General features: G+C 46.2%; 54 protein-coding genes and 4 tRNA genes (1 of these 58 cut by a window edge). 12 read left to right on the forward strand and 46 right to left on the reverse strand.

Translation table 11 applies throughout. The features are described from left to right. Positions 1-58 precede the first annotated feature (58 nt). Positions 59-1,231 carry a cysteine desulfurase family protein gene (locus MH117_RS23170; RefSeq protein ID WP_239332965.1) on the reverse strand — a complete coding sequence of 391 codons (1,173 nt, stop codon included), beginning with the start codon at positions 1,229-1,231 and terminating at the stop codon, positions 59-61. A 44-nt stretch (positions 1,232-1,275) separates the two neighbouring features. Next, positions 1,276-1,695, reverse strand: coding sequence for a cysteine metabolism transcriptional regulator CymR (gene cymR / locus MH117_RS23175; RefSeq protein ID WP_028544799.1), 420 nt, complete (start codon positions 1,693-1,695; stop codon positions 1,276-1,278). 208 nt (positions 1,696-1,903) lie between these two features. Here cymR and mnmA point away from each other — a divergent pair, with 208 nt between their 5' ends. Next, the gene (mnmA, locus tag MH117_RS23180; RefSeq protein ID WP_239332967.1) at positions 1,904-3,019 is read left to right on the forward strand and encodes a tRNA 2-thiouridine(34) synthase MnmA; all 1,116 of its coding nucleotides are present in this window, start codon (positions 1,904-1,906) and stop codon (positions 3,017-3,019) included. An 88-nt stretch (positions 3,020-3,107) separates the two neighbouring features. Here mnmA and MH117_RS23185 read toward each other — a convergent pair whose 3' ends face one another. The 13 genes from MH117_RS23185 to MH117_RS23245 all read right to left on the reverse strand — a co-directional run bounded on the left by MH117_RS23185 (position 3,108) and on the right by MH117_RS23245 (position 17,779). Continuing rightward, positions 3,108-4,439: a hemolysin family protein gene (locus MH117_RS23185; protein ID WP_239332969.1), complete on the reverse strand. Its 1,332-nt coding sequence runs from the start codon at positions 4,437-4,439 to the stop codon at positions 3,108-3,110. Between the two features lie 235 nt (positions 4,440-4,674). Further along, positions 4,675-4,989 (reverse strand): ArsR/SmtB family transcription factor, encoded by a 315-nt coding sequence (locus tag MH117_RS23190; RefSeq protein ID WP_239332971.1) that lies wholly within the window; start codon positions 4,987-4,989, stop codon positions 4,675-4,677. Positions 4,990-5,267: 278 nt separating this feature from the next. Further along, positions 5,268-5,816: a PCYCGC domain-containing protein gene (locus tag MH117_RS23195; RefSeq protein ID WP_239332981.1), complete on the reverse strand. Its 549-nt coding sequence runs from the start codon at positions 5,814-5,816 to the stop codon at positions 5,268-5,270. 112 nt (positions 5,817-5,928) lie between these two features. Then, positions 5,929-6,297 (reverse strand): fluoride efflux transporter CrcB, encoded by a 369-nt coding sequence (crcB, locus tag MH117_RS23200; protein ID WP_239332983.1) that lies wholly within the window; start codon positions 6,295-6,297, stop codon positions 5,929-5,931. Then, positions 6,294-6,716, reverse strand: coding sequence for a fluoride efflux transporter CrcB (gene crcB, locus MH117_RS23205; protein WP_239332985.1), 423 nt, complete (start codon positions 6,714-6,716; stop codon positions 6,294-6,296). The genes crcB (MH117_RS23200) and crcB (MH117_RS23205) overlap by 4 nt, the downstream gene beginning before the upstream one ends. A 70-nt stretch (positions 6,717-6,786) precedes the next feature. Then, positions 6,787-8,100, reverse strand: a complete 1,314-nt coding sequence (locus MH117_RS23210; RefSeq protein WP_239332987.1) for a replication-associated recombination protein A — start codon at positions 8,098-8,100, stop codon at positions 6,787-6,789. Between the two features lie 327 nt (positions 8,101-8,427). After that, positions 8,428-9,180: a tRNA threonylcarbamoyladenosine dehydratase gene (locus MH117_RS23215; protein ID WP_239332989.1), complete on the reverse strand. Its 753-nt coding sequence runs from the start codon at positions 9,178-9,180 to the stop codon at positions 8,428-8,430. A 115-nt stretch (positions 9,181-9,295) separates the two neighbouring features. Then, on the reverse strand, positions 9,296-11,083 hold the full coding sequence (aspS, locus tag MH117_RS23220) for an aspartate--tRNA ligase (protein ID WP_239333105.1): 1,788 nt from the start codon (positions 11,081-11,083) through the stop codon (positions 9,296-9,298). A 60-nt stretch (positions 11,084-11,143) separates the two neighbouring features. Continuing rightward, positions 11,144-12,394 (reverse strand): histidine--tRNA ligase, encoded by a 1,251-nt coding sequence (gene hisS, locus MH117_RS23225; RefSeq protein WP_239332991.1) that lies wholly within the window; start codon positions 12,392-12,394, stop codon positions 11,144-11,146. 677 nt (positions 12,395-13,071) lie between these two features. After that, complete coding sequence (locus MH117_RS23230; protein WP_239332993.1) at positions 13,072-14,658, reverse strand: coproporphyrinogen III oxidase; 1,587 nt, start codon at positions 14,656-14,658, stop codon at positions 13,072-13,074. A gap of 147 nt (positions 14,659-14,805) precedes the next feature. Then, on the reverse strand, positions 14,806-14,949 hold the full coding sequence (locus MH117_RS23235; protein ID WP_239332995.1) for a hypothetical protein: 144 nt from the start codon (positions 14,947-14,949) through the stop codon (positions 14,806-14,808). Positions 14,950-15,057: 108 nt separating this feature from the next. Beyond that, entirely contained in the window at positions 15,058-15,504 is a 447-nt protein-coding gene (dtd, locus tag MH117_RS23240; RefSeq protein ID WP_239332997.1) for a D-aminoacyl-tRNA deacylase, read from the reverse strand. 82 nt (positions 15,505-15,586) lie between these two features. Further along, complete coding sequence (locus tag MH117_RS23245; protein WP_239332999.1) at positions 15,587-17,779, reverse strand: RelA/SpoT family protein; 2,193 nt, start codon at positions 17,777-17,779, stop codon at positions 15,587-15,589. 285 nt (positions 17,780-18,064) lie between these two features. On the opposite strand from MH117_RS23245, the gene uraA reads away from it, so the two are divergent. Next, a complete protein-coding gene (gene uraA / locus MH117_RS23250) occupies positions 18,065-19,342 on the forward strand; it encodes a uracil permease (RefSeq protein ID WP_239333001.1) in 1,278 nt (425 codons plus the stop codon). A 72-nt stretch (positions 19,343-19,414) separates the two neighbouring features. Here uraA and MH117_RS23255 read toward each other — a convergent pair whose 3' ends face one another. The 7 genes from MH117_RS23255 to MH117_RS23285 form a co-directional block, all read right to left on the reverse strand. Further along, complete coding sequence (locus MH117_RS23255; RefSeq protein ID WP_239333003.1) at positions 19,415-20,491, reverse strand: FAD:protein FMN transferase; 1,077 nt, start codon at positions 20,489-20,491, stop codon at positions 19,415-19,417. Positions 20,492-20,691: 200 nt separating this feature from the next. After that, positions 20,692-21,204: an adenine phosphoribosyltransferase gene (locus MH117_RS23260; protein WP_239333005.1), complete on the reverse strand. Its 513-nt coding sequence runs from the start codon at positions 21,202-21,204 to the stop codon at positions 20,692-20,694. A gap of 83 nt (positions 21,205-21,287) precedes the next feature. Next, the gene (gene recJ, locus MH117_RS23265) at positions 21,288-23,678 is read right to left on the reverse strand and encodes a single-stranded-DNA-specific exonuclease RecJ (protein ID WP_239333007.1); all 2,391 of its coding nucleotides are present in this window, start codon (positions 23,676-23,678) and stop codon (positions 21,288-21,290) included. Positions 23,679-23,736: 58 nt separating this feature from the next. After that, positions 23,737-24,690, reverse strand: coding sequence for a cation diffusion facilitator family transporter (locus MH117_RS23270; protein ID WP_239333009.1), 954 nt, complete (start codon positions 24,688-24,690; stop codon positions 23,737-23,739). Between the two features lie 188 nt (positions 24,691-24,878). Further along, positions 24,879-25,787 (reverse strand): protein translocase subunit SecF, encoded by a 909-nt coding sequence (gene secF, locus MH117_RS23275; protein WP_239333011.1) that lies wholly within the window; start codon positions 25,785-25,787, stop codon positions 24,879-24,881. Further along, entirely contained in the window at positions 25,777-27,045 is a 1,269-nt protein-coding gene (secD, locus tag MH117_RS23280) for a protein translocase subunit SecD (protein WP_239333107.1), read from the reverse strand. Before secD ends, secF begins: the two co-directional genes overlap by 11 nt. A gap of 147 nt (positions 27,046-27,192) precedes the next feature. Continuing rightward, positions 27,193-27,432, reverse strand: coding sequence for a post-transcriptional regulator (locus tag MH117_RS23285; protein ID WP_481857295.1), 240 nt, complete (start codon positions 27,430-27,432; stop codon positions 27,193-27,195). A gap of 207 nt (positions 27,433-27,639) precedes the next feature. Here MH117_RS23285 and spoVB point away from each other — a divergent pair, with 207 nt between their 5' ends. Further along, entirely contained in the window at positions 27,640-29,247 is a 1,608-nt protein-coding gene (gene spoVB / locus MH117_RS23290) for a stage V sporulation protein B (RefSeq protein ID WP_239333015.1), read from the forward strand. A 24-nt stretch (positions 29,248-29,271) separates the two neighbouring features. Here the strand turns inward: spoVB and MH117_RS23295 are convergent, their stop codons facing one another. Both MH117_RS23295 and MH117_RS23300 read right to left on the reverse strand, forming a co-directional pair. Beyond that, entirely contained in the window at positions 29,272-30,180 is a 909-nt protein-coding gene (locus tag MH117_RS23295) for a DUF421 domain-containing protein (protein WP_239333017.1), read from the reverse strand. Between the two features lie 177 nt (positions 30,181-30,357). Beyond that, on the reverse strand, positions 30,358-31,680 hold the full coding sequence (locus tag MH117_RS23300) for an ArsB/NhaD family transporter (RefSeq protein WP_239333019.1): 1,323 nt from the start codon (positions 31,678-31,680) through the stop codon (positions 30,358-30,360). Between the two features lie 210 nt (positions 31,681-31,890). Here MH117_RS23300 and MH117_RS23305 point away from each other — a divergent pair, with 210 nt between their 5' ends. After that, entirely contained in the window at positions 31,891-32,286 is a 396-nt protein-coding gene (locus tag MH117_RS23305) for a TIGR04086 family membrane protein (protein WP_239333021.1), read from the forward strand. A gap of 118 nt (positions 32,287-32,404) precedes the next feature. Further along, positions 32,405-33,283 (forward strand): phosphatase PAP2 family protein, encoded by an 879-nt coding sequence (locus MH117_RS23310; RefSeq protein WP_239333023.1) that lies wholly within the window; start codon positions 32,405-32,407, stop codon positions 33,281-33,283. 342 nt (positions 33,284-33,625) lie between these two features. Here the strand turns inward: MH117_RS23310 and yajC are convergent, their stop codons facing one another. From yajC to MH117_RS23405, 19 genes are all read right to left on the reverse strand, one after another. Continuing rightward, the gene (gene yajC, locus MH117_RS23315) at positions 33,626-33,946 is read right to left on the reverse strand and encodes a preprotein translocase subunit YajC (protein WP_239333025.1); all 321 of its coding nucleotides are present in this window, start codon (positions 33,944-33,946) and stop codon (positions 33,626-33,628) included. Positions 33,947-34,034: 88 nt separating this feature from the next. Then, positions 34,035-35,171, reverse strand: coding sequence for a tRNA guanosine(34) transglycosylase Tgt (gene tgt, locus MH117_RS23320; RefSeq protein ID WP_239333027.1), 1,137 nt, complete (start codon positions 35,169-35,171; stop codon positions 34,035-34,037). Positions 35,172-35,299: 128 nt separating this feature from the next. Then, the gene (gene queA, locus MH117_RS23325; protein WP_239333030.1) at positions 35,300-36,331 is read right to left on the reverse strand and encodes a tRNA preQ1(34) S-adenosylmethionine ribosyltransferase-isomerase QueA; all 1,032 of its coding nucleotides are present in this window, start codon (positions 36,329-36,331) and stop codon (positions 35,300-35,302) included. Between the two features lie 12 nt (positions 36,332-36,343). Beyond that, entirely contained in the window at positions 36,344-38,464 is a 2,121-nt protein-coding gene (locus MH117_RS23330; RefSeq protein WP_239333032.1) for a SpoIID/LytB domain-containing protein, read from the reverse strand. Between the two features lie 63 nt (positions 38,465-38,527). After that, on the reverse strand, positions 38,528-39,532 hold the full coding sequence (gene ruvB, locus MH117_RS23335) for a Holliday junction branch migration DNA helicase RuvB (protein WP_028544772.1): 1,005 nt from the start codon (positions 39,530-39,532) through the stop codon (positions 38,528-38,530). Positions 39,533-39,646: 114 nt separating this feature from the next. Then, the gene (gene ruvA, locus MH117_RS23340; RefSeq protein ID WP_239333034.1) at positions 39,647-40,273 is read right to left on the reverse strand and encodes a Holliday junction branch migration protein RuvA; all 627 of its coding nucleotides are present in this window, start codon (positions 40,271-40,273) and stop codon (positions 39,647-39,649) included. Further along, positions 40,270-40,773, reverse strand: coding sequence for a crossover junction endodeoxyribonuclease RuvC (ruvC, locus tag MH117_RS23345; RefSeq protein ID WP_028544770.1), 504 nt, complete (start codon positions 40,771-40,773; stop codon positions 40,270-40,272). Before ruvC ends, ruvA begins: the two co-directional genes overlap by 4 nt. A gap of 143 nt (positions 40,774-40,916) precedes the next feature. Then, positions 40,917-42,095, reverse strand: a complete 1,179-nt coding sequence (locus MH117_RS23350; protein ID WP_239333036.1) for a cation:proton antiporter — start codon at positions 42,093-42,095, stop codon at positions 40,917-40,919. Positions 42,096-42,327: 232 nt separating this feature from the next. Next, entirely contained in the window at positions 42,328-43,020 is a 693-nt protein-coding gene (locus tag MH117_RS23355) for a BofC C-terminal domain-containing protein (protein ID WP_239333038.1), read from the reverse strand. A 144-nt stretch (positions 43,021-43,164) separates the two neighbouring features. After that, positions 43,165-43,959 (reverse strand): ABC transporter permease subunit, encoded by a 795-nt coding sequence (locus MH117_RS23360; RefSeq protein ID WP_239333040.1) that lies wholly within the window; start codon positions 43,957-43,959, stop codon positions 43,165-43,167. After that, positions 43,956-44,879 carry an ABC transporter ATP-binding protein gene (locus MH117_RS23365; RefSeq protein ID WP_239333042.1) on the reverse strand — a complete coding sequence of 308 codons (924 nt, stop codon included), beginning with the start codon at positions 44,877-44,879 and terminating at the stop codon, positions 43,956-43,958. Before MH117_RS23365 ends, MH117_RS23360 begins: the two co-directional genes overlap by 4 nt. Beyond that, a complete protein-coding gene (locus MH117_RS23370) occupies positions 44,876-45,082 on the reverse strand; it encodes a PLDc N-terminal domain-containing protein (RefSeq protein ID WP_239333044.1) in 207 nt (68 codons plus the stop codon). The genes MH117_RS23365 and MH117_RS23370 overlap by 4 nt, the downstream gene beginning before the upstream one ends. Positions 45,083-45,135: 53 nt before the next feature. Continuing rightward, a complete protein-coding gene (locus MH117_RS23375) occupies positions 45,136-45,342 on the reverse strand; it encodes a sigmaY antisigma factor component (RefSeq protein ID WP_239333046.1) in 207 nt (68 codons plus the stop codon). Further along, positions 45,335-45,682, reverse strand: coding sequence for a DUF5345 family protein (locus MH117_RS23380; protein ID WP_239333048.1), 348 nt, complete (start codon positions 45,680-45,682; stop codon positions 45,335-45,337). Before MH117_RS23380 ends, MH117_RS23375 begins: the two co-directional genes overlap by 8 nt. Before the next feature lie 3 nt (positions 45,683-45,685). Further along, entirely contained in the window at positions 45,686-46,264 is a 579-nt protein-coding gene (gene sigY, locus MH117_RS23385; RefSeq protein ID WP_275444797.1) for an RNA polymerase sigma factor SigY, read from the reverse strand. Between the two features lie 244 nt (positions 46,265-46,508). Beyond that, a tRNA-Pro gene (locus MH117_RS23390) sits at positions 46,509-46,585 on the reverse strand. Positions 46,586-46,595: 10 nt separating this feature from the next. Continuing rightward, positions 46,596-46,677 (reverse strand) — tRNA-Leu (locus MH117_RS23395). Positions 46,678-46,694: 17 nt separating this feature from the next. Next, positions 46,695-46,771: transfer RNA gene (locus MH117_RS23400), tRNA-Arg, on the reverse strand. Between the two features lie 6 nt (positions 46,772-46,777). Then, positions 46,778-46,852, reverse strand: a tRNA-Gly gene (locus MH117_RS23405). 285 nt (positions 46,853-47,137) lie between these two features. Here MH117_RS23405 and MH117_RS26745 point away from each other — a divergent pair. The 4 genes from MH117_RS26745 (at position 47,138) to MH117_RS23425 (ending at position 51,367) form a co-directional block, all read left to right on the forward strand. Continuing rightward, positions 47,138-48,250 (forward strand): glycosyltransferase family 4 protein, encoded by a 1,113-nt coding sequence (locus MH117_RS26745; RefSeq protein ID WP_239333049.1) that lies wholly within the window; start codon positions 47,138-47,140, stop codon positions 48,248-48,250. 19 nt (positions 48,251-48,269) lie between these two features. Further along, positions 48,270-49,025, forward strand: a complete 756-nt coding sequence (locus MH117_RS23415) for a glycosyltransferase family 2 protein (protein ID WP_239333051.1) — start codon at positions 48,270-48,272, stop codon at positions 49,023-49,025. 3 nt (positions 49,026-49,028) lie between these two features. After that, positions 49,029-50,063: a glycosyltransferase family 4 protein gene (locus tag MH117_RS23420; protein WP_239333053.1), complete on the forward strand. Its 1,035-nt coding sequence runs from the start codon at positions 49,029-49,031 to the stop codon at positions 50,061-50,063. Between the two features lie 191 nt (positions 50,064-50,254). Then, positions 50,255-51,367 (forward strand): glycosyltransferase family 4 protein, encoded by a 1,113-nt coding sequence (locus MH117_RS23425; RefSeq protein WP_239333055.1) that lies wholly within the window; start codon positions 50,255-50,257, stop codon positions 51,365-51,367. Between the two features lie 6 nt (positions 51,368-51,373). Here the strand turns inward: MH117_RS23425 and MH117_RS23430 are convergent, their stop codons facing one another. From MH117_RS23430 to MH117_RS23440, 3 genes are read right to left on the reverse strand one after another with little or no spacing between them, the layout of a single operon-like run. After that, on the reverse strand, positions 51,374-52,009 hold the full coding sequence (locus MH117_RS23430) for a DUF1796 family putative cysteine peptidase (RefSeq protein ID WP_239333057.1): 636 nt from the start codon (positions 52,007-52,009) through the stop codon (positions 51,374-51,376). Beyond that, entirely contained in the window at positions 51,990-52,679 is a 690-nt protein-coding gene (locus tag MH117_RS23435; protein ID WP_239333059.1) for a glycosyltransferase family 2 protein, read from the reverse strand. Before MH117_RS23435 ends, MH117_RS23430 begins: the two co-directional genes overlap by 20 nt. A 15-nt stretch (positions 52,680-52,694) precedes the next feature. Then, positions 52,695-55,067, reverse strand: a complete 2,373-nt coding sequence (locus tag MH117_RS23440) for a DUF4214 domain-containing protein (protein ID WP_239333061.1) — start codon at positions 55,065-55,067, stop codon at positions 52,695-52,697. Between the two features lie 183 nt (positions 55,068-55,250). On the opposite strand from MH117_RS23440, the gene MH117_RS23445 reads away from it, so the two are divergent. From MH117_RS23445 to MH117_RS23455, 3 genes are all read left to right on the forward strand, one after another. Continuing rightward, the gene (locus MH117_RS23445; protein WP_239333063.1) at positions 55,251-56,702 is read left to right on the forward strand and encodes a hypothetical protein; all 1,452 of its coding nucleotides are present in this window, start codon (positions 55,251-55,253) and stop codon (positions 56,700-56,702) included. A gap of 9 nt (positions 56,703-56,711) precedes the next feature. Beyond that, complete coding sequence (locus MH117_RS23450) at positions 56,712-57,194, forward strand: D-Tyr-tRNAtyr deacylase (RefSeq protein WP_239333065.1); 483 nt, start codon at positions 56,712-56,714, stop codon at positions 57,192-57,194. A 113-nt stretch (positions 57,195-57,307) separates the two neighbouring features. After that, positions 57,308-57,671: the 5' portion of a class I SAM-dependent methyltransferase gene (locus tag MH117_RS23455; protein WP_239333067.1), read on the forward strand. It continues 206 nt past the right edge of the window; 364 of the gene's 570 nt are visible here — the first part of the coding sequence; its start codon is at positions 57,308-57,310; the stop codon falls past the right edge of the window.

The raw sequence follows: 57,671 nt of genomic DNA on the forward strand, positions 1-57,671 counted from the left end.
TCCTTCGAGCGTCAGGCACTGCATCGCCCTCGGTTCTCTTTCCCGTTCGTCTCAGACCCTACTGTCTATTACGGACACGGTGAACGATGGTTGCAATTCGTGTGACAACTTCCTGCGCTTCATTGATAGTATTGCCCAATCCGAAACTAAATCGAACAGCAGTCTGTTGTCTTTCCTCCGAAAGTTGCATGGCACGTAGCACATGTGATACTTCCAATGAACCAGAAGTACAGGCAGAACCACTTGCCGCCATAACACCAAGCATATCTAAATTCATGAGCAGCTTTTCAGTAGGTATATCCAAGAAGCTCACATTTAAAATATGTGGAAGCCTGACGTCAGGATGTCCATTCACGACCACCCGTTCACCTAATTCACGCTGCAGTCCTTCCAACAATATAGATCTTACTTCATGTATTTGCTGCAACTTTGCTTCACGATGTTGTGATGCCTGCATTAATGCTTCGCAAAATCCGACAATACCCGCTATATTCTCCGTTCCAGCTCGACGCTTACGCTCTTGATTGCCGCCATAGATTAGCGGTTCCCATGCACTTCCATGCCTTGCATACAAAACACCCACACCTTTAGGACCATTAATCTTATGAGCTGTAAAGCTTGCCAAGTCTAAAGGGAGCTCCTGTAGCTTTATATCTATCATACCCAAGGCTTGAACTGCGTCGGTATGCATTAATATGCCACGTTCACGAGCTAAATGGCCGATCTCTTCAATCGGTTGCAGGGTTCCAACCTCGTTATTACCGTACATCACACTGATAAGACAAGTGTTAGGCTGAATCGCTTGTTCTATCTGAGCGGCTGACACCCTCCCATACTCATCAGGTTGGACAATTGTGACTCCAAATCCAAGCGACTGCAAATGCTCTGCAGCATGGAGAACAGCATGATGCTCAATTGCAGTGGTAACAAGATGTGGCATACCTGACTGCCCTTGCTTATCCATTCGCTGCTTCGCCGCCCACATCGCTCCAAATAATGCTGTATTATCGCTCTCACTGCCTCCGCTAGTAAATATTAACTCTTGCGGCAAACAGCCTAGTTCCTCGGCTATCTTATCCCTTGCTTGCTGCACAACCGCCTTGGACCCACGTCCAAATGCATGGATGCTGGAAGGATTGCCGTACACCGCTTGCATATTGGCAGACATTACTTCCCATACTGCCGGATGCAACGGAGTTGTAGCAGCATGGTCCATATAGATTCGTTCCATATATGTCCCTCGTCTCTTCTCTGGATGATCCCCTACACGCCATATTAGATGTAGAACATATAGCTGTCTTGGCTTCCTTCATCCTTGTATTGAATAAGATCGTGTAATGTTGTAGAGTCCAATACGGATGCGATGCTATCTCTAATACGTATCCATAAATCTCGTTTTGCGGGATCATCCTCTTCCGTAAAGTCAACCGGAGAGATAGGCCCTTCAAGTACACGGATAATTTCACCAGCGCTTAGCGTCTCTGGTTCACGGGACAATACATAGCCACCATATGCGCCACGAACACTTTTAACAAGTCCAGCGTTACGCAAAGGTGCAATAAGCTGCTCTAAATAATGTTCGGACAGTTGATTCTTCTCCGCGATGCTTTTTAAGGATGTCGGCCCCTCACCAAAGCTTCGTCCGAGCTCCATCATAATTGTTAGGCCATAACGCCCTTTTGTAGATATCTTCATATAAGCACCTCTAAATGTTTGTTTTCATAAATTCATTGTATTCCTATATGCCACCCTGTATATCGTATCACAACTATCCACGTTATGGACAATTTTCTCCTTATCTATTCATAGATATCCTTGACAAGATTCGTATATTTCGCTATAAAAGGGCCATGTGTTACAATAAGGGTAATTTTCAACGAAGAAAGGTACAACGGTGATGATGATGACAACAACTCCAGCTTCGACACGTGTCGTTGTCGGTATGTCCGGAGGTGTCGATTCGTCAGTGACAGCTTTGCTATTAAAGCAGCAGGGCTATGACGTAGTCGGCATCTTTATGAAGAATTGGGATGACACGGATGAATTCGGACAATGTACAGCAGAAGATGACGCCGAGGATGTCCGCCGTGTCTGTGAACATATTGGCATTCCCTACTACACTGTCAACTTTGAAAAACAATATTTTGATAAAGTATTTACTTATTTTCTTGACGAGTACCGAAATGGGCGCACACCAAACCCCGATGTAATGTGCAATCGTGAGATTAAGTTTGGTGAGTTCTTACAAACAGCTCTTGATCTCGGTGCAGATTATGTCGCTACAGGGCACTATGCAAGAGTTGTGCATGACGAAAATCAATTTAAGCTGCTTCGCGGTATGGACAATAACAAAGATCAGACTTACTTCCTTAATGCACTTAGTCAGCAGCAATTATCCCGGGCGATGTTCCCGATCGGTCACCTGCCGAAGCCTGAAGTGCGTCGCATAGCAGAAGAAGCTGGGCTAGCAACTGCCAAAAAGAAAGACAGCACGGGTGTCTGCTTTATCGGCGAGCGTAACTTCAAGCAATTTTTAAGTCAATTTCTACCGGCACAACCGGGTGACATGATTGACATACAAACAGGCGAAGTTAAAGGCAAACATGATGGCCTCATGTACTATACACTTGGCCAGCGGCAAGGACTTGGGATTGGCGGTTCTGGTTCAGGCGAACCTTGGTTCGTAGCTGATAAAGACTTAACAACTAACGTCTTGTATGTTGTTCAAGGCGATGCCCACCCAAGTCTCTATTCTACAGGCCTGACAGCAACAGGTGTTAATTGGATCGCTGGTAATATCCCGGAAGGTTCCATCAGGTGTACGGCGAAGTTCCGTTATCGTCAGCCTGATCAAGGCGTTACTTTGACATACTTACCAAACGGACAAGTGGACGTTCAATTCGACGCTCACCAACGTGCAATTACGCCAGGACAAGCCGTAGTCTTCTACGACGGGGAAGTATGTCTCGGTGGAGGAACTATTGATAAGATACACAAACTGCAAGCTATTCACCAATAAATCTACACGACTAAATAAAGGGGCCCTGCTACCAGATAGCGGGCCCCTTATACTGTGTATGAGTGCTGTGTAATGATATTAATAATTATTAGGAAGCTTCAACTGGAAATTCTTCAGACATCGTCAACTTACGGACAAGCAAGCGAGTAATACGAAGCTGCTGCGCTTCTTCTACAATAAATTCCAATTGATTGTCATAATCAATGCGTTGGCCTTTCTTAGGTGGAATCTCAACTTGTGAGTACACCCAGCCGCCAATTGTATCAAAGTCCTCTGATGAAATATCACTGCCAAAATGATCGTTAATCTCTTCAATCAGCATTTTTCCATCTACAGAGAATGAATAGTCGTCATGCTTCACGATCTCAGGCAGTTCTTCATCGAATTCATCCTGGATCTCGCCCACGATCTCCTCCATGATGTCCTCCAGCGTAACGAGACCAGCGGTACCTCCATACTCATCAATTAGCAGTGCAATCTGCGTCTTGTTCTTCTGCAGCATCTTCATAAGTGCACTAATGGACATCGATTCGGGCACACTTAAGATTGGCCGCAGTATATCACGCAAATCAGCATCGTCTGTCTTGATCTTGACCAAATCTTTAATGTGCACAAATCCTAGTATGTTATCTTTATCGGGATCACATACAGGATAACGGGTATGCATCTCACTATAGGCGGTCTGCCTATTATCCGCAAAGGAATCGTTCGTATAAAGGCAAACCATCTCTGTACGAGGTATCATAATCTCACGCGCATGTGTCTCTGAAAATTCAAATATGTTGTCCATCAATGTCAATTCTGTATTATTAATTAGACCACTCTTATGGCTTTCCTTCATCAGAATCCGAATCTCTTCTTCCGTATGAGCCGAATCATGTTCAGAGGCTGGTTCCACACGAAACCACTTCAACAACGTATTCGCCATACCATTAAGGAGCCAAATAAACGGATACATCACCTTATGAAAAGCCATTAAAGGCATTGCTGTCAGTAATGTAACACTTTCCGCCTTACGAATCGCTACTGTCTTAGGTGCTAACTCACCTAATACAATATGCATCATCGTAATCACGATAAAAGCTACAACTGTTGCAATCGTATGAATAAGAGCTGGTCCAGCCCCAAGTGCCGCCAATGGATCATGGAGCAGTTGAGCAATCGTAGACTCTCCAATCCAACCTAGGCCAAGCGATGCTAATGTAATACCTAGCTGACATGCCGATAAATAAGCATCTAGGTTGTTGGTCAAATTCCTCGCGAATTTGGCTTTGGCGTTCCCTTCCTGTACGAGTGTGTCAATCCGACTGCCTCGTACTTTAACCATGGCAAACTCTGCCGCCACAAAGAACCCATTCAAAAACACCAGCAAAATGACTAACAACAATCCCCATACTATCGGTAACGGATCACTATCCAATAGAATCCCTATCCGCCTCCCATAAAGCGGACAGGTACACCTCCCCATTGTTCAATTTAAACTTAAAAAGAATGACGCTTAATAATCATTATATACCTTCTTACATAACCGTCAAATCCTAGCCTAGGAAATCGCTCTTCGCAGGCGGCAGCACCTCCGGTATCGGGGATTGACATTATATATATTCCAGCACGTCATCGTCCTATCACCATGGGTGATGCCTAAAATATACGAATTATGATTGCTCGCTGGAAGCGTAGCGAACCGCTTCATTCAGGAGGCCTATAATGTGGGCATCATCGCAGGAATACAGCATATTTTGTCCCTCACGGCGATAACGCACAAATCTGTATGCACGCAGCGTCTTTAACTGATGGGACACAGCCGATTGCGATAGCTGGAGCGCATCTGCGATCTGATTGACCGCACATTCCTCCCGCGCCAACAATGTCAAAATTCGAATTCGTGTCGGGTCTCCTAAAGCTTTAAATGTCTGGGACACACGTTCCAGCACATCCGGTTCCCACTCTTTTCCTTCTAATACATCCATTGCATCCGACTCCTTATCGTACATTCCATACGCCTTGTCACTATGCTTAGCTGAGACAGTGGTTCGTAACGAGTATGCTCCTTACGTACATGCTTCCCCCTTAGCTTGTCCTCCACCGTCTGAACATAACCACATATGAGGGGAGGATTTATTCAAGTAGGATGCAACATTGGCCCGAAAAATAAACATCCTTCATCAGGAAAAAAGTCTCACCTGATTGCTTGCAGGACAGAATCGGATTGGGATTACTAGCGCCTCCAGTTACACACCTGCCGAATCTAAATTGTCGGCATTGGTGTTGGTGTCGGCGCTGCATATCCTTCACGATATTTATCATCTATTATTTTCCGTACGGCATCAAGCGAGTTCCCCTCTTGCTCCAGCTTTACCGCCTCCACAGCGATCTGAAGACATACACCGCATCGTGTCCCGTGATCATCCCATTGAATACTGCCATCCTCCAGCCTCTCATGTACGAAGCAATCCAAATTGCTTCGATGATTTGAGCTGTCCCCACAGCCACAATAACAAGGCATCCATTGCAATAATTGTGCGTTTTCAGCAGCAAGCTTATATACAAGTCGAAGCTCCTCTTCTCCATCCTTCAGGAATGAAGGCGATTCATTCACAGATGAGGTCCATTGTCGCAAATCCCCATTTGGCAACAAATGATCCTGCTTTGAATGATGCGCTGCTCCTTGCTCGTCACCTACTGTTGTAGCGCCGCATGCAGTTAACAGCATCATAATGATAAGTGCAGCAGCTTTCATCAGCCATATACTACGTCGGCGCTCGCTTGCCATTCCGCTTTCTTTTGCATGTAACATGTCATCACAGTCCCCTCTGCTCACCTTTAACATGTATACCATTACTAGTCATTCGGAATCACTTACTTTATTGAGAAGGATAACAAATCATATTTCCGAATCATTATTACCCTTATCCCTGTAATATTAAACGGATCACATATAGCCCAATTACGGCTGCCGCTAAATTAAACAATGCGGTACTACCTATGTAAGTAAGCGCCGTTTTGATACGCCGCTGCTGAATAAGCAGCCATGACTCAACCGTAAACGTAGAAAAAGTTGTAAATGCACCACAAAATCCAATCCCTAACCATGCATAGATATAATCAGGCATCGTCTGATGAAGCCCAGCCAAAATTCCGAGCAGCATCGATCCCGCCAAATTAATAACCCATGTACCCCATGGAAAAGATGTGGAATGCTTGGCCATCACACCAGTGATAACATACCTTAACCACGCACCAACAGCTCCCCCAAAACTGACTAACCAGATATTCATTGCGAGATGCCCCTCTCAGTTCGTGTAGGTCGCTGTCCAAGCTTATAACCAGCGTATGCGCTTACGAGACCTCCCACAAGGCTAAGAAGTTGATAACTTAATGCCGTTCCAACCCGATTGACTTCCAACAATTGAACCGTTTCCATGGCAAATGTAGAGTAGGTCGTCAACGCCCCAGCCATACCCGTGCCAAATGTCAACTTCCATAAGGGTGAGCAGTTCACCCTAGTCGCTACAAATGAAGTCAGCCAGCCTAAGAAACAGGCGCCCGCTATATTAACGAAAAGCGTAGCCATTGGGAAGCCGCCTACGATGTCAAACGGAAAGATTAGACTGCATCCATATCTGATGTTGGCGCCAATAATTCCTCCGATCGCTACGGCGAGTCCATTCCTTGGATTCCAACAACTGCTTGACATCACCACTCTACCTCTCCGCATGAAAAATTGATACTTGTTGCTGCATAAGATGTTCGGGACAAGGGCAATATTAACGCCCCTTCTGCCTACGAAGCTCCTGATTAACCTTCATTTTCGCTTCCATGCCCTGCTCACTTGCCATAAAGAATACCCGGTTCTGGATAGTATCCGGCAAATACTGCTGCGTTACATAATGGCCAGGATAATCATGAGGATACTGGTAGCCCTTATGCCCCAACTTGTCCGCACCTTTGTAATGCGTATCCCTCAGATGGAGCGGAACTTCAGCAGATCGAATATCATCCATCGCCTGCATCGCCCGTTGAATGGCCATCGGTATCGAATTAGACTTCGGACTCTCTACCGCAAATAAAATTGCCTGGGCAATAATGTATTGTGATTCCGGCCATCCGATGCGACGATACGCTTCAAGCGCACTGACTGCCTGTACCATTGCTTGCGGATTCGCCAAGCCAATATCTTCACTGCAAGCAACAGTTAGACGGCGTATAAACGTCATGGGATCCATCCCAAGCTTATCTACGGCATAAAAAAACCAGAACAGCGCTGCGTCACTTGATCCACGGATACTCTTATGAAAGGCGGATAATACGTCGTATTGGGTCGATTCATCGGCACGAACGATTGGTCTGCGAACAGATTCTTCTGCTTCTGCCATGGTGACGATTACCCTGCCGTCCGACTGCGGCATGGTGGTCATCGCAGCAAGCTCCAGCGCATTAAGCGCACGTCGGATATCACCATTTGCCATCTCGGCTATATGCTGGAGCGCATCCTCATTCACTTCAAGCGGCATAAAACCCAGTCCGCGCTCCTTGTCGACCATCGCACGCTGCATAGCAATCAGGCAATGTTCTGACGTCAATGCCTTTAACTGAAACAAGGTCGAGCGGCTAATTAATGCTCCATTCACATGATGGAATGGATTCTCAGTAGTTGCGCCGATAAAAATAATCGTGCCTTTCTCAACCGCAGGCAGCAGAGCATCCTGCTGTGACTTGTTAAAACGATGAACCTCATCCAAGAACAAGATCGTCTTAGCAGCGTACATATTTTTGCGGTTCTCCGCTTGCTCAATGACAGCCCGAACATCCTTAACGGACGCATCCACCGCATTTAGCCGTACGAATTCCCCTTGCGTGCGCTCCGCAATAATATTGGCAAGCGTAGTCTTGCCGCATCCAGGTGGTCCGTACAGCAAAATCGAGGATACACGGTCAGACTCTATCGCCCTCCTTAATAGACGCTGCGGACCCACAATATGTTCCTGTCCCACATATTCATCCAGCGTACGCGGACGTATGCGATCAGCGAGCAGCCTCATCTCAGGCCCTTGATCCGATTGATACGAAAATAAATCCATTTCTTATCACCACTCTAGTTGATTCGAACTTTCTTTACTCTATTCTAGCTGACACCCCTAGTTAGCTACATCCAGCATGTCCTCGTGAACGACATTCAATTGCTCTTATTTGTCATCTTATCATCATGTCTTGTCATTTATAAAGATAACGTAACGTCATACTTCTTTTGGCGTTTCAATTATCTTTTTATTATTTCAATCATTTTACCATACGTATATACAACCTGCATATCCACCAAGAACGTACGTTCTTTTTCTTATCAAAAAAAGCTGCCCAAACCATCAGGTTTAGCAGCTAATTATTATATATTATGACTAACTAGATCTCTATTTCTGCTCCAACTGCTTTAACAGATCCTTCACTGCTACACTAACCATAATGAGTCCCACTACAGGTGGAACAAATGCGTTACTCGCGGGAGGCTGCTGTGCTTTACGCCGATCTGGTGCATTCTCTGGCACAATCTTCTCGGTTACATCTACACGCGGCTTCATTGGCTCCTCAGTGGAGAACACCACTTTAACACCTTTTTTGATCCCTTGCTTGCGCAGTTTCTGTCGAATTACACGGGCAATCGGATCTACAGTTGTCTTAGAAATATCAGCGACCTGAAAGCGCGTTGGGTCCATCTTATTAGCTGCTCCCATACTGGATATCATCGGGATGCCTCGCTTTAGACACTCTTTGATAAGATGAATCTTATAAGAGACGGTATCTGATGCATCCAGTACATAATCAAGCTCATATTTGAACAGCTCTTCATACGTCTCCTCTGTGTAAAACATATTCAGTGTAATAGCATCACACTCAGGATTGATGAGCTTGATTCGCTCTTTCATCAATTCTGTTTTCTCCTGGCCTACCGTTGTGATTAAGGCATGAATCTGACGGTTCACATTTGTAATGTCAACAACGTCCTTATCGATCAAAATGATTCGTCCGACTCCTGTTCTTGCCAGCGCCTCGGCAGCAATCGAGCCTACTCCTCCAATGCCAAGCACAGCAACTGTACTATTTTTCATCAACTCCATGCCTTCTGGCCCAATGGCAAGCTCTGTTCTAGAAAATTGATTGAGCATAAGGTGCCTCCTTCATAGATAGCTACTTTGTATAACCATAAAACACCCTCGCCCCAAAGCCAGCTGGCTGAGACGAGGGATGCAATTACCTTTGAAAGTGAAGAAAGTCTTCGGCTTATTCGCCTTGTTTTTCTTCTTTCTTTTCTTTTTTCTTCGTTTTAATGTGCAGTTGATCCAATTGAGCTGTATCCACCAGATTCGGCGCGCCAACCATCAGGTCTGTTGCACTTGCCGTTTTAGGGAATGCAATCGTTTCGCGCAAGTTGGTGCTGCCTGCAAGCAGCATTACAAGTCTGTCGAAGCCAAATGCGATCCCGCCATGCGGAGGCGTGCCGTATTCAAATGCGTTTAACAGGAAGCCGAATTTCTCTTGTGCTTCTTCAGGGGAGAATCCAAGTGCGTTGAACATCTTCTCCTGTACTTCACGCTTGTAAATACGCATGGAACCTCCGCCTACTTCGTAGCCGTTAAGCACGATGTCGTAGGCTTGTGCACGGATCTGACCAGGATCCGTATCGAACAATGCCAGATCCTCGTCTTTCGGGCGTGTGAACGGATGGTGCTCCGCTACATAACGTTTTGCTTCTTCATCATATCCAAGCAATGGGAAGTCAACCACCCATGCAAACTTATATTCATTATCGTTAATCAGGTTCAAGCGGCGTCCAACGAGTAAACGCAGATTGCCGAGTACATCAGCCACAACTTTCTTCGTGTCTGCCGAGAACAAGAGAAGATCGCCTTCTTCAGCTCCGAGACGATCACGCAGAGCCGCAATTTCTTCCTCGTTGAAGAATTTCACGATCGGTCCTTTAAACTCGCCATCCTTCACTTGAATCCATGCCAATCCTTTAGCTCCGTAACGTGCAGCGAATGGTGCAAGATCGTCGATCTCTTTACGGCTCCACGTGCCACAGCCTTTTGCATTTAAGCATTTTACGACGCCACCCTTTTCGATGACCGATGCAAATACTTTAACTCCAGAGGAAGATACAATATCACATACGTCAACTAGTTCCAGACCAAAGCGAAGATCTGGCTTGTCAGAACCATACTTGTTCATTGCATCCTGGTAAGTGATGCGTTGGAACGGTGTGGGGAGCTCGATTCCTTTTGTTTCTTGGAACAATCGAACCATTAGCTCTTCCATCATACCAAACAAATCCTCTTGAGATACGAAGGATGTCTCGATATCGACTTGGGTAAATTCAGGCTGTCTGTCAGCGCGCAAATCTTCGTCACGGAAACAACGTGCAATTTGATAATAACGCTCCATACCGGATACCATGAGCAATTGCTTAAAGATTTGCGGCGATTGCGGCAACGCATAAAATTCACCTGGATGCACACGGCTAGGCACAAGATAATCACGAGCACCTTCCGGCGTGCTATTTACCAAAATAGGCGTTTCCACCTCGATGAACTCGTTGTTGTCCAGATAATCACGGAACACTTTGGCTGCTTTAGAACGCATCATCAATGTTTGCTGCATCTCTGGACGACGAAGGTCCAGATAACGGTACTTAAGACGAAGAGTTTCGTCAATCTCAATACCATCCTCAATGAAGAATGGAGGGTTTTTTGCTGCGTTCAGCACATCGATCTCAGTTACACGAACTTCGATCTGGCCTGTAGGCAAATTCGGGTTAACCGTCTCCGCATCACGTTCGACTACTGTACCGCGTACAGCAATTACGTACTCGTTGCGCACACGATCCGCTATGTCATGTGCTGCTTGCGAGAACTCCGGATTAAATACGGCTTGCATAAGTCCACTGCGGTCACGCAGATCAACGAACAATACTCCACCCAAGTCACGGCGTCGTTGTACCCAACCATTTAATGTAACCGTTTCACCAATATTGGCCGTTGTAAGCTTTCCACAGTGATGCGTCTTGTACATCATAAAAGGCACTCCCCATCTTTTATTAGATCTTTTAAGCTCGTATTTAAGCTCAATTTATTACGACTGTTGAATCGTTTGGATCAGCTCATCAAGCTTCACCATACGCTGTTCACCAGTTGATAATTGCTTCAATGCGATTTCACCGCGCGACAATTCATCCTCGCCCAATATAGCTGCAAATCGTGCCTGCATCCGTTCAGCCGACTTCATCTGCGCCTTCATTTTCCGGCCCTGATAGTCCTTCTCGGCTGCGATACCGGCAACCCGCAGTTGATTAAGCAGCTTAGCCACTTCATCCTCAGCTTGCTCGCCCAAACCAACTAGATACACATCCAGCGGAGTTTGCTCGTTACATTGAACACCTTGGTGCTCCAGCAGCAAGGCAATCCGCTCCATCCCCAAGCCGAAGCCGATGCCCGGCTGATCCGGTCCGCCTATACTTGCAACAAGACCGTTATATCGGCCGCCGCCGCCAACCGTATCAATGGCGCCAATACCTTGCGCTTTGTACTCAAATGCCGTGTGTGTGTAATAATCGAGTCCACGTACAAGTCGGTGGTTAATTCGATACTCTACGCCCATTGCACTTAAGAGCTGCTTCACCTTTTCAAAATGAGTCGCACATTCTTCATCCAAGCTGTCCAGGATGGACGGCGCATCGCCAAACTTGTCTTGGTCTACCTTACAATCCAGCACGCGCAGCGGATTACGCTCCATGCGTGATTGACAATCTTTACACAGTGTCTCTTCCATAGGCGTCAAGAAATCAAGCAAGGTTTGACGGTATGCCGCGCGACTATCTGCATTGCCTACAGAGTTAATCTCTACAAGAACACCAGACAAGCCGATTTCTTTCATAAAATGATACCCGAGTGAAATAATTTCCGCATCCAAGCTTGGGTCCACTGCACCTAACGCCTCTACACCGAATTGGTGGAATTGACGGTAGCGTCCTGCTTGTGGACGCTCATAGCGGAACATAGGTCCAATGTAATACAGCTTCGTGACGTCAGGATCACCATACAGCTTGTTCTCTACATAAGAACGAACGGCACCTGCTGTCCCTTCTGGGCGTAAAGTCATGCTGCGATTTCCTTTGTCGCTGAAGGTGTACATTTCTTTTTCCACTACATCCGTTGTCTCGCCCACTCCACGCTCAAACAATTCAGTTGCTTCGAAAATAGGAGTACGAATTTCCTTGTAATTAAATCTGCGGCACATCTCGCGCGCTTTCTGCTCAACGGTCTGCCAAATTTCGACCGTTCCTGGCAAAAAGTCTTGTGTACCCTTCGGCTTCTGGAATGCCATTTACGCAACCTCCTATACTTATGAGACAAGCCTTGATTCACAAGCTCGGTCATCCCAAGCTGAGGCACAGGCTGAAATTCTCGTCTTCATCTCTCACCATAAATATTTGAAAACAAAAAAACTCCCGTCCCGCGTTAAAATAACGCAAAGGGACGAGAGATTGGTTGTTCCATTCACCCGTGGTGCCACCCACATTCCGGATCCATGTCAGCATATTACTTGACTACAGGTATCTGAGGATAAAATATCCTCCCGCATACCATACATGTTCCGCTTCATTCGCGTATAACGTCCGCGCTACGCCTAACGTCTACTGCTATAAGCAATTAATGCCCAGCCTCGCCGCAGGTTCTCGGGGGTGTCATTCGTTCGTCCTTCATTAAGACCCTTCCAGCCTTGGGGTCTCTCTCTGAATAAGAGGGTTCGAAGTACTTGTTCCCGTCATCAAATCAAATATCTTAAAGAGATTATATGAAGAACATTGTAATAATTTACTCCATTAAAGTCAAGAGGCATTACAAAAAAAGAAAAAAACCTACATCATCAAATGTAGGTTTGTCAAAAGTATATATTCTTAAAAGGGGGTCATGTCACTTATTATAGGGACTGATTGTTAAAGGAACATGAAACGCAGGTTACAGAAAGATTACAAATAAGAAAACGCTTCATTTTCCTGTTTACGATTGCGTGTAGAGTGGAAACAATTGATCCATCATTTCGATCTTCTTTCGTGTCACTTCTACGTAATTGTCATTGTACACTTTAGGCTCTTTAGGATTGGCAAATCGGGAGATAGCCCCTGTCTCGGGATGCACCCACTTAGTAGTCGCCCCACAGCCAAGCCCCAAAATAGACTGGATTTCTTCAATAATTAAAATGTTGTATAAACTTTCAGTACCCGGAATGGAATAACCAACATTCTCAAGGTTGCCTAAAATATTTTTCTGCCGGTACAAATAATACGGAACGTATCCATGGGCATCTGTCCATTCGCTCGCCGCAGTCATCATCTGTGCGATCTCATGTCGGTCTGCAACCTTAAATTTCTCTTCGCCACGGTGCTGTGTCATTTCAGAGGCTCTCTTAAAAGACAAGGTATGTACCGTTAACGACTCTGGCATCAATTTCTCGGTCTCGCACAAAGTGTGATCGAACTCCTCGACGCCTTCACCAGGCAAACCAATAATGAGATCCATATTGATATTGTTCATTCCCATTTCACGTGCCAGCTTATACTTTTCGATCGTTTCTTCAACGCTATGATGTCTGCCGATAATATCCAAAGTTTCTTGAATGTAAGATTGCGGATTAATACTAATTCGGTCAATATTCCATTTGCGCAGCACATCCAGCTTCTCTGGCGTAATGGTGTCAGGACGACCCGCTTCAACTGTAATTTCTCGCACATTTCCTACATCTGGGAAGGATTCATACATCTCCTCATACAACATATCCATTTCTTCCGCTGTAATACTTGTTGGTGTGCCGCCACCATAATAAATGGTAGTAATTCGCACCCCTCGCTCCTTCAGGAAGCGACCGATCTCGCGAATCTCATAATGAAGTCCACCCAAAAATGAGTTCACAGACCCTTGGCGCCCATTAATATCGTAAGCAGGGAACGTGCAGTACGCACACTTCGTCGGACAGAAAGGAATACCAATATAGATACTAATCTCCTTTTGCAAGTTATCAAGGTCGGGCAGAGCCGTTAACTGACGTTCAACGATACGCTCCATTAGAGCTACTTTTTGATCCGTTACCAAGTAGTCTTCCTTTAACTCCTTACGTGCCGCATCCGAAGCCAGTCCCCGTCTACGCGCATCATGCATCAGCTTAGTTGGTCGCACTCCAGTCAATATCCCCCATGGCTGCTCGATACCTGTCCAATCCGTCAATACTCGAAGTAGCGCATGGCAGAGACTGTTCTTAACCTGCTTCCGAAATTGCTCGTGTGTCGCCTCAGCCGTCACGGCTCTTGTATGTTCAGCTTCATACAATCTGACACTACCGTCCTGAAGCTTAATCCGCAGTGAGCCATAAGCCCGTAAGCAGCGCGAAGCATCGTTATGATCATCTGATCCTGAGCTGTTTTCCGTATGCAGTCTTAAGACAGCATCGAACTCTCCCCAATCCGGTTCCTCGTCGCCAACAAGGCCGTCTGTAACCACATACGTCACTTCTGGTTGTTCGACATATAATTGAATAATATGAACAAGCGAGCGCTCAAACGCTGCTTCATTAGCTGTTAATCGAATACGCATCAGTAAATCCTCCCACTATTACACCTGACAGTAAAATAAACAAAAATAAAAGCCCCTAATCGGAGCTTCATCACTTCTTGATGAATTGTAACATAGGTCACAGGGAGAATAAAGAAATCAGTTGTTACCCCAACTAAGCGACACCGTTTATCTGCGGTGACTAGGGTACGGTCGTCTCATACTGCGCTCCTCCGCATGCTCCTGACTCATATTGGCTGATGTTTCACGCATAGACTGCGTCATGGCCATGTGTCCGTACTGAATAGCTAGCTGCTGCAACGATTGACGCATAGTTGGCGCTCCTTCATCTTGAGATGCCAATAGTATGCGTGATATCTATCCCTATCTATTCGTCCTCTTTAATTACTCAAATCCACAGCAAATCAACTCATGCATGACTTAGCGTGACTGGCTGTCCAGTATTAACGTCACTGGTCCCCAATTTGTAAACTGCACATCCATCATCGCACCAAAAATGCCTGTTGACACGGACAGGTCATGTTTGCGCAAGCATTCATTAAAGAACTCATACAACTGCTCTGCCTGTTCAGGACGCGCAGCCGCCATAAAGTTAGGACGTCTGCCCTTCCTACAATCTCCAAACAATGTAAACTGTGATACTGACAAGATAGCACCACCAATATCTTGAACAGAGAAATTCATCTTCTCTTGTTCGTCCTCAAATATGCGCAGTCCCGCAATCTTGTCCGCCAACCACTGTGCATCCTGCTCCGTATCTTCATGTGTGACGCCAACCAACAGCACCAGTCCTTTATCAATTTCACCTACTGTATCCTGATTGACAATGACTTTTGCAGCTTTAGAACGCTGTACGACTATTTTCACGTGCGTAACTCCTCTCCGAATTGAGCATCTGATTATTGCCATACTCATATAAGAACAGCCGCCCCGCGGGCGGCTGCTTTGACTATTGCATAATACGCTGTACCGTGTATACATCCTTCACACGCTTAATCTTCTCCACTACCGAATGCAAATGTTCAGTATTCCGGATAAGTACCGTCATATGAATAAGCGCGAGCTTGTTTTTATCGGAACGCCCTGATACAGCCGCGATGTTCGTCTTGCTCTCTGATACGACCTGCAGCACTTCATTCAAAAATCCGCGTCGATCCATGCCTGTAATCTCGATATCTACGCTGTAGTTGGCCTCGATCGACTCTTCCCACTCGACTTCGATGATACGCTCGGCTTCTTCGCCTTCGATCTCCTTCGGCAGGTTCAGACAATCCGCACGGTGCACGGACACACCCCGACCGCGGGTGACGTATCCAACGATATCATCTCCTGGCACCGGATTACAACAACGAGCAAAACGCACGAGTAAATTATCGATTCCTTTGACACGGACACCATTTGTCGGACGAGACTTCCGCTCATTGGAATCTTTCTTCATCTCTTTGATCTCGTGTGTAAGCTCAAGATGCGCTGCTTGCGCCTCTTCTGCTTCCTTACGAAGCTTCTCAGTCAAGCGAGTACAGACTTGTGCTGCCGTAAGACCTCCGAAGCCAATCGCGGACATCATATCCTCAACATCGTTAAAGTTAAACTTCTTGGCCACTTCCATCAGCTTGTCTTCCGACATCCAGCCTTGCGGATCAATGCCCAGTCGTTTTAACTCACGCTCAATGGAGTCACGGCCCTTCTGAACATTCTCTTCCCGCTTCTCCTTCTTGAACCACTGTTTAATCTTGGAGCGAGCATGCGAAGACTGAGCAATCTTAATCCAGTCTGCACTAGGACCGTACGAATGTTTGGATGTTAATATTTCAACAATATCGCCTGTCTTCAACTTATGATCAAGCGGCACGATGCGACCGTTCACTTTAGCCCCAATGGTACGGTTTCCAACCTCCGTATGGATGCGGTACGCAAAGTCAAGCGGTACGGAGCCTGCCGGAAGCTCGATCACTTCCCCTTTTGGCGTAAACACGAATACGAGATCCGAGAAGAAATCCATTTTAAGCGATTCGACAAATTCGCTAGCATCTTTTGTCTCCTGCTGCAGATCCAGAATCTCACGCAAAAATGTCATCTTCTCTTCAAAACTCCCGCCTATAAGGCTCTGGTTGCCCTCCTTATAAGCCCAATGCGCGGCAATACCATACTCAGCCGTTCGATGCATATCCCATGTGCGGATCTGCACCTCTGTCGGCTCGCCTGTCGGACCGATAACCGTCGTATGAAGCGACTGGTACATATTGGCCTTCGGCATGGCGATATAATCTTTAAACCTGCCAGGCATCGGTTTCCATAAGGTATGAATGATGCCCAAGGTGGCATAACAATCTTTAATATTGTCGACCAAAATGCGGATCGCAAGCAGATCGTAAATCTCATTAAACTGCTTATTTTTCACCGTCATCTTCTTATACACGCTGTAAATATGCTTAGGTCTGCCGGATAAGTCAGCTTCAATGCCCATCTCGTCCAGCTTCTCGTTAATCCGCAGGATGACGTCGGAAATAAATTGCTCCCGTTCAGCCCGCTTCTTATGCATCAAATTAGCTATGCGATAATACTGCTGCGGGTTCAAGTAACGAAGTGCAATGTCCTCCATCTCCCACTTGATTGCGGAAATACCTAGACGATGCGCAATCGGACAGAATATCTCCAGCGTCTCATAGGCAATTCGGCGCTGACTCTCTTCCGATTGAAACTTCAGTGTGCGCATATTGTGCAGGCGGTCCGCAAGCTTGATCACGATAACACGTATGTCATTCGCCATCGCGACAAACATTTTGCGATAATTCTCATTCTGCTGCTCTTCCTTTGAGCGAAACTGGATACGTTCAAGCTTCGTTAAGCCATCCACCAGCATTGCACATGTCTCGCCGAACTTCGCACGAATCTCATCAAGAGAAACAGAGGTGTCCTCCACGACATCATGAAGCAGAGCTGCGACGATAGATGTTGGATCCATCTGCATGCCCACTACGATATCCGCTACAGCCAAGGGATGTAAGATATAAGGTTCTCCAGACTTCCTAATCTGCCCATAATGGGCTTTGTCCGCGAATTCATAAGCTTCACGTATGCGGATCAAGTCTGGCTCTTTCATATAAGTAGAAGCTTTAGTTATCAATTGGTCGATGCCCATTGGACTCGTCTCGATTCCTTTCTATCCGGGTCGTTCGTCGTCCCTGTTTACAGATTATCCTATAATTATGCCTTTGAACCGTATTGCCGTCAATGGCTATCGCTGTTATTCCACGGATATGTATGTCGGTTGTTGTCGAATATAAGAGAATAATTACAAAAACAGGGGTTCATGTCACCTTTTTTAACACGAATATTAAAAAAGTTGTTGTAATTCGACGCCAATTCGATGTAGATTATATAGTTAGGTTTACAATTAAATATGAAATAAAGGAGTGCATCCGCATTGCAACGCGAAATTCAAGTGCTTGAAAAGCCCGCTCTTATGCCGGGTCTGCTGCTGAGCATTCAACATCTGTTCGCCATGTTCGGCTCCACGGTACTCGTACCGAATCTGTTCCAGGTTGATCCAGGTATCGTTCTATTGATGAACGGAATCGGAACCTTATTCTACCTCATCTTATGCCGAGGATTGATTCCAGCGTACCTAGGTTCCAGCTTCGCATTTATTTCACCCGTACTGGTTGTACTCGCTGGCAAGACGGATAATTATCCGCAGGCATTAGGTGCTTTTATCATATGCGGTGTTGTCTTTATTCTAGTAGCTCTGATCGTAAAGTGGGCAGGCACACGTTGGCTTGATGCGTTATTTCCACCTGCCGCAATGGGCGCGATCGTTGCCGTTATCGGTCTAGAGCTTGTTCCTGTTGCTTCTAACATGTCGGGATTTATACCTGATGCTGCTGGCAATTTGAATTATACGAACATCACACTGGCTGTTATTACTTTAGCAGTTACGGTTATCGGTAATGTCATGTTTCGTGGGTTCTTTAAAATTATACCCATACTTATCGGAATTGTTGTCGGTTATGTGTCCGCCTACTTTATGGATGCGGTTGATATGAGCAAAGTAACGTCAGCAGCATTCCTGAAGCTGCCAACGATTACATATCCAGAATTTAATTGGACGGCGATCTCCATAATCATACCTGCAGCATTGGTTGTCGTTGTAGAACACGTTGGTCATTTGATGGTAACGAGCAATATTGTGGGCAGAGACCTGTCCAAAGATCCTGGACTTCACCGCTCCTTGCTCGGCAACGGAATCTCGACTATTTTTTCCGGCTTCTTCGGCTCAACGCCAAACACGACATATGGAGAAAACATTGGTGTAATGGCACTTACTCGTGTGTATTCTGTATACGTCATTGGCGGAGCAGCAGTGATTGCCATTATCATGTCGTTCTTTGGCAATGTGTCTGCCCTTATCGCTAACATCCCAGTGCCAGTGATGGGTGGCGTCTCGTTACTCCTGTTCGGGGTAATCGCGGCGTCTGGTCTGCGTATTCTGGTTGATTCAAAGGTAGACTTCAGCAAGCCTAAAAACCTGCTCTTGACTACACTTGTTATCGTTATCGGTATAAGCAATGCTACTTTAAAGCTCGGCGATGTTGAATTAAAAGGTATGGCGCTTGCAACGGTTCTGGCCATCGTCTTAAATCTGTTCTTTATTTTGATTGACAAGCTCGGATTATCCAATGATCACGAGAAGTCAGCTCATTAAATTGAACTAACAAATCCCCCATTGAAACCTCTCATCAAAGCTAATCTTGAGAGGTTTTAAGGGGGATTCTTATTAGTTAACCACTTTAAATTCGGGATCTGTAATGTTCAGCTTTCCTTTTAATCCATCCGTTACATAAATGTCCTTGTTATTTGTAATAAAGAACGCTTCCATCCCTGCTATACGGTTCATATGCTTAAGACCTTCCTCAAGGCCCTCCAAAAACACAGCGGTTGACAGTGCATCAGAATCCGTAGCGTTGTCAGCAATAATCGTCACACTCATTAGCTCATTTTGTTCGGGATAACCGGTCTTCGGGTTAAGCAGATGATGGTATCTGACTCCATCCTTCATAAAGAATCGTTCATATACCCCAGAGGAATCAATTGTTTCTCCCTTCAGCTTAATCGTACCTATCTGAGTGCCCCTACTCTTGTCCGGATTTTGGATACCGATCACCCAAGCACTTCCATTCGGTTTTTCACCAATTGTAACGATTGAACTTCCACCCAGATTAACGAGGGCATGTTTAATCCCTTGTGCCTTTAAATAATCAGCTACTCGGTCAGCCGCGTAACCTTTGCCGATCCCCCCTAGATCCAATACCATGCCCGGTTTTGTTAGACGTACTGATCTGTCTGCCCCGTTTAATTCGATATTTTTATAATTTACTTTGTGAATTGCTGCCTGTAGTTCTGCCTTATCTGGAATCTTAGCATTATCATGCCCGATATTCCAAAGATTAACGAGTGGACCTACACTCGGATCAAATAATCCATCGGTTTCCTTCCCGTATTGAACAGAAAGCTCAATAGCTTCAAAAGTGTCCGCAGACACACGAACTGCTGATTTGCCAGCCGCTTCATTAACAGCTGCTAATTCGCTGTTATCCTTCGTGCGGCTCATGTGGCTGTCTATACTTTTCATGATGTGGTCGATTTCCTGAAAGTGATGCTCATGATCACCTTTATCATAAATCTTAATGTTAACTACTGTATCAAATATAAAATAACTTTTGTCTTGATAAGCTGGGGGCTGCGGCGCCGCTTCAGGCGCTTTCACTTCTTTAGTGTTCCACTTTACTGCAAACAATGCTGCAATGACAAGAATAATCACTCCAAGTCCAATCATAGCCGTTTTTTTGTTCATGGCTGTCCCTCGCTCTTTTATTTATGTATGTTTGCCATTTAGAATACACTAATTCGTTAACCAGAATGAACTGAACTATGAACATTTTAAAAATAATGAACCTAACTCCCAATATGCCCCAAAATCAAAAGCAAGCTGACACCTCTCTAAGAGGGCATCAGCTTGTCATTCAGCGCATCAATCAGATGCTAATAATTCACTTAATATGTCATTAACGATTGGACTTCAATACCTTGAAGCTTCTCGCGGCCATTTAAATAGCCAAGCTCAATCAAGAATACCGCACCTACAACTTCTCCGCCCAGTTGGCGTATCAGTTCAATCGTTGTTGAGATCGTACCACCAGTCGCAAGCAGATCATCAGCAATCAGTACTTTCTGTCCTGGCTGAATCGCGTCACGATGCATCGCAAGCTTATCTTTGCCATACTCCAGATCGTAACCTGCCTCAATTGTATCTCCTGGCAGCTTTCCGCTCTTACGAATCGGCACAAAGCCTGCTCCGATAGCTAATGCAAGAGGTGCACCTACGACAAAACCACGTGCCTCTGGACCTGCTACCAAGTCAACATCCATACCTTTAACTAATTCATGCATTGCGTTAATAGATTCACGGTAGGCAGCCCCGTCTTTAAGCAGCGTTGTAATGTCCTTAAAGCGGATGCCTGGCTGGGGAAAGTCAGGAATAACACGAATATAAGACTTAAAATCCATAAGTCAATTCCTCCTCGAACGTTATCGTCTCTACGATAATTTAGAAATATAATAAAATTTCATTATGCCTTACATCAGTATGTCTACTCACCTAGCGGCTTGTCCCATGCGGCAAGCAGCAGCTGCCTGAGCGCATCGGTCGTACCGTCATACCATACAGATTCCCATTCACTTAAACGTTCCCACTCTTTGTACCGCGGGGAAGCGTCCAAAGATGTCTTCCTGGGCACTTCAACCATGGAATAAGTAGCACCTGCTGCGCTAGCTTCCACGGTCACAAACTCCAAATCGCGAAATACATCAAGCAGTACCGACAATTCGCGCACAGACAAACCTGTCCGGCTGGACAATGACATCAGCGTCCCTTTGTTGTCCTGCCATGTCCGCAAGCGCTTGAGCTCTGCAAATGCGGGTACAATCCTGCTGCGATCTGGCGAGCGCAGCAAGCCTTCCTCCGGCTTACGCGGCAAGAACACATGCACACGTTCAACACTTGGGTAGCGTTGACCTACGTACGACCAAGACTCCGCAGACTCCATTGGAATGCAGCTCAATACAATGTCACGTACCTGCTCGCTCGCAAAGGGTTGACTTTGCTGAAAGCTGCCTGCATCGGACAACTGCACATAAGGCTCTGCCGCATATACACCCGCTTCCTGACGTGAAGTTAGCCAGATAGCTTCTCCGGCACGACTTGCATTCAGCTTGCGGGTCAGCTCAACAGCAGCGCTAATCGGTTCGCGCGATCCCCGCAAATCGAATAGCTGCCGTTCCCGGATGCGGATATCCTGCAGCATAAGCTGTGGTTTGCGTGAACTATTCCATTCATTGATGGACAATTCACCAAGTACATCTGTCACCACATTTGGCGAAATTCGATCTGCTAGTGTGCCTTTATGAAAGGCCACAGCATCCAATGTAGCACGGTCTTGCGTCAACATCAACTTTAAATGTTGACCCTCTTTTCCCATCGTGCGTTTTTCGTGTACACGAGCGTCTGTAATGATGACCTTCGGAGTGGAATTACCCATGCCAAACGGTTCCAAACAACTTAGTTCATCAATCACCTGAATCGGAACTTCAAGCAGACTGCAAGCGGCGTCAGCATCCGTACAGGGGATATATTGTTCCTCGGTTAATTGTTCATCAGCAATGTTCTGTAGAGCTTGCTCCAACTGTGTCAGCTTCTCATACGCAATCGTCATGCCGGCTGCTGCCTGATGGCCACCATAATGCTCAAACAATTCCCCGACCTGCGACATCGCACCATACAAGTCAAAACCATCAATTGAACGAGCGGAGCCTTTACACTTGCCCGTTTCTTCATCATGCCCCAGTACAAAGGTAGGCCGATAATAACGTTCCACAATCTTGGAGGCGACAATGCCGATAACACCTACATTCCAGCCTGCCTGTGCCAATACGATAACATTAGGTACTTTACCCGCAGCCTCAATTTTATCGGCAAGCTGCTGTTCCGCTTCCTTAACGATCCGCTCCACAATCTTCTGTCGTTCCTTATTCAGACGATCTAGTTCCTCCGCACATGCTAGTGCTTCATCCAGCTTATCAGTGGTTAGCAACTGCACCGCTGTGTCCGCATGATCTAGCCTACCGCTGGCATTAATGCGTGGTGCCATAGAAAATGCAATATGAGTAGAAGTTAAGGCGCTGGCATCCACGTTGCCGATCTGCAACAGCGCCTTAATACCAGGATAAGCGGAATTGCGCATGCGCGTAAGCGCATTTTTGACCATGATGCGGTTCTCGCCCGTGAGCGGCATTAAATCTGCTACGGTCCCAATGGCCGCTAGATCAAGCAAATGCTCCGGCACCCGATCTAACAAAGCATGTGCCAACTTAAAAGCTACGCCTACGCCTGCCAGGCCCTTGAAAGGATAAGGACAATAATCAAGCTTAGGATTAACAAGCGCATAAGCTTTAGGCAGCACTTCCGGCGGCTCATGGTGGTCTGTTACGACAACGTCGATTCCGCAGCTAGTCGCATGTTCAATTTGATCAACAGCGCTAATTCCAGTATCTACGGTGATAATAAGTGTTACACCCTGTTCCTTTGCCTTATCTATAGCTGTCGTATTCAGTCCATATCCTTCATTTGCGCGATGCGGAATGTAATAGTCAAAGTCAGCACCTAACTCACGCATCAGATGGATCATTAAAGAGGTACTGGATACTCCATCCGCGTCATAGTCGCCGTATATCCAAATCCGTTCTTTAGCTGCAATCGCTCGGCGAATCCGTTCTACTGCTTGAGGCATCCCTGCCAACTGATACGGATCCAACATATCATCAATCGTATCATTTAGAAAATGACCAACAAGTTGTGCATCGTCAATACCGCGGACGATCAGAAGCTTCGCCAGAAGCGGAGATATGTTTACTTCGGCCGCCAGCTTCGCCACACGTTCTTCTGACACTTCAGCACAACGCCATCTTGTTCGTGGTTGAAGCATTACAGCCTCCTTCTTAGGGAAAGGTTATTTAGTAGTATAACAATGAAATTTATGGCTATTATTGCAGCCATTTTGGAGAACGATCTCTCACGTCCCGCTGCTGTCCTTGAATGGGATAACCAGGGTCAAACGGATTGATGTGTACAAACACATCCGCAACGTGCAAAAATTTGTGCAGCAAATGCTGCTTGACCCGTTTGCCTACACTGTGCCCCTCTGCAACAGTTAGCGCAGGATTCACACTAATCTTAATATCAACGATAACGTAGTGACCGTGTTCACGAGCTCGGAGCTCATCCACCAGTATGACACCATCCACCGTCTGCACTGCTTTAATGAGCGGATTCGCTTCTTCATCATGCAGGACATGATCCATTGTCGAATGAATGGAATCTATCACCAGCCTATAGCCCATCTTGAGAACCAACAAGGCTACCGCCAGCCCTGCAACCGGATCTAGGTACAACAGCCAAGCAATGCCGAACTTACCACCAAGCATTGCGGCACCTACCCCAATCAAGGCTGCAATCGAAGAATATACATCGGAACGATGCTCCCATGCATTGGCAATAAGCGCTTGTGAAGATAACCGCTTTCCTAAGCGATATTTGTATTGAAACATGCCTTCCTTCACCACAATTGACAAAAGCAGTACCGCAAGCGCATACCACTCGGGTATGTCCACGTGACCGCCATAGATCGCTTTGATAGCAGAAATAAGGAGCTCCAAGCCTACTACAAGCAGGAGGACAGACACAATGATCGCCGCAATAGACTCTGCTTTTCCGTGCCCGTAAGGGTGATCCCGATCGGGAGGCCGCTTTGCAGCTTTAATGCCAACAAGGACGGCAAACGAACCGGCTACGTCAGATGCAGAGTGAAATGCATCCGCAATCAGTGCTTGGCTCCCTGAGGAAAAGCCCGCAATCCCTTTAAGACCCGCCAACAAAATATTACCGATTATGCCAACCCATGCGCCGGTTTCTGCTTGTGCAAAACGGTCAGCTGCCATACTTCATCCCTCGTTTACTCACCAATTCAACTCTATTAGCACTTCCATAGGCCTAACACGCTAAAACCGCGTCGCAACGGACGCGGCTTCAACGAATAAACAGGCCAAGCGCTTAGAGCAACAATGGACATTTATTCCTGCTATATCAGTTTACGCAGCAAGCACGCAAACTATCATAAAAAACAAAATTAAGCTTGTTGAGGCTTTTTAGCTGTATTACTTGTCTTCTTTTCTTTGTTCTTAAGCACAGCCCACAGTGGGCTTGCAATAAAGATAGAAGAGTATGCGCCAAATGCCAAACCGATAATAATCGCAAGCGAGAACATCCGAATGGATTCACTACCGAATACAAACAAGCAGACAGCTGCAACAAGTACCGTCAACACCGTATTAATGGAACGTGTAAGTGTCTGATACACACTATCATTAACTAGGTGAGCCAGGTCGTTCCAGTTGCGAACTTTAGCAAATCGAAGATTCTCGCGGATCCGGTCAAAAATAACTATCGTATCGTTGATGGAATATCCGATAATCGTCAAGATCGCAATAATAAACGGCAGATTGACTTCCAGTCGGAAGATTGAGAATACGCTAATAACCATAAAAGCATCATGCAGCAAGGCAATAACCGCAGAGATGGCAAAACGCCACTCAAAGCGAATGCTTACATAAATGATAATCCCGATTGATGACAACAAGACGGCCCAGATCGCATTACGCTGCAGTTCTTTCGCAATCTCTACATCAACCGTGTTCACTTCAAACGAAGATCCAGGAGACAATTTGCCGAAGTCATCCTTTAGCTGTTTCTCCATCTTGTCCGTTAGCACTTCGTTAAAGCGAATATTAATTCGCTCGCTACCCATCGTAACATGAGGAGCCTTGGACATTTCGTACTTATCGAGCAGCTTGTCTACTTCAGCTTTCTCCACTTGTTTCTTGATTGTAATGTCCACATTCGTACCGGAGCTAAAGTCGACCCCGTAATTTAATCCGAAAATACCAAGTACTGCAACCCCTATTATCGTAATTGCAATCGAGAAAATAAAGAAATATTTACTGCTGTGTACAAAGTTAAACGTTCCTTTAAAGCGCACGGATGTCACGCTCCTTCACACCATAATACCCAGGCTTGTTCCAAATGTTAGCCTTGATGACCAATTGAAGCAGCAGGCGCGAAATGTACACGTTCGTAATAATCGTACATACCACCGTCATCATCAAAATAAGTGCAAAGCCTTTAACTTGGCTCTCCCCGAGGAAGTACATCACAACAGCAGCGATAACCGTTGTCACGTTGGCGTCAATAATCGTACGGAACGAGTTCTTCGATCCAGCTCTCAGTGACGACATAACCGACTTGCCACTCTTCATCTCGTCTTTAATACGTTCATAGGTAATAATGTTGGCATCAACAGCCATCCCTAATCCCAGTACAAAGGCCGCTATCCCCGGAAGCGTAAGTGTAATATCTGACATCCAGAATACAAAGAGCAACAGCCATGTAAATAGAATAAGACAGAAGCTCGCAATAATACCTGGCAAACGGTAAACGGCTAACATAAAGATCAGAATCAGCACGGTACCAATTAGCCCGGCTTTGACTGTCTGATCCAAAGATAATTTACCAAGCGTAGCTGCTACACTCTGCGTATACTTCTCGGTCAGCTTCAGCGGGAGCGAGCCCAAGTTGATCGTATCACGCAGCTCATTAGCTTCGGCATTTGTCTTTTGTCCAGTAATTGTTGCTTCGCCACCAGAAATCTCAAAATTAACTGCTGGATCCGATATCATCTTCTCGTCCATGTAGATGGCCAGATGATTGCGTCCTTCACTTACTTTGGAAGCAAGACGCTTCGTAATCTCAGAAAACTTGTTCGCATCCTTCAGCTTAATGGAAACGACGGGGCTCTTTAGCTCGTCATAAACGACCTTTGCGCCACCCTCTACAAAGTCTGTTCCTTTTAGCTCGACCTTACAATAATCTGTAGCTGTCTTACAGCCATCTGAGCTCCGGAATGTTAATACCGATGGTTCTTTCAACTTCTCACGCACTGCCTGATCATCACCAACAGCCGCAATCTTCACTCGAATGCGGTTAGAGCCTTCTGTCGTAATTTCAGGTTCGCTAGTACCTTGAGCGTTAATCCGTTTCTCCAAACTCTTCGCAGTCTGTGTTAAGGTTTCAGAAGTAATCTTTCCACCCGGCTCAAGAGGTGATGCTTCATAAAGAATTTCGAAGCCGCCTTGTAAGTCCAGACCGAGACGAATGTTGTTCAGTATCGATGGGCTAGTCCATGCCATAACACCTAACGATACAACAACGATGAGCAAAAATGCCATCATCCGTTTCATTTCGTCCCATTCCCCTTTCATATTCAATATTCCTATTATAATAGCCGTCAAAAAACGAGTCAATTTGCATATTAAAGATAGGAAAGCATTTACACAACCATTATAACAACTTCTAACCTATTTAAATCCGTGAAAAAAGTCTCACCTTTAAGAAAAGGGAGACCCGCGATAAGCTGACATTGTCATATAATTCATAAATTTGGTCACTTTTAACGACAAAATATCATTGACCACCTCATGAACTGCCGGTTCACCACTTTTCTTGTACTTCTCACTGACACACTCCCATACTTCAGCAGCCGTCACATGCTCATAACCAATCAAGTGAAATTCTTCCGCTTTGCTCTGACATAACAATTCAACATCTTCATCCTTCAGTTTATCCATCTCTACTTCTAAATCGAGTTCAACCCCTAGCTGCTCCACCATAACGGCCTCTCCCTTCCGTTCACTCTACTTTCATTCGCGCCTCACAACACCTGTTCCTGCTTACTAAAAGTCTAGAAGTAAAAATGTGCGGTATGTAATATGGACAACCGCATATGAATGAAGTAATGACAATAGGTACAAGTTACCTCAAGCGAGGGATCGTCGGTGAAAAAACAATCCTTTATCCAAGGCACGCTCATACTGCTAGCTGCCGGTATCGTCAATCGTATACTCGGCTTCATCCCGCGCATCACACTGCCTAGAATCATCGGAGCAGAAGGAGTTGGCATTTACCAGCTCGGCTACCCATTCCTTATCGTTATGATTACCATTATTACAGGTGGCGTACCACTGGCTGTCTCCAAGTTAGTGGCTGAAGCAGAATCAAGAGGCGATAGGGCGCGCACATATCGAATTCTACGAGCCGCGCTCTTGTTAACTTCTACCGTTGGTATCCTGCTGTCCATCATCAGCTTGCTGCTAGCTCCATGGATTACGTCACATCTGTTAACGGACAAGCGTGTCTATTTCACTTTTCTTATTATGACACCAATTATCGTTCTTGTCGCTGTATCTTCTGTGCTTCGTGGTTATTTTCAGGGGAAGCATAATATGATTCCCACTGCAGTGTCTCAAGTGACGGAGACGATTATACGTATTATCGCCGTCATCGCCTGCGCCTATGTATTGCTGCCTTATGGTCTGGAGTGGGCAGCCGCTGGCGCAATGCTCGGCACCGTAATTGGCGAGCTAGGAGGGCTGTCTGTACTTTGTTACGAGCTCTACGCCTCCCGCAAGCGGAAACGTATGGAAATCGCCTCGGCGGTTGAGCAGCCTGCATTAGTACTCGAGCAAGAGGTTACATCCCAAACACAAAGAGGCGTATGGCGCAGCATGATGAGAATCGCACTCCCGGTAACGGGTGGGAAGCTCGTCGGCTCCCTCTCCTATTTGGTGGAGTCGATTGCGATTGCCCGCAGCCTAGCCGTAGCTGGCATAGCCACAGCCGTTGCTACAGCACAGTACGGCGCGCTGCAAGGCATGATCATTCCCATCCTGCTGCTGCCCGGAGCACTCACCTATTCACTTGCCGTATCGCTTGTACCTTCCTTATCCGAAGCATACGGCCGCAACGACATGAAAACGATACATAAGCGGCTTCATCAAGCGATACGACTTGCGCTCGTATGTGGGGCACCGTTTGCGGTAGTCATGTTTGTACTGGCACTACCGCTCTGTGTGCTGCTCTATAATGATCCCGCTGTAGCTCCTATGCTGCGCTGGATGGCACCTATCGCTGTGTTTATTTATATTCAGGCTCCATTGCAAGCCGCGCTGCAAGCACTCGATCGACCAGGGACTGCGCTAACAAATACACTGATCGGCGCAACCCTTAAGCTGCTTCTGATTATCCAGCTTGCTTCAATGCCCGCCTTGGGCATTATGGGTGCTGTGATCGCTATTAGTGTGAATACAGTAATTGTGACATTGCTGCACGCTTGGAGTGTCATTCGATCCTTAAAGCTAAAACTCCCTTGGCTTGACTTCGCTAAAGTAGCTGCAGCAATGGTCATCATGGCTGGTGTCGTGCAGTATATCTACGTACATGCACCTCTTGGTGAGGGCCATGCGCTCTTTCGCTTTATTGCTGGCTGTCTCAGCGGTATTGTGACTTATGTATCTTTGCTCATTGTGATGAAATTAGTAGATCGCAGTGATATGAGCCGTGTGCCAATCTTTGGCCGCTGGTTCTCCCAAAAGCCAACATCGTAACTTAAAAAGATGCGAGCCGTTGATTTAACGAATCGCATCTTTTTTATCGAGGAACAACTCCCCTTTATGATCAATACTGCAAAAAAAGACGTCTTTAAAATCTTTGATGCCTCGCAGCTTCATTTCTGCTTTCAACCAAAAACGTGTCTTATCGATCTGCTCCAAACTATCATCCATGACCTTGCCATCCATAATAAGCGGCAGAGGAAGGGTAACAAACTTGATCTTGTCTGCTTGTATCACAGGCTTGCTACCTGCACTCCCGATACTTCCTGCTGCATAAACGGCTGACTCACCAGTAGCAGAACCGCCAGAGGAACTAACCGAACCTCTGCTTTTTGTCTGGTCTGCCTTGGATGGACTCCCCTCCGCACCCGCTCTAGAAGGGATGTTCACAAGATCTCCTGGACGACTACCAACTTGCTGGCTGCCTGACTCCAGTTCCTCTGTAAATCCCCCAGACTGACCTCCGCTTTGTATGGCTTCATCTTTCATGAAGATGGTCAGCTTACCCGTCGCTTCCAGAATAGCATATTCAACATCCTGAACAGAATCCACACCCTGTTCCCTCAGCTGCAGCATAAGATCATCCAAGTTATAGCGCTGCTTTCGCATCTCTTCACGGTTCAGATTCCCCTGACTGATAATAATGCTTGGCTTGCCATCAAATATTTCCCGTAGACGTCTGCTTTTTAATGTTAGAAATGCAAGTGTCACCTGAACGACAACCAGCACGATCATCGGTGTAATACTTTCCAACAGCGGTCTTTCTGTATTCTCAATACTGAATACCGCAATCTCAGCTATCATAATGGAAATGACCAGATCAAACACGGACAATTTGCCTATTTCTCGTTTACCCATGACTCGAAGTACAATAAACACCAGAAAGTACATCAAAATGGTATGCCAAATATGGGGCCACACGTTCATTGTGCTTTGTCCTCCAATTTCCACAAGATGTGAGTGAGCGCATTAGCCACTGTAATGGTATTCTGACCGCTCTCATGGAAAGACATGCAGCATGCTGATATGTGTTTATTGCCATTATCTGAATACTGGACATTAAGTATATTTTAGCCACCATTTAGATTGACTGGAGAACACGCTTTATAGGATAAATAACAACAAATAGCCTGTAGAGATCACTAACGACAATAACGTAAGTGGTGCGCCAATCTTTAAGAATTCCCAGTAGCTGAATCCATGTCCCTCTTTCTTTGCCATACCTGACACGATTACGTTTGCAGAAGCGCCGATAATCGTCCCATTTCCACCTAAACAGGCCCCCAGCGCCAATGCCCACCAAATGGGATTCAGATCATGCGGACTTGTTATCCCCATTTGAGTACCCAAGTCTTGGATTAACGGGATCATGGTAGCCACAAAAGGAATGTTATCAATTGTAGCGGAAGCAAAGCCGGATACCCACAGAATCAGCATCGTTGTCTTCGTTATGTCCCCTTCAGTCAAATCCAAAGTCATTTGCGCCAATTGTCCGATAATTCCGGCTTCAATTAAACCACCAACGAGAATGAACAATCCAATAAAGAATAGGATAGTTACCCACTCTACCTGGTGCAGTGCTTCTTCAATCTCATGCTCGCCGCGTGTTCCAATCAGCATCAGTAACGTAGCGCCAGCCATTGCAACGACAGAAGCTTCAACATGAATAACCGAATGCAGGGCAAACCCTGCAATTGTAAGCATAAGCACAACTAACGATTTGCGAACAAGGCGCTTATCCTTGATGTATTCATCGGCAGATAATTCCATCAAAGCTGCACGCTGCTGATCGCTGACTTGAAGCTGTTTTCTGTAAATAAGGACAAGCAGACCAATGATCACAAGCATAATGACAATAACAACTGGTGCTAGGTACTGCAGAAACATGTTAAACGTCAAATGCTTATTGGCAGACCCAATCATTATGTTAGGTGGATCACCAATCAACGTAGCTGTCCCGCCTACGTTAGCAGCAATAATTTCAGCAATCAGATAAGGAACGGGGTTCACTTTTAACATCCGGGTAATAGAGAATGTGATAGGTACAATTAAAAGTACGGTTGTAACATTGTCCAGAAATGCGGACCCCAAAGCGGTTAACGAAGACATAATGACCAGGATGCGAACAGGCCTGCCTTGTGCTTTCTGGGCAGCTTTAACCGCAATGTATTGGAACACACCGCTCTTATTTGTAATTCCTACCAATATCATCATCCCTACAAGTAGGAAGATCGTATTCCACTCGATATAATTCGTAAAGGCGACATGCGCATCCACAATCTGCAATATGAGCATAAGTACCGCACCTAACAATGCAATAACTGCGCGGTTTAATTTCTCAGAAATGATAATTGCATATGTAACCAAAAATACGATAACTGCTGCAGTAACCTGCCAACTCTCCATATGATGCTCCACTATTTCCATCCCTCTCCATGTCGGCGCAAGTAGTTCGTACTAGTTACCCATGAACACACTTCGTCTTATTCTTCAAGATTATAACGCCGTCCTTTTTTTTCGTCCATGTTTCGATTGTTTCATCACCACACTTTAGCAATCTTTCAGTATCGACTTGTACTATTTCTTATAGCTTGCCCATACGATGAATACAAATAGCTTGTTCAAGGAGGGGATCTGATGAATGCGATTCAAAAAGTAAGCAATTGGAAGATGAATCCGATATTTGCAGGCATCTGTTATGGCTTTGTATGGTTAGCTTTAGGTGCGCTGACACTTTCTGTCCTGCTAGCAGCCAGCTCAGCGAGTGAAGATAATATGAAGAGCTACACTTATATTATTCATGGATTTGCTTTGCTTGTAGCAGGGTGGACTGCTGGACGTCGCAGCGGCAAGAAAGGCTGGTATTATGGGGGGATAACAGGACTACTCTATTTACTGATTGTCCTTATAATCGGATTTTTAGCTATGGACGTATCATTTAATTGGAATAAATTACTTTATATTTTACTATCCTTTGGTGTGGCCGCTCTAGGCGGAATAGCAGGAGTAAATACAAAAAAACATAAGAAATAAACCCCATGATTGAAATTTCCGGGTAAAAAAGGGACTTTCCGTCCGCTGATGTTCCTCTCTCTTTGTGATATACTATGAAAGTTAATGCTTGGTGAAAAGGCATAATAGGGGGAGCATAATGATTCAATTCCATTCCATGCAGACTATCACGATCTGGACAGTCATCGTTGTGATAGCTCTCGTCTGGTTCGGTTCTCGCAAGCAGCCACTTGCTGTTTTTGCGTCTATATTCCGAGCACTTTGGCAGTCAAGACCATTTCTAATCGCATTTATTTCACTTATTTTGATTCTTTTAGTTAATAAGTATGAATTGGATATCGAACAACTTATGAATATTTCTTGGGACTTTACTCCTGCTATTCATCAGTTGGAAGGGCAATTCGTAAACAGCTTCCAGCAGCTGTTTAATCATCCGTTTCTAACCCAGATACTAGCGGTTTTTTATTTGATCGTATTTCAGGGTTTGATTGTGTCTTCTATCGGGATATATACAGCATCCGGCAAATTAAAGATGGCCATTGCTGTCTGTTATGCTATCGCGATTAATTATGTGATCGCTATTCCGTTCTACTTGTTCTTCCCAGTAAATGAAGTGTGGTCATACCCACCGGCAGGCGTGGAATTTGTAATGCTGCAGGTGTTTCCAACATTCGAGGAGCACTATCGCCAGTTCTCAGGGCTTGATAACTGCTTTCCAAGTCTGCATACCTCGATCTCCGTTACGGTTGCCTTAATTGCAGCCAGATCAGGCATTCGACGATGGTCTATTTTCACAGGAGCCAGCGCACTTATTATCATTTTCTCCATCTTCTATATGGGCATTCATTGGTTGTCTGATATGCTGGCAGGTGTGGCATTAGCCGTATTCGCTAGCTGGTTGGGGATGAAGTTGGCAGGTGTTGAGCCTTCCATGAAAGCGATGTTAAGCAAAAGACAGCAGCCGGTGAGCCCGACACGTAGTAAGAATGTTACGGGATCGAATCAAACAGCAGAGTAGGTTCGGACAAGATGATATAGAATGATTGAGTTGGGCAGCCCTCCGTCACCTTTTGGTGCTTGGAGGGCTGTTCTGTTTGAATAGGTACGTATTACTATTACTAACAACGAACGCGTTGATTAAAAATATATATCCCTAATGTTACTTGAGCTGCATGTTTCACTTTTATTTTCCATTTTTTACTATTTTATAAATATCAATATGCAGCCACAACCAGCACCACACCATCTCAAGCTTATCTCAAAATAAAAAAGCAGGCTGTTGAGATTATCTCAACAGCCTGCTTTACCGATGTGATCGGCCATGATTACAATATTAATCCCAAGCAGTGCATCCTCCGTATTACGCAGAAGCACTCTCTTCAGAACTTGCTGAGACATGACTGATCGCGCTGCGATCAAATGTCAGCTTTGTTACATCGTTCACACGCAGCACAACTGTATCGTCTGTGATCTCCACGATTGTACCGTGAAGTCCGCCGATTGTGACGATCTTATCGTTCTTCTTCAGAGCGCTAAGCATCGAATTGCGAGTCTTAGATTTCTTCTGTTGCGGACGGATAAGCAAAAAGTAAAATACAGCAAACATTAATACAAACGGAAGAAGCAAGGACCATATGTTAGATCCGCCTGTTGGTGCTGCTGCAGCTAACTCGATAGACATTTTGTTACTCCCCCTTTCCTTTACATATTCTATGTACGGATATCAAGCTTCCCTTATCATGTCTGCGGGAAGCTTGTCCACCCAAAGATTAGAAGCCGCTTTCGTTGCGATCCATGCCATAACGTTCAAAGAACTCATCCCGGAAATCACGCAAACGATCCTCGCGAATCGCTTCACGCACTTGACTCATCAGATTCACAAGGAAATGCAAATTATGATAAGTCGTTAATCGTAATCCGAACGTCTCATCTGCCTTAATCAGATGACGCAGATACGCACGCGAGTAGTTGCGGCAAGTGTAACAATCACAATTCGGATCAAGTGGGCCAAAATCACGCGCATACTTCGCATTACGTACAACCAATCTGCCTTGACTGGTCATTGTTGTACCATTGCGGGCAATACGTGTTGGAAGCACGCAGTCGAACATATCAACTCCGCGCATCGCTCCTTCAATCAGTGCATCAGGAGAACCAACGCCCATCAAGTACCGAGGCTTATTATCCGGCAAGTAAGGCATGGTAGTGTCCAGCACCTCATACATAAGATGTTTAGGCTCACCAACACTGAGTCCCCCAATAGCATACCCCGGGAAATCCATCGAAGTCAAATCCTTGGCACTCTGAATACGCAGATCCTCATACATACCGCCTTGCACGATTGCAAACAATGCCTGATCATGTGGTCGAGCATGACTTTCCAAGCACCGTTCTGCCCAGCGTGTCGTCCGTTCCAATGAATGCTTGACATAAGCATGCTCGGCAGGAAAAGGTGCACATTCATCAAAAGCCATCATGATATCAGAGCCCAAAGCATTTTGAATCTCCATCGCCTTCTCAGGCGACAGGAACAGCTTATCGCCGTTCAAATGAGAGCGGAAATGAACACCCTCTTCTTCAATCTTACGCATGTCGCTCAGGCTAAACACTTGAAAACCGCCGCTATCTGTCAGAATGGCACGATCCCAATTCATAAACTTATGCAGTCCACCAGCTTCACGCACGATCTCGTGTCCCGGGCGCAAAAACAAATGATACGTATTACTCAAAATAATACGAGCTTCCATTTCCTTCAGTTCTTCCGGGCTCATTGTCTTTACTGTCGCCAATGTGCCCACCGGCATGAAGATCGGTGTCTCAAAGGAACCGTGCGGTGTATGCACGATGCCAAGACGCGCGCCTGTTTGCTTGCACGTCTTTATATGTTCGTAAGTCACTGCTGCCATGTTAGTGATCATCCTTATCGTAGATTCGTCTAGTCTGTTCTTATTTACGTTATGAGCAATTAATTTTAAAGTGACAGTATAGCGGAATTATGACACTTTGACAACATACATCCGCTTGCTAGTCTGCACTACCCATGGATAAACATCGCATCACCAAAACTAAAGAAACGATATTCATTGGTAACTGCTTCTTCATACGCATGCATGATGTGTTCACGTCCTGCTAAAGCACTAACCAGCATAACAAGTGTAGACTTGGGCAAATGGAAATTCGTTAGCAATGCGTCCACTACAAGGAACTGGTAGCCAGGATACATAAAAATATCCGTCCAGCCTGAGCATGCCTGAATCGGTTGCCCTGCGAATCGTTGTGCTACCGTCTCCAACGTTCTCGCTGAAGTCGTTCCTACCGCAATAACTCGACCACCCTTTGCTTTCGTATCTCGAATGAGACTCGCTGTCTCTTCAGGCATTTCATAGTACTCCGCATGCATCACATGTTCTTCCACACGCTCTGCTGACATCGGTCGGAAAGTACCGAGTCCGACATGAAGCGTCACGGAAGCGATTCGAATGCCTTTGTCCTTAATCCGCTCAAGCAGCTCCGTTGTAAAATGCAGCCCCGCGGTCGGTGCAGCAGCCGAACCTTCATGCTTGGCATACACCGTCTGGTAGCGCTCACGGTCATTCAACTGTTCTTTAATATAAGGCGGGAGCGGCATCTCCCCAAGCCGGTCTAATATTTCTTGGAAAATACCATCGTATTCAAAACGAAGCAATCTTCCACCCATATCCCGCTCTTCCACCACAACTGCACGCAGTTCCTCGCCAAAGGTAACTACAGCACCTAGCTTCAGACGCTTAGCAGGCTTAACGAGTGCCTCCCATACGTCGCCTTCCTCCTGCTTCAGCAGCAGTACTTCCATCTTAGCTCCTGTATCGGGCTTTACCCCGAACAATCGAGCGGGAATGACACGAGTATCGTTAAGGACAAGCAGATCACCGGGTTGCAAATAATTAATAATATCGGTAAACGTATGGTGCTCTACATGTCCTGAATTGCGGTCCAGCGTCAATAAACGCGATGCGGTACGATCTTGCAAAGGTGTCTGTGCGATTAGCTGTTCTGGTAAATGAAAATCAAATAAGTTCACATTCATCGTCTGTTCATCCTAACGCTTTATGAGTTCCACGTTTTTGTAATAGTATTTCAAAATCTTCTGGTAATCATACCCTTTGTCTGCCAATCCTTTGGCCCCCCATTGGGATAAGCCGACGCCATGACCATAACCCTTACCTTTAAAGAAATAGGTTGGCTGTGAATTTATTGCCTTTGCCTCGCCTTTTCCGTTTATGGCAATTGCGCCATCTTTAAGATTTTGTGGTGAAGAGGACTTGCCGTCAACGGCAGTACCGCCACTGATGCCATTCTTATCTGTAGATTTACCACTCGCTCCGGCAACCGTATAGTTGCTGCTCGATACGACCTCAAACAATGTGCTTGGCAGCCCACCGAATACACTGCGGAAGCTGTCTGGATAGCTGACTTGAATCGGCACACCGTTTACTTCCATCTTGGTCACCCGTCCGGAAGGTCCTCGACTTGTCACTGCCAGCTTCTGCACTGTGCCGCTAAAAGCGGTCTTCGTTGAGGACTTAATCATATTTGTAACTTCTTGTGCCGTATAAGGCCCACGCATCCAAGCATACTCCGTCGATTCTGGAACGGTATTTAATACGATTAACCCCGTTCCTTTATCCGCTTGGGCTACAGGATTCACATTGGATTGGATAGCTGGTATTGGCCGAATGTTTGTACCGTTCTCCTTAGGATAAGCGATTTGAAGCCCGGCTTTGTTCCGGCTCGCCTCCTTTGTCACTACGTCTTCGCGAACGTAACCGAGCGCTCCGCTAGGAAGAGCGACATAATACCAGTTTTTCTTGCCTTCTTGAATAACGTCATCGGGACTGTCGACTACTTGAAAATAGCCATAGCTTCCACCCCATACTTCACTTGGATCGGCTGTCTTTCCCCCGGCGTTCGAATTAAAGATCGCCTCGATCAGCTTGCCGTTCTGCGTGAGCACTTCACCGGCAGTCGCCTCCACGGCTGACTTGATGTTAGAATGCTCCTTCTCTGTCCCATAATAAGCTTGGCTCAGCGTCGTGTCCACGACGTTGGCAATCTCAAACTTGCCATTCTGATACAATGCAAATGTGCGTGCAGCTACTGCTTGTGCCTTTAATGTCTCTGCTGGCCAACTAGAGTAAACTTCGCCGCCCACAACAGATACAAGGTACTGCTCAAGGGGAAGCTCATTTACAAGTGCCAGTTCTTTATTATGGACACTCACTTCCATCAGACCGCGATAGGTACGCTGTGATCGTTCCGTTACTTTAATGGTGGAGTCCTTTGCAGGTTCAATGCCCCATTTCTCATTGCCATACACACGGTAATGAGAAATCGTGCCAGAACCTGTATCTTCCAACGATTGCACCAAGGCACCGGTTGCTTGTACTGGTCGAACATTAACGGCTGGCAGAGCTTGTCCGACCGTTGCTTGTACTTTATCCAATGCAGCTTGAGAGCTCGCTTGTCCTACCCATACAGCAGCAGTTGTCTTGCCGCTGCTCTGAATAATGACTACATTTGCATCAAAGCTAGCATCGAGCAGCAGTTGCAGTGTCGTCTTCGCCTCGGCCAAGCTGTTATAGGTCCCGGCTTGGAGGTAATGCGGTCCCGCTATCGTCGACCGCGCACCCTGCAAAGAGGCTTGTATCGAAGCATCTCCTTCATACCGTTTGAGTGCCTGAGATGCTTCATTCTCCGTATTATAGTAACCAGCATATACGGCGTAGAATGTTGCCCCTCTACGAGGAATATGTATTAATCTGGCGGAATCAGAAGCCTGAACTTTCTTAAGAACGGCTTGTGCCGTCGCTTTGTCTTTTGTTTCAATGACCTTAATTTGATACTGATCCATACTATATCGTGCTTGCGAAATACCCAGTGCCAGCCCATTCTGTGCTGTTCTCGCCTGTACTGTAATTGTTTCCGGTGAAGTCAGCGTAACCTGCTGCGTATGTCCCGGCGACTTGTTTCCCAGATTTGCAAACAGTGCAGCGCGGATGGTCTCCCCCGCCGTCACTTTCGCTTTATCCGCAGCAGCTTGGCCGCTCATCTTCGAACCTGTGTTGGCTGCCGCGGCTTGTGCATGATCATGAAGCAGCGGACTTCCTAATAGCAAGGCACTCGCTGCTAAACATAATAATGTGCGTCTTACTCGAATCATCTAACAACATCTCCTTCTCTCCGTTAAAACAAGCTGTATACTAATATACGCTGGACGCGTATATTAGTTTTTGTCTGGCATTGGGATGCCTAGATGGGCATAAGCCTGCGGCGTCGCAACACGTCCGCGTGGAGTGCGCTGGAGAAAACCGATTTGCAACAAATAAGGTTCGTACACATCTTCAATTGTCTGACTTTCTTCTCCAATCGTTGCCGCAATCGTGTCCAGACCAACCGGACCGCCGCGGAAGTTCATAATCATCGCCTGCAGCATCTTATGGTCGATCTGATCGAGGCCCAACTGGTCAACCTGAATAGACTTCAGCGCCTCATTAGCCAGTTCTGTCGTAATAATGCCATCTCCGCGGACCTGTGCAAAGTCACGGACACGCTTCAACAGACGGTTCGCAATTCGTGGTGTTCCCCGCGAACGAATTGCAATCTCATCGGATGCATCTCCCAGCACCTCAACGCCAAGAATATCAGCGGCACGCGAGACAATGTAGCTAAGCTCATCTGTCTTGTAGTACTCCAAGCGGCTGACGACTCCAAAACGATCACGCAGTGGAGCCGACAACAATCCAGCACGTGTTGTAGCACCTATTAGCGTAAACTTGGGCAGATCGAGCCGAACTGATCGAGCACTTGGACCTTTGCCGATAATAATATCAAGCGCAAAGTCCTCCATCGCAGGATACAGCACTTCCTCTACTGTCCTGTGCAGACGATGAATCTCATCGATAAACAGAACATCGCCTTCCTGAAGATTCGTCAGCAGTGCCGCCAAATCTCCGGGACGTTCGATGGCTGGACCCGAAGTCGTACGTATACTGACACCGAGCTCATTCGCAATGATATTGGACAATGTCGTCTTCCCAAGTCCAGGCGGCCCGTACAGCAATACGTGATCGAGTGCTTCCTTCCTCATCTTGGCAGCCTCAATGAACACCTTCAGATTGTCCTTCACCTGCGCCTGCCCAATATATTCATTTAAATATCGCGGCCGCAGACTAAGTTCAACCGCTTGATCCTCCATCATGAAGTTGGCCGAAATAATACGCTCGTCCATTCGTCAACCGCCTTTCTTTCCTCTAAAAACGTTCTGATCTGGCAAAAAGCCATGGCAAAGGCGAAGTTAGACATCCTGTCAGACACCTTGCTGCTAACCCGAATCTAGTACAACTTAAGCCTTAAATAGCTGTTGCAATGCCTTCTTCATTAAAGAATCCACACTTTCATCCGCATGGACACGATGCTGTAGTTCATGCCATGCATGATCCAGCTCATTATCCCTGTAGCCTAACGCCTTCAGCGCTTCGCGCGCTTCGCTCCATGCAGGATGTCCATCATCGCTTACAATTGTCGGTGTATCCAAGAATAGGGATTGTGCCGTTAAGCTCAAGTCCAGTCCAATCGAATCCAGCTTGTCCTTCAGATCAAGCACAAGCCGCTGTGCCGTCTTCTTACCAATACCCGGCAGCTTAGTTAGAAACGCAAGGTTTTCTTGCTGAATCGCCATCACAACTGCTTCTGGCTTGCCCCCTGCCAGCATGCCAAGCGCTACCTTGGGTCCGATACCATTTACATCAATCAGGCGTCTGAACAGCTTCTGCTCCTGACGACTGCTGAATCCGTAAAGCAATATAGCGTCTTCACGAACATGATGATGCGTATATACCGTAACGGGCTCAACTGACTTGGCAAATACATATGGATTAGGACAATACACACGGTATCCGATTCCATTCACATCAATGATCACATACTCTGTCTCTAAATGGGCTACTTGCCCTCTCAAAAAATCTATCATCGTCGCAATACCCCGTTCAATTGGTCTTGTAATCCGCTCGAGTGCGCATGGCAAATCGCGATGGCCAGCGCATCCGCCACATCGTCAGGCTTAGGAACCGTCTTCAGCTTCAAAAATAGCTTTACCATCTCTTGCACCTGCTTCTTCTCTGCCTTGCCGTAACCAACAATTGCTTGTTTCACTTGCATGGGCGTATACTCCGCAATCGGAATACCACGCTTGGCCGCAGCCAGTATCGTAACGCCCCGTGCCTGACCTACCGAGAAAGCCGTCGTCACGTTGCGATTGAAAAACAACTTCTCCACTGCCATAGCGTCAGGCTTGAATTGATCCAACAACTGCTCCGTCGCCTCGAACACTTGCAGCAGCCTCACCTCGGGTGCGGTAGTTGATTCGGTCTGAATCGATCCGAACTGCACAGGAGTAATTCTACTGCCCTGCTTATCAACAAATCCGAACCCAACTATAGCAATTCCCGGGTCAATCCCCAAAATGCGCAAAAAAAATCTCTCCCTTACCGAACCATGTCACAAGCGAACATATGTGTTCTCTTATTATAACATAGATCGGCAGGAAGAGAATGAGACTTGAGATGATCCAATCGATTCAATTTCGCACTCGAAACGAACTTAAAAATTCACTACTAGCCTTCCATATCAAGCACTTCATCTTTTGTTTTTGCGGGATGAATCCCTTTAAATGCCACTTTGAGCATTGGTGGTGTTACTAATGTAGTTAATATAACCACGATGACAATCGGGGTAAAGTATTGCACGTCAAACAAATTGCCCGCAAGTCCGGTGGTAGCAATAATGAGTGCTACTTCACCACGAGATACCATACCTGCACCGATACCGATCGCACTTTTGCGATTGAAGCCAGTTAATCGCGCACCGAATCCACATCCGATTAATTTCGTTACAATCGCAATCAGTGTAAACACAACTACAAACCAAATATGTTCGCCCAGACCTTCGAATGATACTTTTAATCCTACGCTCACAAAGAAAATCGGGACAAATATCGCATACGCAATCGGCTCAATCTTGTGCTCAACCTCGTGCTTAAATTTGGTTTGGGAGATCGCAATTCCGGCTGCAAATGCTCCAATAATCCCAGCTACACCAAGCCATTCTGCACTGTAAGAGAAGAAGAAACAAATAATAAGCGCCGCACTAATAACAGCTTCCGACACTTGGAGTGGAGCGAGCCACTTCATCACACGCGGCACGACAAACCATCCCAGCACAATCGCGCCTGCGAAGAACAGTACCTTTTTCCCGATTACCAAACCAATAGAGACATCGGCACTGCCGCCTAGAAAGCTCAACATAAAGGCCAGCAAAATGACAACTAATACGTCATCAACCACTGCTGCTCCTAATATAGTCGTACCTTCACGCGAGCTGAGCTGGTTCATATCCTTCAACGTCTGGACAGAAATACTGACTGACGTCGCACATAACAGCAGCCCAACAAACATAGCTTGTGTGCTATCCAGTCCGAAGGCCGCACCTCCGGCATACCCCCCTATGAAAGGAAGAATAATACCACCTATAGCAACTGCAAACGCAGATTTCCAATTTTTCTTTAACTGTTCCATATCTGTTTCCAAGCCTGCGATAAACATCAGTAAAATGACCCCAACTTCGGCCATCTCGGAGATCAGATGACCTTCATTGACCCAACCTAACACTGCTGGACCGATCAAAATTCCTACGACCAACTTGCCTAAAACACTTGGTTGTCCAAGTCGCACAGACAAGTCTCCGGCCAGCTTCGTAGCCACCAAGATAATAAGTAACATTAGCATAAGTTCCATACACATTCCCCTTTCAGCAAACCTTAGTATAACCGTAAACCGACTTTATCTTTTATCGGATTCTTCAACATGGGCAAGCCTATTACAGTATGCTGTGTGCATACCTATACTTGAGATCTGGCGAAGATCATACAACAGTACTGCGAAGCATGGAAGCAGCACCGTATATAGGCAAAAAAAGAAGGACGTCGGTTACGGCGTCCTGTTTGGGTTTCCCTCTTCTATTATTACGTTAAGGCAATGTAGTCGGTTTCATCACTTTCTTGGTATCTTCTACCGCATAATCACTAAATGTGGAAAGCACACTATTATATTCATCTATATCTGTAATTCTAATCCCATCCTTAAGCTGTTTGATCACTTGAGGCGGTAATGCACTCTCTACTGATTCCACATCCAATTGGAAAAACGTTCGAATCACTTTCTCCTTTTCAGGTGTGCCCTCGTATAAGGTTAATTTTCCGTCACGGTCTACACCAATAAACGCATTCCGCTTGCATGTCTCCGACAGATCATCAATTTTCTGCTCCAGTACAACACGGTTATGCTCATCGAAGGAAGCTATCCAATCCGGATGGTCAAGTAAAGAACGCACAATCTCAGAAGAAGGCCTGGAACCGAGAATATCGTCTGTCTGACCGCAAATATACTGCATACGATGCACAACGATGTAATGTGTATTTCGGTCAGATAACCGCTTCATCACTTGTTCCGTCAACGCGTCCTTATGGATGGCGTTCGCCTCGTGCAGCGGGGCAAATGTTTCTGCAACTGCATTCATCTGCGTCTCGCTTGCGTCAGTCTTCTCTCGTGTAGCATCCATATGTCTTACTCCAATGACGAGTGCCCCGATAAATAATAGCAATGTAGCTAACGACCAAAGCGGCCGCTTCCAGCGTTTTAGAAGCTTTTTGAGCTGATTCATGCGAAAAGAGAACCATGTATTGGAACGATGCTCCCCAGTCATAACAATCCCCTTCATTTCCACTTTTTTTATAGTGTGGCCAAACGAAGGGGAACTCTATACTTATTAAATTCAATTCATCTATTCATGTTTGTGCCGAGCTGATTACTCATGCGAAGCAGGCAGCCATGTGCTGCGTCGAGCGTTGCGCATGACGGCAATCGCCATCAGTACCAGTATTATAATGAGCGTGCTTAGTGCTGCAATCGGCCAATCAAATGGCAAATCCATATCCATCAATACCAGTTGGGCTCCTTGCAGCAACTTGGAAGGCATCCATCCACTAGACGCTGGAAGCAGACCCGATAGAATACTTGTCATCATAGCGGCGGCCAGCGCAGCAAAAGCTGAACCACCTGCATGATTAAGCAGTGAGCTCATCGCTACCGTAAGACTTGATATCCATATGAACCATCCTAATGCAAGGCAAGCTGCTGTCACGCCGGATAATATATCGATATGCCCAATCAACTGCTCCGTGTAATACCATGAACATAAATAACCAATCAAGACTGAGGGAATAGTCAAAGAGACGGCTCCCGCCCACTTCGCCATCATGTAGCTGACATGGGATACCGGCTTAATCAACAGCGCAGCAGCCGTTCCAGACTTTACTTCCCCTGATACCACTCCCATCAAGGCGAGTACAAGTACCAATAAACCAACGGTATTGAATTGACTTAGTGTTTGACCAAGCACCTCGCCTGGCACAGGGAGTGGAATCTTTATTATCGAGCCCTCCGGCAGGCTCCCAGCCAGCGACAAAATGTCAGGCATAAATTTCATGGTGACTGGCTGAGCAATACCCAGAGCAGCAAATACTAACGGCACCCAAATCCATTTATAATTACGCAGCATTTCCTTACATTCTTTCTGGTAAAGAACGAACCACATTCTCATGATCCCACCGCCTTCATAAACAACTGCTCTAATGTGTTTACGCCTGCTTCAAAGCTAACGAGCGGAATTTGTTGTTCGTGAATCTGCCGCAACAAATAATCCCTTGCTTCATCATAACCCTGTACAGTTAATTCGGCTCGTGTGGAGCGGATCTCTGCTGCTTTAACAAAAGGGAGTTCCCCCAATTTGTGCAGCCAGGCAAGTGCAGCTGGCTGCTGCTCGACCTCAATCGAAAACAGAGGATCAGTTGATTGTTTGCGCAGTGTATCCCATTGACCCTGCATCAATATACTTCCTCGTTTCAAAATAATAAGCTCATCACACAAATCTTCAGCATCATGCAGCACGTGAGTGGAGAACAAAATAGTTGTACGACGTTTCAGCGATTGAAGCAGTGCCATAACCTCACGCCTGCCAATGGGATCGAGCGCAGATACTGGTTCATCAAGCACAAGCAGTTCTGGCTGCGCAATCATGGCTTGGGCAAGACCGAGCCTCTGCTTCATTCCGCCCGAATATCCACCGATGCTCCGCTGCCCCGCGTCCGCCAGTCCTACTATTTCTAGCCACTCATCCGCAGCAATACGGGCTTGACGCTTGCTGCTGCCTGTTAATTGCGCCATCAATTGCAGCCATTCACTGCCATTCATCCAATAGTGAAAGCTTGGTGACTGCGGCATAAATCCAATCCAGCGTCTTAGATCTCCTTGATGTTTCTTACCCGTCTTATCAATCATAGTAACCGATCCTGAGCTTGGTTTGGTTACGCCTGTCAGCATATGAAGCGTTGTTGTCTTCCCTGCTCCATTCGGACCGAGAAGAGCTGTACAACTGCCGCTCGGTATCTTAAAATTAACGGCGTCGACTGCTTTATGACTGCCGTATTCTTTGCTTAATTCGGATATGACGAACTCGCTCATCTTCGCTCCTTTCTGCCTATTAAGAAATAAGCAATGCATCCAGGCATGTTTAACAATATAATAATGGCCAACCAAAGTCCTTTAGGTCCGTTAGTCGACTCTGTCTTATCTAGCGATACTAAAGCCACAACCATTAATATAAGTTGTATGACAAGCAGCGGCATAATGATATTCCACGGTATATCGGACCATGACATATTCATAACGATGTCCCCCTCTTATTCAGCAGTGAAATACTTCCCTTCATTCCACTCACCTATTTAGCTGCTTTTCTCCATGGTCTAACGACGAAGAGAATGTATAAGATAGTGGGCAAAGGGATACTGATAAATCCCCACAGCGCCCATAACCACGGATAATAGCCATGCTTGCGTGCATGCAGAAACAAACAGGTGCCTTGTGTGATCAACATAGGGACGAGCACACACAATACCCACAACGGAATATCACTCCCATTATTCATGAGACGTCCCTCTTCTCCGTCGCTTGATTTTATATTCTCGTGTGAGCAATCCGCCCAGGACGCCGATCAATAACACGAACTGCAGCAAGACATATACGGATATATCGGTCACTGCCAAAGCCAATCCACCTAGCAACACGACAACAGCAACCAACCACAACACACTTAATTCACGCCAAAGTGCTTGCTTTTGCCTTTGTTTATGTTCCGTAAGCATAGCAATCAGATACTTCTGATCGGGGATCGGCTCCTCTTCACTGAGGACATCAACTTTGGCAAGCTCTCCCTTGAGCAGAGCTGTCCATTCCTCTTCTGTCTCTGGCAACTTTTTAGGATCCATGTCTTATTTCAGCTCCTTTCGAATGTGCTCAATACCATAAAAGACACGGGATTTGGCAGTTCCTTCGCTCAAGCCAAGCATCTCTGCTATTTCCGGATAGGTATAGCCATAATAATGCTTTAATAAGATCGCAGCCCGCTGCTCCGGTGGAAGTTTTCCTAAGGAATCTAGCAGATCTGTCCACTCTTCATTATGGGCCTCCATCTGAAAACGCATTGAGCGTATGGCCTGCTCCTGCCAACGCTTCTCGACTTTTTGTCTTCTTATCAGATCAACATAGATTCGAGTAGCTATTGTAATCAACCAGGACGAGAATTTGGAGGAACCGTTGTACAAATGCAGCTTCTCCATGCTCTTAAGCATCGTATCCTGCACGATATCATCTGTTAAAGCCGGATTCATCGTCAACTTCAACACATAGTTCCGAACAAAGGTGTAATTCTGTTGTAACAGGAGGGCGAGTGCAGCCGTGTCCCCTGCTCGAGCAAGGTCAATAGTATGCTGTTCGGTAATCGCTCTCACACCCTTTGTATTTAAGTTGTATCGACTGCAGTCCCAAGTAGTACGATGAAGACTGTCCATTCGTTCAAAGCAATGCAAAAAATATATTTTATAATGTTTAGGAAATCATTTGTGAGCTAATATCAGATAAAACCATCTATTAAATTGGAATGATGTTATGTAGAGAGGAAATTGCTTGAAGTAAGATTTGCGGAAGCTATCTAATAAGTATGTATATCTGAATGTTATCCCAGTCAATCATCAATCGGAAGTATAATAAAAAAACAAAAACCGTCGGCACATAACCGACGGTTCTTCATATTAATGGTCGGGACGACACGATTTGAACATGCGACCCCTTGGTCCCAAACCAAGTGCTCTACCAAGCTGAGCTACGTCCCGAACTACATTATGGTGCCGGTGAGAGGACTCGAACCTCCACGGTTTCCCTCACGATTTTGAGTCGCGCGCGTCTGCCATTCCGCCACACCGGCATATCAAGTTGTAAAGATGGCGCGCCCTGAGAGATTCGAACTCCCGACCTTTTGATTCGTAGTCAAACACTCTATCCAGCTGAGCTAAGGGCGCATATAATGGAGCGGACAACGGGATTCGAACCCGCGACCCTCGCCTTGGCAAGGCGATACTCTACCACTGAGCTATGTCCGCATATCTTTAATTTTCTCGTTCATACGGCAATATACTCTTTCTTTCACCGTGTCCCGTTTCGCGAGGACATGATCTAATATATCAGACTAAATATTAAAATGCAAACTTTTTTTCTGATTTTTTTAGTGGTATTTTTTTCTTTCCCTCAATGAATCGTCGTGATAAATGGCATAAGCCGTTACCTATTTCGCTTCGTCATCATATCTTTTAATAATTGACTTTGTAATGTGAAATGCCTTTCCCCTTATAATCACGAATTTGGCCATGTAAAAGGAGGTGTGCCTTGTGAGCGAATCGTTATACATCCACAATGTCGGTACCCTTTATGAACCTACTGGCTACGCAAAGGCTAACCGACAACTTGTACTTGAGCTGGCGAAGAAAGGGGTACACGTTCGTTTTACGCCAATTCACGCTGAGCAAGTAAGAGTACCGCTTGATCCCAATGTAGAAGCCATATTGGGAACCTTGACACACACACCGCTGCCACCAAGACATCCCATGCTGTTCCACTATCCAGCTTACCATTTTGTGAAGTCGAGTGTGCAATATACAATTGGGATGACCATGTTTGAGTGCAATCGACTTCCCTTCAACTGGGCAAGAAGATGCAACATGATGGATGAAATATGGGTGCCTTCCACCTTTAATAGAACTTCCTTCGCCCAGAGCGGCATCCCGCTGCACAAAATTCACACCATGCCCTATGGTGTCGATTCCGTCCTGTTCCAGCCGCGAACAAGCACGATTCCGATCCCAGGGAGAAGACAATATGCGTTCCTTGCTGTCTGCTCTTTTGATGAGCGCAAAGGCATCGAGACGTTAGTATCTGCCTTTTTCGAAGAGTTCGATGAATCAGAAGATGTATGCCTAATTTTGAAAACGAGAGCCTCCAGCGAGCAGGAAATCTTACAACAACAGCATTATATTGACCGGATATCCGTGCAAGTAAGCGATAAACCACGTCCTTCTGTCATTTTATTATCAACGACTGGAAGTTGGTCCGAAGAGCAATTGGCTGCGTTATACAATACTGCTGATTGTTATGTCCTGCCAACAAGAGGAGAAGGCTGGAGCTTAACCGTGATGGAAGCCATGGCATCAGGCTTGCCCGTCATCACGACTAATTGGTCTGCTCATTTGGATTTTATGAACGATAGCAACGGCTATCTGATCCAAGTACAAGGATTTGTGGCATCTAATCCTGCTTATCCTCGGCTGTATTGGGCTATACCTGACAGGAACCATCTGCGTCTGCTCATGCGGCATGTATACACTCATCCGGAAGAAGCCGCTGCAAAGGCTGAGCTAGGAAGACGCATCTTAACTGAACAGTATACTTGGGAGCAGAGTGCGACTCAGATGATTAGCAGGCTTCAGCAACTGCACAACCTCTAAGACTGGAGGGAGAAATAGAGTGATCAGCTTAATTATACCTACTATTCATCAGGTCGATTTGGTTCAGCAATGCGTCAATAGTTTCCGTGCAACCATCAACGATTTGCCTAACGAAATTATCGTTGTTGATGATGGGAGTCCTCCCCCCGTTCAACAAGCTTTGTCCGCGTGGGCAGCATCAGAGCAACTTAGGCTCATCACACGAACAAGCAACGGCGGGTTCAGCAAAACGGTGAATGAAGGCATTGCGGCTTCACTCGGCCATTATGTAGTACTCGCGAACAATGACATTATCTTTGAGCAGATGGGCTGGCTGAGCCAAATGCTGCATACGATGAATTCTTCTCCCGATATCGGCATTGTCGGTGCCCGTTTGCTTTATCCGAATCAAACCATTCAGCATGCAGGGGTGTTTCCTTCTACTAGAGGTTACTTTGATCACCGTTATCGGCATCAACCTGCCGATTATCCACCTGCATTAGCTATCGAAGACGTCAATGCGGTTACAGGCGCCTTAATGCTTATACGTAGAGATGTGATCCACACGATTGGCCTGCTATCTGATTTATATTTTATCGCCTATGAGGATGTAGACTACTGCTACAGAGCTAGGAAACAAGGTTGGCGAGTCGTGTATTGTGGAACAGCCTCGGCTGTACATCTGGAAGGCTATACGCGCGGTACAACTAGAGCTAACAAAAACCGTTATTGGCGCCATAAGGAACTGGAAGCCAGAAGGCTGTTTTGGGCAACTTGGAAGGGAGAGCGTCTATAAGACATGTCAACTTTAGAAGTTGTATACGTATTGGAGAAGGTTGGATTATCCGGCGGCATTAAAAATGTGATCGAACAGGTCAATCGACTGCATCAATCCGGTGTTAAGGTGCACTTATTTGCTCTCGACGGGCAGCCTACATGGTTTCCACTTCACATCAAAATTAGAAGCTTCGCGAGCTATACGCTCATGTTTAAAGAATTAAAATCCATGCATGCCATCAAGATTGCTACATGGTGGAAAACCCTCCCTGTCGTCTGGAACAGCTGCGATCCAAATCAAGGCGGTCAAGGGGTCCCTTTATATTTGGTACAGGATATTGAAGAAAGCTATTATCCAAATCTGCCCGATATGCAGGAACGAGTCAGACAGACCTATCGCCTGCCTGTCCGCATGCTTACTATTGCAGACTGGACCACCAATGAGCTGCTGCATCGTTTTCGACAACATGCCACCAACATTTCTATCGCGGTTGATCTCGATATGTTCAAGCCTAATCGCACCCACGACTATGATCCATACCGCATACTGGCCTGCTCCCGCAAAAGCCAGCATTTAAAAGGGTTCGAGGTTACGGTTCGCGCCATACAAGGGGTATGCAAATACGTACCACAAGCGTCGCTAGTTACTTTTGGCATCGAGCCACCACGGATAAAAGGCATCTCCAACCTACATTTTGCTCGTCCCACGGATGAGAGCGTCTCTAATCTGTATGCCAACTGTGGTGTGTTTGTACAGACATCCTATCACGAAGGCTTCGGTCTGCCGATTGTAGAAGCAATGGCATGCGGAGCCCCTGTAGTGACCACAAAAGCAGAGGGAAACGAGGAATTTTGCAAAAATGGCTGGAATTGCGTCTTGGTCGACAAAGGTGATGCTACAGGTGTAATGAACGGAATTATCCGTATCTTGCAGGATCCGGAATTCGGAGCGTACATTGCTGCTAACGCTGTGGAAACAGCCCAATTATACAACTGGCCCCGTGTGATGCACAATTTGACGACCGTGTTCAACAGCCTTACGCCGCAGACGATCTGATAGTAGGACTGAAAAACATACAGGCGACTCACGACTAGCAAGGGGCGGGTTTTGTATTTCGTATACTCTTACCTGACCTCTTGCTTATAGGCATGTCCAGTAAAGTACGTCTACATCCTCCTCTATTTCTTATACGTACGCCATCGAAGTCATTACACTCCCAATTAAGGGTAAAGGAGGAATTACGAGTCATGATTCAAATTATATGGCAAGGCAACATGTTTGATTCAACCGGCTATGCCAAAGCATCCAGGCAGTACGTGCTTGCCTTGCATGAAAGCGGCGTAAATGTGAAAGTTGAAGCATTTTCATCCAACATGCCGGAAGTCGTCCTGCCCCCAGAACAACAGCAGATCTTGAAGCATTTAGCTGCCAAACGTAAAGCTCCCGGCAAAAAAATATATTTATACCACTACATTCCGGATATGTGGAAACGCAAACTTCAAGCAACGATCGGCTTTACGTATTGGGAAACGTCCAGGCTTCCAGATGAATGGGTATCCACATCCAATCAGATGAATGCCCTCTTTCTACCAAGCTCCAATAACATGGAAGTATTCCGTACGTCCGGCGTACGTGTTCCTATGTTCCACATTCGGCCATGCCTTCATTACCCGCTTCATTCATTCCGCGCTGAAGATGTGCCCTCCTACTTGCAACAACTGCCACCCTTCCGTTTTCTTGCCGTTTGCTCTTGGATTGAACGCAAAGGATATGACCTGCTGCTCAAAGCATTTATGCAAGAATTTAGTGCCGCTGAGCCTGTCTCTTTAGTGATCAAAACAGCCGGTAATCACGATATATACAATGTGCTTCAGAACATGAAGCACACAGAGCGCTTGTCCCATGAGCCTGCTCCCATCTATGTAGACCTGCATACCCGCAGTGAAATGGAGATGGATGCCTTATACCGCAACTGTCACGTATTTGTACACCCCAGCCGCGGAGAAGGTGTAGGATATCCCATGCTTGAAGCAGCAGTCAGAGGTTTGCCGATTATTACTACGGGCTGGGGCGGCCACATGGATTTCCTGAACGAACACAACAGCTATCTAATTCCGTTTCAGTTGGTACCAGTTAAGCCTCAACCTTACTATTACGGTTATAAAAGCAATCAGTTATGGGCAGAAGCCTCAGTCGAGCAATTAAGAGTATTAATGCGGCAAGTCTTGAACGATTACCAATCCGCTTCTCTTAAAGGCCTAGCCGCGCAACAAGCAGCCACCACCCACTTTACGCCCAAGGCTGCTGCCCAAGATATGATTCATGCGCTTCAAACACTGTCCGGATATAAACTGAACTAGACGGTCTCACTCTGCTGGTGGATGATAAGTGATCCCAGCAAATACGGCATTCCACAGCAGGTCGCTGTGTTCATCCCACTCGGCTGGAAGCTCAAGTCCACATGTATTGGCGAGCGGCCAGCCACAATCAAACACTTCTTTTCTGCTGACTGGATTCACCACCAGTAATCGAAACTGATTGGCTACACGTGCAGCCAGTGCCGCCTCCAGTTGAACAGCTTCTTCAAAGCTGGCATTCAAGCGAAAAAACAAAATCATTCTACTTTGCTCGGTTTTCTGCAAAAACCGGGCTACTCTGCGTTGTAATGTTGCATGAAACTCGGGATATTTGTGCGTGATTCCTTCCAACTGTTCGCTAACTAGAAAGTCATGTACCGATTGCACTTCATAAAAGCAGTCTTTTACCGAATAGTTATAGTTGTTAAACTCGGTGCCGTCTACAACCATATTGTCAGGGTGCATAAAGTTGGCAAACCCGCTTCGCAGCAGCTTGGTTAATCCCGGAATCGAATTGGAATACATCCAATCGATAACCCCACTATATGGCCGTAAGCCATAACGTTCGAGCCGCTGTGCCGGATAACAGTTCGATCCCAAGCTGTAAACCGCATCATATTGTCCCTTAAGCTGAGCCAGATCCATGGTTCGCCCCCCCTCTCAATAAGTGCTGGTTAAATGGCGTAAGATACGTCTCCTGTGCCATTTTACCGCCCCACTTCAATTCGTAATATCGTTCATATAGCGGCCACGTTGTATCCACGATAAAGTTAACTTTTGAATCGGACTTGCGGGTCGAGCTGCCGTGATGCTCTACGGGCAGTCCAGTAAATACTTCCTCATATCCTGCCAACCGAAGTCGCCGGTGGTAATCAATGTCTGCAAAATAACTGCTGAACACTGTATCCCAGCTTCCTACGGCACGCACTGCTTTCATATTATAGGCAGCTAATGCATCGAAATTAGTTAAGGCAAGCCCCCACTTCTTTCCGCTTGCTTCCAGCTCATCGAGTGCTTGCAAAAATGCTTCAGGGGTACCTGGATAAGCTTCTGCGTCATTGTGCATATAGAAGACCGCATCCGCCCCTTTTTCCGCAGCCAATCGCTGAAACCAATTCATCGATTGCGTAAATGTAAGCGGAACAGGCGGTGTATATACGGTTACCAGGTCAGAGAGCCAAGAGTGGTGCTGTAGTGCCCGCTCAGGTGAATTATCCAGCACAACAGTGTTTCCCCAATATAAAGGAATGCTTTGTATGGCGCGCTGCAGTAGGTCTATACGGTTTACATACGGAATGCCCACTGTATACTGCATATTAAATAACCCCCTTTATATTTGATTTAGTCTTGAAATCATTTTGCGGGCAGATTGGTCCCATGAGTAAGTGGATAAAATGTGCGCTGCCGATTCTTCGCTGCGCTGGCGGACACTTTGACGATTCGTGTACACGTACCTCATTAGCGAAGCCATATGTTCAAAATCAGGCTCAGCCCACCTGAAATTTAAGTAGTACGGGCATTTGGCCACTGCTGGGACTAATCGCTTTACCCGAATGGGATATCCTGTATCCTCGTTAAGAAAGTCTGACTGGGCACTCCAATTGGTGGCTATGGTAGGAATTCCGCAAGCCATCGCTTCCAGAATCGGCATCCCCCAGCCCTCGCCTCTTGTCGGAAGTACAAAACAGTCCGCTGAACGGTATAAGGAACCAAGCTGATAATCGGGGAGCTCCTGATTGTAGATGAACATAATCTTGCAGACGCAATGAGACAGATCCAGCTTCCGCAGCTCAGCATGCACATTAATGGCTGTATCGGAATTAATGACCTTGCACACGAGCAATACTTCATCGTACCTGAATTCATTTACATAGGCTTGCAGCAGTTCTAGCGGAGCCTTTCGTTCCCCCCATTCAAACACAGACAAGAACGTATAGCGGTCGGAGAATCGCGAAGCATGGATATGGGGATTAAAATAGTCGGGATTAACGCCAAGTGGCATTACATGGATGGGGACATGCACACCACTCTCGCGAAATGTCATTAGATTAAACGTCGAAGGGACCCAGACTTCGTTCATACGATTACACTGTTCCACCCAATCTTGAGGCAGTCCGTCAACTTCCAGCATCGTATAACCGATTTTGTATCGTCCCGTATTTTTAAAGAAGACATCCCCTTGGCCGTAGACTACTTCTGGCGCATTTGCGTCTCTATGCCGCATGCCAAACAAGTTAATACGATAATCACTGCCACTGACGGGCTCCATTGCCTGATTAGGAGTTCCTGGACCATAAACGTACCGATAATGCATCTTCACATGCTGTTCATCCAACGCAATCATCAGATTACGTGAAGAATTAGCATAGCCGGAAGCCACATTGGCAATGGAGTGCCAATTCAGGGCATGACTATACTGTGCATCCAGAAAGGTGCTCCACTTTTCACGAAACATCATCCGCGACCCCTCAAATAGCTGTGAAAAGTCAACCTTATTGACCTTGGTGGATGTATTTTGCGAATGGGTAAGCGTAACTCGCCCATCGTACACGACCCTATATTGATAAGACCATGCTCTCAAGCAATAATCCGTATCCTCAAAGTATGCAAAATAGTCAGTGTCCAATAGGCCTATCTTTCTAATCATGTCGCGTTTTAAGTAAGCGGAAGCAAATACGATGCCCTGAACGTCTCTGACCCGCTCATATTGACCGATATCCTTTTCTAAACCCGCTATCTGCTGTCCCCAGCATGTTTCCGCATATATAAAGGTACCCGCATGCTGAAGATCTCCCGCTTCACCGCACAATCTGCAGCCGACTATACCTATGGCGTCATCTGTATAGGCTGTTTCTTGCAGCTTCTCCAGCCAATCCTGCTGCTGAACGACGATATCATTATTAAGCAGCACAATATCACTTGCCGGATCGCACATCGATACCGCCATGTTGTTCCCAGCAGGGAACCCAACGTTAGTCGAATTGGCGTACCAATGTATCCAAGGAATCTGATTCAAATAGGCGATAGTACCGTCCGTGCTGCCGTTATCAAACACGACCACGTCCACCAAGGCGTGATCCGCCAGGTAAGCAAGTGAATCCAGACAACGCTGTGTGTATGCAAGACCATTCCAGGTTAGGATTACAATCGATATTTTACGATTCAGCGAAGGGGATGCGGGGTGCCTTGGCTTATCGCCAAGGTTAAGATCCTCGATTTCATATTTGCCAAAAATCAGCTTCTCTCTTAAATAGCGGTCCCGTTCCTCCAGAATATGTCTGCTTTCTGCGGAAGACATCACGTTAACAAGAACTAAGTATTTATAAGCATGCTTGTGCAGTTGTTGTACATAATGGAGAATCTCGTCTTCTTCTGCCTCGCGATCTAGTAGTTCACTATACATTTGACGAATAAAAGAGCTGTCATCCAAGTCCAGCAGCGCCCAAATGTTGTGATAAATCGATGTCCGTTCTCTATGCAAAGAATGAACCGGCTGCTTCGTATAGAGCTGCCTCGCTTCGCGGCTCCGAAACAAGCTGACGACGATAGCCATCTTCGACGTCCCTGCGCTGAGCATGGCGGCATACTGAAGTCTAGCAGCGAATTCTGCTTCTCTACCCAGTACCTGCCGATACAGTTCCGCAACGAATTCCTCCCTTTCCAATTGAAACAACTGGTGTAACATTTGGACGAGTTTCAACATCAATCCCTCCATAACCGCCGATTAAATAGTTACTTTCTTACAATGTATTGATGACAGGTGTCCTTTGACATCAGCAAATGTCCGCACTTGTCGCATTTATTCCACAGACACCATCCTAAACACATCTCCCGATGAATAACATAAGAGGGAGCCATTGAACTTCTATCGAAAGGAGGAACTGTATTGACAGACGTCCGCTATCTGGTTGCTAATCGCCGCCTCTTGATAAGCATCCGTCATTCAGAACGCGGATTGCTTATAGAGCCTGTTCATACCAATTCAGCAGATCCTGATAAGGAACGCTGCATTCCCCACGCCTCCACCTTATATGATATATGCGAAGATGATAAACATTGCATCCATATCGTCTATATAGATCAAGCTGGCAGGCTGATTCATGCGATCGTCCGCCCAGATCATACGCAGATCCTTTCCGACATGCTGCCACTGGCTGCGGATTGGGAGAGTACCACCATCCATACCGTCAAGCTTTGTTGCCTTGGCAATGCATTACATTTATTTCTGCTACGTGATCGTGGCTTTATCCACTATGAACTAACAGGAATCCATTGGAGTTCCCCCACAACGATTGCAAATGATCGTGGATGTCATCACATTCATCTAGTGCAATCAGCTGAACGATGGATGATCATCGGCATCATGAACAATAGACAGACCTATGAGCTGGACATATGGCATTACAATGGACATTCTTTTACTTGGAACAAGCCGTATCCTGCCCCACTGGTCACATCATGGTCCGTCGAGGATATCCTTCATATTGAAGCGCAATTAGACAGGGAAGGGCTTCTCGTGCTGCTGTGCTTGCGATTTCTCAAAGGAAAGCTCAACTTTCAGCAGTTCCGGCTAGCCGAAGACGACACGTTGATCCCTTTGTCAGACAGCACTTTAATTACACCAATTCGTCAAGTTGATGCCGCCCTCTGCCATCGGTATGATGACCATATTCAATTTACGTGGACAGCCGAAGGTCACTTGTATCGCATTAAATACAAGACCAGCGACGGAAGCTGGGGTGTACTGCAATCAATCCCAGCCAGCCAGCCTACACTATGGTATGTAATATCCAATCATATTGACAGTTCCATGCCCTATACGTGTTGGTTGTCAGCACATCGAGAATGGCTGCCTTCGGACGTGCAGCTTCACTCTTTTCTCGATCTGTACCGTACAAATACGGATATCCTTGCCAGTGTCACTTACGCAGAGAGTTCCTTAACTACAGTCAAACGGCTGCTAGGAACACACGACAAACTCCAAGAAGAGATGAACCAGTTGGAACAACGCATTCAATTCTGCAAACATCAAGCCACACTAAAGCAGCATCGTCTTGCAGCACTAAGTGAAGAACTCGACATACGCGAATCGCTGCTCCGCATCCCTGTACCCGAGCTGGATTTCCCCTTTAACATAGAGCTGGATATGGATACAAACTCAGACCGTGTCTTTTTGCACGGACATACTGCAGTCCAAATGTCACCTCATATATCCGCAAGCATTTCAGATGCTAAACAACTGATTCAGCCAGATCATGAGTTATCCTCCGTTCAAAAGAGCGGTGTCCGCCACAAAGTCATTCATCTGCTCCAACGTATTACAAAGCTAAATCAGTGAGGTGGTCTTATGACATCAACAAGCTCCTCCATTTATATAGAAGCCGTATTTAAGCATGCTGTCGACATCGATTTGGAGCTGCGCCGGGTTACGGTATTTGGCGGCTTGATGATTCGTAATCTGAGTCGCGAAGCCGTTGAGCATCCTCAGCTTGTCCTCCACATAACACCGATCCGGGCAACGCTAAGCGGGAAAATATTGTCACCTGAGCTGGTTCAAACGTTTGCTGTGTACACAAAGGGCGGCAAACAGACAGGATGGAAATTTTCTGATCCGGATTGGATCAAGCAGTCCAAGCGTAATGGAGAATATCGTATTGAATCGATCGAGCCGCTCACCCTGCGCCCAGGAATATGGACTGAGCTCAAAGACTGGCAGGTGGAATACGATTTTGAGCACATTTCTGAGCCCCTTCATATTCAGGGTTGGGTAGAAGTGAATGATCAGCGACATAGCGTCATCAATCCAATCTCCTTAACTTGTGGCCCATAAATGGGTATTTGACTACACAACTTCCTGTAGACGGCCGAATACTGTGAATAAATGGGTGTTCCCCTCTTCCAACAAGGAATAGGATCCGTCATCATGCAACTGGGAGTGAAGAGATGAGACAAATTATTAAAGATTATGTAGCGATTTGTGCCGCTTTGTTGCCTTTTGAGGAACCTGTATATGAATTCGGCTCGTATCAGGTTCAAGGGCAGGAGGTCCTTGCTGACTTAAGACCCTTGTTTCCAGACAAAACATATGTAGGCTGTGATATGCGTTTAGGACCAGGTGTAGATCGTGTCCTCGATCTCCACCACATTGATCTCCCGGATGCCACAGCAGGTTTAGTTCTTTCACTCGACACGCTGGAGCACGTCGAAGATCCGCGACTTGCACTGCAAGAAATACATCGTATCTTAAAGCCAAACGGTATCGCGATTATTAGCTCTGTCATGAATTTTCCCATTCATGATCATCCAG

Source organism: Paenibacillus sp. ACRRX (assembly GCF_022346885.1).
Lineage (GTDB): Bacteria > Bacillota > Bacilli > Paenibacillales > Paenibacillaceae > Paenibacillus_B.

Bases quoted from the DNA above. Each gene is read 5' to 3' on its own strand.
- MH117_RS23170 (WP_239332965.1), bottom strand. From the start codon at position 1,231: ATGGAACGAATCTATATGGACCATGCTGCTACAACTCCGTTGCATCCG.
- cymR (WP_028544799.1), bottom strand. From the start codon at position 1,695: ATGAAGATATCTACAAAAGGGCGTTATGGCCTAACAATTATGATGGAG.
- mnmA (WP_239332967.1), top strand. From the start codon at position 1,904: ATGACAACAACTCCAGCTTCGACACGTGTCGTTGTCGGTATGTCCGGA.
- MH117_RS23190 (WP_239332971.1), bottom strand. From the start codon at position 4,989: ATGGATGTATTAGAAGGAAAAGAGTGGGAACCGGATGTGCTGGAACGT.
- MH117_RS23195 (WP_239332981.1), bottom strand. From the start codon at position 5,816: ATGTTACATGCAAAAGAAAGCGGAATGGCAAGCGAGCGCCGACGTAGT.
- crcB (WP_239332983.1), bottom strand. From the start codon at position 6,297: ATGAATATCTGGTTAGTCAGTTTTGGGGGAGCTGTTGGTGCGTGGTTA.
- crcB (WP_239332985.1), bottom strand. From the start codon at position 6,716: ATGTCAAGCAGTTGTTGGAATCCAAGGAATGGACTCGCCGTAGCGATC.
- MH117_RS23210 (WP_239332987.1), bottom strand. From the start codon at position 8,100: ATGGATTTATTTTCGTATCAATCGGATCAAGGGCCTGAGATGAGGCTG.
- MH117_RS23215 (WP_239332989.1), bottom strand. From the start codon at position 9,180: ATGCTCAATCAATTTTCTAGAACAGAGCTTGCCATTGGGCCAGAAGGC.
- aspS (WP_239333105.1), bottom strand. From the start codon at position 11,083: ATGTACAAGACGCATCACTGTGGAAAGCTTACAACGGCCAATATTGGT.
- hisS (WP_239332991.1), bottom strand. From the start codon at position 12,394: ATGGCATTCCAGAAGCCGAAGGGTACACAAGACTTTTTGCCAGGAACG.
- MH117_RS23230 (WP_239332993.1), bottom strand. From the start codon at position 14,658: ATGCGTATTCGATTAACAGCTAATGAAGCAGCGTTTGAGCGCTCGCTT.
- MH117_RS23235 (WP_239332995.1), bottom strand. From the start codon at position 14,949: ATGCGTCAATCGTTGCAGCAGCTAGCTATTCAGTACGGACACATGGCC.
- MH117_RS23245 (WP_239332999.1), bottom strand. From the start codon at position 17,779: ATGGGCATCGACCAATTGATAACTAAAGCTTCTACTTATATGAAAGAG.
- MH117_RS23255 (WP_239333003.1), bottom strand. From the start codon at position 20,491: ATGAACAAAAAAACGGCTATGATTGGACTTGGAGTGATTATTCTTGTC.
- MH117_RS23260 (WP_239333005.1), bottom strand. From the start codon at position 21,204: ATGGATTTTAAGTCTTATATTCGTGTTATTCCTGACTTTCCCCAGCCA.
- recJ (WP_239333007.1), bottom strand. From the start codon at position 23,678: ATGCTTCAACCACGAACAAGATGGCGTTGTGCTGAAGTGTCAGAAGAA.
- MH117_RS23270 (WP_239333009.1), bottom strand. From the start codon at position 24,690: ATGGCAGCTGACCGTTTTGCACAAGCAGAAACCGGCGCATGGGTTGGC.
- secD (WP_239333107.1), bottom strand. From the start codon at position 27,045: ATGAAACGGATGATGGCATTTTTGCTCATCGTTGTTGTATCGTTAGGT.
- MH117_RS23285 (WP_481857295.1), bottom strand. From the start codon at position 27,432: ATGGATAAACTGAAGGATGAAGATGTTGAATTGTTATGTCAGAGCAAA.
- MH117_RS23295 (WP_239333017.1), bottom strand. From the start codon at position 30,180: ATGAACGTGTGGCCCCATATTTGGCATACCATTTTGATGTACTTTCTG.
- MH117_RS23300 (WP_239333019.1), bottom strand. From the start codon at position 31,680: ATGGAAATAGTGGAGCATCATATGGAGAGTTGGCAGGTTACTGCAGCA.
- MH117_RS23305 (WP_239333021.1), top strand. From the start codon at position 31,891: ATGAATGCGATTCAAAAAGTAAGCAATTGGAAGATGAATCCGATATTT.
- MH117_RS23310 (WP_239333023.1), top strand. From the start codon at position 32,405: ATGATTCAATTCCATTCCATGCAGACTATCACGATCTGGACAGTCATC.
- yajC (WP_239333025.1), bottom strand. From the start codon at position 33,946: ATGTCTATCGAGTTAGCTGCAGCAGCACCAACAGGCGGATCTAACATA.
- tgt (WP_239333027.1), bottom strand. From the start codon at position 35,171: ATGGCAGCAGTGACTTACGAACATATAAAGACGTGCAAGCAAACAGGC.
- queA (WP_239333030.1), bottom strand. From the start codon at position 36,331: ATGAATGTGAACTTATTTGATTTTCATTTACCAGAACAGCTAATCGCA.
- MH117_RS23330 (WP_239333032.1), bottom strand. From the start codon at position 38,464: ATGATTCGAGTAAGACGCACATTATTATGTTTAGCAGCGAGTGCCTTG.
- ruvB (WP_028544772.1), bottom strand. From the start codon at position 39,532: ATGGACGAGCGTATTATTTCGGCCAACTTCATGATGGAGGATCAAGCG.
- ruvA (WP_239333034.1), bottom strand. From the start codon at position 40,273: ATGATAGATTTTTTGAGAGGGCAAGTAGCCCATTTAGAGACAGAGTAT.
- MH117_RS23350 (WP_239333036.1), bottom strand. From the start codon at position 42,095: ATGGAACTTATGCTAATGTTACTTATTATCTTGGTGGCTACGAAGCTG.
- MH117_RS23355 (WP_239333038.1), bottom strand. From the start codon at position 43,020: ATGAATCAGCTCAAAAAGCTTCTAAAACGCTGGAAGCGGCCGCTTTGG.
- MH117_RS23360 (WP_239333040.1), bottom strand. From the start codon at position 43,959: ATGAGAATGTGGTTCGTTCTTTACCAGAAAGAATGTAAGGAAATGCTG.
- MH117_RS23365 (WP_239333042.1), bottom strand. From the start codon at position 44,879: ATGAGCGAGTTCGTCATATCCGAATTAAGCAAAGAATACGGCAGTCAT.
- MH117_RS23370 (WP_239333044.1), bottom strand. From the start codon at position 45,082: ATGAATATGTCATGGTCCGATATACCGTGGAATATCATTATGCCGCTG.
- MH117_RS23375 (WP_239333046.1), bottom strand. From the start codon at position 45,342: ATGAATAATGGGAGTGATATTCCGTTGTGGGTATTGTGTGTGCTCGTC.
- MH117_RS23380 (WP_239333048.1), bottom strand. From the start codon at position 45,682: ATGGATCCTAAAAAGTTGCCAGAGACAGAAGAGGAATGGACAGCTCTG.
- sigY (WP_275444797.1), bottom strand. From the start codon at position 46,264: ATGGACAGTCTTCATCGTACTACTTGGGACTGCAGTCGATACAACTTA.
- MH117_RS23420 (WP_239333053.1), top strand. From the start codon at position 49,029: ATGTCAACTTTAGAAGTTGTATACGTATTGGAGAAGGTTGGATTATCC.
- MH117_RS23425 (WP_239333055.1), top strand. From the start codon at position 50,255: ATGATTCAAATTATATGGCAAGGCAACATGTTTGATTCAACCGGCTAT.
- MH117_RS23430 (WP_239333057.1), bottom strand. From the start codon at position 52,009: ATGGATCTGGCTCAGCTTAAGGGACAATATGATGCGGTTTACAGCTTG.
- MH117_RS23435 (WP_239333059.1), bottom strand. From the start codon at position 52,679: ATGCAGTATACAGTGGGCATTCCGTATGTAAACCGTATAGACCTACTG.
- MH117_RS23440 (WP_239333061.1), bottom strand. From the start codon at position 55,067: ATGTTGAAACTCGTCCAAATGTTACACCAGTTGTTTCAATTGGAAAGG.
- MH117_RS23450 (WP_239333065.1), top strand. From the start codon at position 56,712: ATGACATCAACAAGCTCCTCCATTTATATAGAAGCCGTATTTAAGCAT.